General features: G+C 47.1%; 37 protein-coding genes and 1 riboswitch (1 of these 38 only partly in view). Of the genes, 11 read left to right on the top strand and 26 right to left on the bottom strand.

Annotated elements, in window-relative coordinates:
* Nucleotides 1-139 precede the first annotated feature (139 nt).
* The 5 genes from prpF to AWU56_RS05210 all read right to left on the bottom strand — a co-directional run bounded on the left by prpF (nucleotide 140) and on the right by AWU56_RS05210 (nucleotide 6,718).
* On the bottom strand, nucleotides 140-1,321 hold the full coding sequence (gene prpF, locus AWU56_RS05230; protein ID WP_286681944.1) for a 2-methylaconitate cis-trans isomerase PrpF: 1,182 nt from the start codon (nucleotides 1,319-1,321) through the stop codon (nucleotides 140-142).
* Between the two features lies 1 nt (nucleotide 1,322).
* Nucleotides 1,323-3,920 carry a Fe/S-dependent 2-methylisocitrate dehydratase AcnD gene (gene acnD / locus AWU56_RS05225; RefSeq protein ID WP_006955441.1) on the bottom strand — a complete coding sequence of 866 codons (2,598 nt, stop codon included), beginning with the start codon at nucleotides 3,918-3,920 and terminating at the stop codon, nucleotides 1,323-1,325.
* A 12-nt stretch (nucleotides 3,921-3,932) separates the two neighbouring features.
* On the bottom strand, nucleotides 3,933-5,057 hold the full coding sequence (gene prpC / locus AWU56_RS05220) for a bifunctional 2-methylcitrate synthase/citrate synthase (protein ID WP_286681943.1): 1,125 nt from the start codon (nucleotides 5,055-5,057) through the stop codon (nucleotides 3,933-3,935).
* A 93-nt stretch (nucleotides 5,058-5,150) separates the two neighbouring features.
* Nucleotides 5,151-6,032, bottom strand: coding sequence for a methylisocitrate lyase (gene prpB / locus AWU56_RS05215; protein WP_006955443.1), 882 nt, complete (start codon nucleotides 6,030-6,032; stop codon nucleotides 5,151-5,153).
* A gap of 2 nt (nucleotides 6,033-6,034) precedes the next feature.
* The gene (locus AWU56_RS05210; RefSeq protein WP_006955444.1) at nucleotides 6,035-6,718 is read right to left on the bottom strand and encodes a GntR family transcriptional regulator; all 684 of its coding nucleotides are present in this window, start codon (nucleotides 6,716-6,718) and stop codon (nucleotides 6,035-6,037) included.
* Nucleotides 6,719-6,876: 158 nt separating this feature from the next.
* Here AWU56_RS05210 and AWU56_RS05205 point away from each other — a divergent pair, with 158 nt between their 5' ends.
* Together AWU56_RS05205 and AWU56_RS05200 are read left to right on the top strand one after the other, a co-directional pair.
* The gene (locus AWU56_RS05205; RefSeq protein ID WP_286681942.1) at nucleotides 6,877-7,647 is read left to right on the top strand and encodes a TerC family protein; all 771 of its coding nucleotides are present in this window, start codon (nucleotides 6,877-6,879) and stop codon (nucleotides 7,645-7,647) included.
* 117 nt (nucleotides 7,648-7,764) lie between these two features.
* Nucleotides 7,765-9,327, top strand: coding sequence for a peptide MFS transporter (locus tag AWU56_RS05200; RefSeq protein WP_006955446.1), 1,563 nt, complete (start codon nucleotides 7,765-7,767; stop codon nucleotides 9,325-9,327).
* A gap of 53 nt (nucleotides 9,328-9,380) precedes the next feature.
* Here AWU56_RS05200 and AWU56_RS05195 read toward each other — a convergent pair whose 3' ends face one another.
* The 11 genes from AWU56_RS05195 to AWU56_RS05145 form a co-directional block, all read right to left on the bottom strand.
* Nucleotides 9,381-9,860: a hotdog fold domain-containing protein gene (locus AWU56_RS05195; protein WP_286681941.1), complete on the bottom strand. Its 480-nt coding sequence runs from the start codon at nucleotides 9,858-9,860 to the stop codon at nucleotides 9,381-9,383.
* Nucleotides 9,861-9,930: 70 nt separating this feature from the next.
* Nucleotides 9,931-12,156, bottom strand: coding sequence for an NADP-dependent isocitrate dehydrogenase (locus AWU56_RS05190; RefSeq protein ID WP_286681940.1), 2,226 nt, complete (start codon nucleotides 12,154-12,156; stop codon nucleotides 9,931-9,933).
* A 73-nt stretch (nucleotides 12,157-12,229) separates the two neighbouring features.
* Nucleotides 12,230-12,670, bottom strand: coding sequence for a lactoylglutathione lyase (gene gloA, locus AWU56_RS05185; protein ID WP_286681939.1), 441 nt, complete (start codon nucleotides 12,668-12,670; stop codon nucleotides 12,230-12,232).
* A gap of 78 nt (nucleotides 12,671-12,748) precedes the next feature.
* Nucleotides 12,749-14,485, bottom strand: coding sequence for a thiamine pyrophosphate-binding protein (locus AWU56_RS05180; RefSeq protein WP_286681938.1), 1,737 nt, complete (start codon nucleotides 14,483-14,485; stop codon nucleotides 12,749-12,751).
* A gap of 15 nt (nucleotides 14,486-14,500) precedes the next feature.
* Nucleotides 14,501-15,673, bottom strand: coding sequence for an alpha-hydroxy acid oxidase (locus tag AWU56_RS05175; protein ID WP_286681937.1), 1,173 nt, complete (start codon nucleotides 15,671-15,673; stop codon nucleotides 14,501-14,503).
* A complete protein-coding gene (locus AWU56_RS05170; protein ID WP_286681936.1) occupies nucleotides 15,642-16,343 on the bottom strand; it encodes a M48 family metallopeptidase in 702 nt (233 codons plus the stop codon). Before AWU56_RS05170 ends, AWU56_RS05175 begins: the two co-directional genes overlap by 32 nt.
* On the bottom strand, nucleotides 16,318-17,163 hold the full coding sequence (locus tag AWU56_RS05165; RefSeq protein WP_286681935.1) for an ion transporter: 846 nt from the start codon (nucleotides 17,161-17,163) through the stop codon (nucleotides 16,318-16,320). Before AWU56_RS05165 ends, AWU56_RS05170 begins: the two co-directional genes overlap by 26 nt.
* A gap of 32 nt (nucleotides 17,164-17,195) precedes the next feature.
* Entirely contained in the window at nucleotides 17,196-17,996 is an 801-nt protein-coding gene (locus AWU56_RS05160; RefSeq protein ID WP_006955459.1) for an undecaprenyl-diphosphate phosphatase, read from the bottom strand.
* Between the two features lie 96 nt (nucleotides 17,997-18,092).
* Nucleotides 18,093-19,475 (bottom strand): lysine-sensitive aspartokinase 3, encoded by a 1,383-nt coding sequence (gene lysC, locus AWU56_RS05155; RefSeq protein ID WP_286681934.1) that lies wholly within the window; start codon nucleotides 19,473-19,475, stop codon nucleotides 18,093-18,095.
* Nucleotides 19,476-19,541: 66 nt separating this feature from the next.
* A riboswitch (Lysine riboswitch) is annotated at nucleotides 19,542-19,711 on the bottom strand.
* Nucleotides 19,705-20,796, bottom strand: coding sequence for a GGDEF domain-containing protein (locus AWU56_RS05150; protein WP_286681933.1), 1,092 nt, complete (start codon nucleotides 20,794-20,796; stop codon nucleotides 19,705-19,707). It overlaps the preceding riboswitch by 7 nt.
* Nucleotides 20,797-20,878: 82 nt before the next feature.
* Nucleotides 20,879-21,931: an NAD(P)-dependent alcohol dehydrogenase gene (locus AWU56_RS05145; RefSeq protein ID WP_006955463.1), complete on the bottom strand. Its 1,053-nt coding sequence runs from the start codon at nucleotides 21,929-21,931 to the stop codon at nucleotides 20,879-20,881.
* A gap of 57 nt (nucleotides 21,932-21,988) precedes the next feature.
* Between AWU56_RS05145 and AWU56_RS05140 the strand changes: the two genes are divergently transcribed.
* Entirely contained in the window at nucleotides 21,989-24,988 is a 3,000-nt protein-coding gene (locus AWU56_RS05140; protein WP_286681932.1) for a ligand-binding sensor domain-containing diguanylate cyclase, read from the top strand.
* Nucleotides 24,989-24,990: 2 nt separating this feature from the next.
* Nucleotides 24,991-26,799 (top strand): DUF885 domain-containing protein, encoded by a 1,809-nt coding sequence (locus AWU56_RS05135; RefSeq protein ID WP_286681931.1) that lies wholly within the window; start codon nucleotides 24,991-24,993, stop codon nucleotides 26,797-26,799.
* On the opposite strand, the gene AWU56_RS05130 is transcribed toward AWU56_RS05135, so the two are convergent.
* The 7 genes from AWU56_RS05130 to AWU56_RS05100 form a co-directional block, all read right to left on the bottom strand.
* Complete coding sequence (locus tag AWU56_RS05130) at nucleotides 26,796-26,963, bottom strand: DUF2256 domain-containing protein (RefSeq protein ID WP_286681930.1); 168 nt, start codon at nucleotides 26,961-26,963, stop codon at nucleotides 26,796-26,798. The two genes, AWU56_RS05135 and AWU56_RS05130, sit on opposite strands and share 4 nt — an antisense overlap.
* A 1-nt stretch (nucleotide 26,964) precedes the next feature.
* Nucleotides 26,965-28,335, bottom strand: coding sequence for a phospholipase D family protein (locus AWU56_RS05125; RefSeq protein ID WP_286681929.1), 1,371 nt, complete (start codon nucleotides 28,333-28,335; stop codon nucleotides 26,965-26,967).
* Nucleotides 28,332-29,501, bottom strand: a complete 1,170-nt coding sequence (locus tag AWU56_RS05120; RefSeq protein ID WP_272978430.1) for a vWA domain-containing protein — start codon at nucleotides 29,499-29,501, stop codon at nucleotides 28,332-28,334. Before AWU56_RS05120 ends, AWU56_RS05125 begins: the two co-directional genes overlap by 4 nt.
* Nucleotides 29,491-30,321 carry an AAA family ATPase gene (locus AWU56_RS05115; RefSeq protein ID WP_006955469.1) on the bottom strand — a complete coding sequence of 277 codons (831 nt, stop codon included), beginning with the start codon at nucleotides 30,319-30,321 and terminating at the stop codon, nucleotides 29,491-29,493. Before AWU56_RS05115 ends, AWU56_RS05120 begins: the two co-directional genes overlap by 11 nt.
* A complete protein-coding gene (locus AWU56_RS05110; protein WP_006955470.1) occupies nucleotides 30,321-32,288 on the bottom strand; it encodes a PAS domain-containing sensor histidine kinase in 1,968 nt (655 codons plus the stop codon). The genes AWU56_RS05115 and AWU56_RS05110 overlap by 1 nt, the downstream gene beginning before the upstream one ends.
* 85 nt (nucleotides 32,289-32,373) lie before the next feature.
* Nucleotides 32,374-33,441: an alpha/beta hydrolase gene (locus tag AWU56_RS05105; protein ID WP_286681928.1), complete on the bottom strand. Its 1,068-nt coding sequence runs from the start codon at nucleotides 33,439-33,441 to the stop codon at nucleotides 32,374-32,376.
* Between the two features lie 12 nt (nucleotides 33,442-33,453).
* Nucleotides 33,454-33,777, bottom strand: coding sequence for a DUF3392 family protein (locus tag AWU56_RS05100; RefSeq protein WP_006955472.1), 324 nt, complete (start codon nucleotides 33,775-33,777; stop codon nucleotides 33,454-33,456).
* A 148-nt stretch (nucleotides 33,778-33,925) separates the two neighbouring features.
* Between AWU56_RS05100 and xthA the strand changes: the two genes are divergently transcribed.
* Both xthA and AWU56_RS05090 read left to right on the top strand, forming a co-directional pair.
* Nucleotides 33,926-34,735: an exodeoxyribonuclease III gene (gene xthA / locus AWU56_RS05095; RefSeq protein ID WP_006955473.1), complete on the top strand. Its 810-nt coding sequence runs from the start codon at nucleotides 33,926-33,928 to the stop codon at nucleotides 34,733-34,735.
* Between the two features lie 24 nt (nucleotides 34,736-34,759).
* Nucleotides 34,760-35,395, top strand: coding sequence for an energy-coupling factor ABC transporter permease (locus tag AWU56_RS05090; RefSeq protein ID WP_006955474.1), 636 nt, complete (start codon nucleotides 34,760-34,762; stop codon nucleotides 35,393-35,395).
* On the opposite strand, the gene yfbV is transcribed toward AWU56_RS05090, so the two are convergent.
* Nucleotides 35,392-35,823, bottom strand: a complete 432-nt coding sequence (yfbV, locus tag AWU56_RS05085) for a terminus macrodomain insulation protein YfbV (RefSeq protein ID WP_040487869.1) — start codon at nucleotides 35,821-35,823, stop codon at nucleotides 35,392-35,394. The genes AWU56_RS05090 and yfbV overlap by 4 nt on opposite strands.
* Nucleotides 35,824-36,036: 213 nt before the next feature.
* On the opposite strand from yfbV, the gene AWU56_RS05080 reads away from it, so the two are divergent.
* From AWU56_RS05080 to AWU56_RS05060, 5 genes are read left to right on the top strand one after another with little or no spacing between them, the layout of a single operon-like run.
* Entirely contained in the window at nucleotides 36,037-36,504 is a 468-nt protein-coding gene (locus AWU56_RS05080; RefSeq protein ID WP_286681927.1) for a PTS glucose transporter subunit IIA, read from the top strand.
* Entirely contained in the window at nucleotides 36,504-36,848 is a 345-nt protein-coding gene (locus AWU56_RS05075; RefSeq protein WP_272978434.1) for a Spx/MgsR family RNA polymerase-binding regulatory protein, read from the top strand. The genes AWU56_RS05080 and AWU56_RS05075 overlap by 1 nt, the downstream gene beginning before the upstream one ends.
* Nucleotides 36,836-37,981, top strand: coding sequence for a succinyl-diaminopimelate desuccinylase (dapE, locus tag AWU56_RS05070; protein WP_416361512.1), 1,146 nt, complete (start codon nucleotides 36,836-36,838; stop codon nucleotides 37,979-37,981). Before AWU56_RS05075 ends, dapE begins: the two co-directional genes overlap by 13 nt.
* A gap of 2 nt (nucleotides 37,982-37,983) precedes the next feature.
* On the top strand, nucleotides 37,984-38,676 hold the full coding sequence (locus tag AWU56_RS05065; protein WP_006955479.1) for a M15 family metallopeptidase: 693 nt from the start codon (nucleotides 37,984-37,986) through the stop codon (nucleotides 38,674-38,676).
* A complete protein-coding gene (locus AWU56_RS05060) occupies nucleotides 38,676-38,828 on the top strand; it encodes a DUF2897 family protein (RefSeq protein ID WP_006955480.1) in 153 nt (50 codons plus the stop codon). The genes AWU56_RS05065 and AWU56_RS05060 overlap by 1 nt, the downstream gene beginning before the upstream one ends.
* A 21-nt stretch (nucleotides 38,829-38,849) precedes the next feature.
* On the opposite strand, the gene purC is transcribed toward AWU56_RS05060, so the two are convergent.
* Complete coding sequence (gene purC, locus AWU56_RS05055; protein ID WP_006955481.1) at nucleotides 38,850-39,563, bottom strand: phosphoribosylaminoimidazolesuccinocarboxamide synthase; 714 nt, start codon at nucleotides 39,561-39,563, stop codon at nucleotides 38,850-38,852.
* A gap of 14 nt (nucleotides 39,564-39,577) precedes the next feature.
* Nucleotides 39,578-40,375, bottom strand: partial view of an NlpB/DapX family lipoprotein gene (gene bamC / locus AWU56_RS05050; protein ID WP_272978121.1) — the 3' portion only. The gene runs 300 nt beyond the window's last position; the window shows 798 of its 1,098 coding nt (coding positions 301-1,098); its start codon lies off the right edge, out of view — the gene reads right to left on this strand; the stop codon is at nucleotides 39,578-39,580.

The raw sequence follows: 40,375 nt of genomic DNA, 5'->3' as shown, positions 1-40,375 counted from the left end.
AAAAAAATCCATAGCCAGAAATTCTGACTATGGATTTTGAAGACTCTGCCGGATCGGTCAACCGATCATTGAAAATTTCTTAACTGATCGGCATTACCCCAAAGGACGCTTTCAGCAATCGTTATGAATTAGCGGGTCATTAATCCAACACCTCTGCAGGTACTCTCACCCAGCCTTCCATAAGCACACGTGCACTTCGACTCATAATGGCTTTGACAGCACGCCATTCACCATCTTTTAGGAGCGTTTCAGCACCGACTTGCAACGTACCCGACGGATGACCAAAGTTGACCATAGTGCGCTCACCGCCACCGGCGGCTTGGTTTACTAATGTACCTGGAATAGAAGCGGCTGTGCCAATCGCCACCGCAGCCGTTCCCATCATCGCGTGATGTAGTTTACCCATCGACATAGCACGGACAAGCAAGTCAACATCACTGGCCTCAATCACTTTACCGCTCGAGGCGGTGTAGGTCTTACCGGGTGCTACAAAGGCTAATTTCGGCGTATGTTGACGTTGCACGGCTTCTTCTACCTGATCGATCAATCCCATGCGAACCGCGGCATGAGCCCGAATCGTCTCGAGTCGCGTCAAGGCTGCTGCGTCACCATTAATCGCTTCTTGCAACTCAGTTCCTTCATAACCTAACGCCTCGGCGCGCAAAAATACGGTAGGAATACCCGCATTGATAAAGGTAGCCTCTAAGGTTCCGACGCCAGGCACCTCAAATGTATCGACAAGATTTCCGGTGGGAAACATCTGCTCACCATCGGCGGAGGGATCCATAAACTCGATCGCGACTTCAGCCGCTGGAAACGTCACACCATCAAGCTCAAAGTCACCCATTTCTTGTACTTGTCCGTCTTGCATCGGTACCTTATTGACAATAGTTTTGCCAATGTTTGCCTGCCAAATACGGACTTCAGCGATACCGTTTTCCGGTACGCGATCGGCGTCAACGAGGCCTTGAGTTATTGCAAAAGCCCCCACCGCAGACGACAAATTACCGCAGTTACCGCTCCAGTCAACAAAGGGGGTATCAATCGATACCTGACCAAATAGGTAATCAACATCATGGTTGGGTTGCGTGCTTTTCGACACGATGACCGTTTTACTGGTGCTTGATGTCGCGCCGCCCATACCATCAGTATGCTTAGCGTAAGGATCGGGGCTGCCAATCACGCGCATCAGAAGTGCATCGCGCACGTTACCTGGCTGCTGCGCGGCCTCAGGTAAGTCCGCTAAGTTAAAGAATACACCTTTTGAAGTCCCGCCACGCATATAGGTGGCGGGAATTTTCAACTGTGGCCTAAATTTCATATCAACTTGCCTCAGCCTCAAGAAAGTCTTGTGCAAACCGTTGAAGCACACCACCCGCCGAATAAATGGATACTTCTTCTTTGGTATCCAAGCGGCAGATCACGGGCACTTCAATATCTTCACCATTGGCTCGGTGAATCATTAAACTCAGTCGCGCACCAGGAGCCGGTTCGCCCTTAACATCATAGGTTTCAGAACCATCAAGTGCTAACGTCTTGCGGGTTGTGCCCTCTTCAAACTGCAGTGGCAAAACGCCCATACCAATTAAGTTGGTACGGTGAATACGCTCGAAACCTTCTGCTACGATAGCTTCAACCCCAGCTAAGCGGACACCTTTAGCGGCCCAGTCGCGCGATGAACCTTGACCATAGTCAGCACCTGCCACGATGATCAATGGTTGCTTTTGAGTCATATAGTGCTCAATCGCTTCCCACATGCGTACGGTTTTACCCTCAGGTTCAATCCGTGCCAACGAACCTTGAATCACATTGCCAGCATCATCCCGCACCATTTCGTTAAACAATTTCGGGTTGGCAAACGTTGCACGTTGAGCCGTTAAATGATCGCCACGGTGGGTCGCATAAGAGTTAAAGTCTTCTTCTGGCAAGCCCATTTTAGCGAGGTATTCACCGGCTGCACTGTCAGCAAGAATCGCATTCGAAGGTGACAAATGATCCGTAGTAATGTTGTCGCCAAGAACCGCTAAAGGACGCATCCCTGTTAAGCTTGGCTTAGCGGCCAATGCACCTTCCCAGTACGGGGGCCGACGGATGTAGGTCGACATTTCACGCCAATCATAGAGTGGGTTAATATCGTCACCGTAATCGACCGAAAGATTAAACATCGGATCGTACACTTTCCGGAACTGCTCAGGCTTAACGCTCGATTTAACGATAGCGTCAATTTCCTCGTCACTTGGCCAGATGTCTTTTAACGTGACTGCGTTGCCGTCAGTGTCATAGCCCAACACGTCTTTCTCGATATCAAAGCGCATAGTGCCCGCAATCGCATAAGCAACAACCAATGGCGGTGATGCTAAGAACGCTTGTTTTGCATAAGGGTGAATCCGACCATCAAAGTTACGGTTACCCGATAGCACTGCTGTCGAGAACAAATCACGGTCGATAATTTCTTGTTGGATCTTAGGATCAAGTGCACCACTCATACCATTACAGGTAGTACATGCAAACGCCACGACACCAAAACCGAGTGTTTCCAGTTCTGGCAACAATTGCGCTTCTTCTAAGTACATCTTAACCGTCTTAGAGCCCGGTGCGAGTGAGCTTTTTACCCATGGCTTACGCGTTAAACCCAATTTATTGGCGTTACGCGCTATCAAGCCCGCCGCAATCATATTGCGCGGGTTACTGGTGTTTGTACAGCTCGTAATAGCTGCGATAATTACCGCGCCATCAGGCATTTTTCCATCTTCAGGTGACTCAATATGTTTCGCCACTCCCCGCTCAGTCAACTCGCCAGCGGGCAACAATGAATGAGGGTTTGACGGCCCCGCTAGGTTACGTTTTACTTGGCTTAAATCAAACGTTAGAACACGCTCATATTCTGCGGTTTCAAGACTATCGCCCCATAACCCAGTCTCTTTGGCGTATTGTTCCACCAACTCGACCTGATCGTCATCACGTCCAGTTAATTTAAGATAATCAATGGTCTGCTCATCAATGTAGAACATCGCTGCCGTGGCACCGTATTCTGGCGTCATATTAGAGATAGTCGCCCGATCGCCGACCGTCAGGGCTTTAGCACCTTCACCATAAAACTCGAGGTAAGCACCAACCACACGTTCTTTACGCAGGAACTGAGTCAATGCGAGTACCAAATCGGTGCTGGTAATGCCTGGCTGTAACTTACCAGTCAATTCAACGCCCACGATATCAGGCAAGCGTAGATAAGATGCACGGCCAAGCATTACACTCTCAGCCTCAAGACCGCCCACACCTACCGAGATAACACCCAAGGCATCAACCATCGGCGTGTGGCTGTCCGTGCCTACGCAGGTATCTACAAAGGCGACGTTGTCACGCACTTGCACAACCGGTGACATCTTCTCCAAATTGATCTGGTGCATGATGCCGTTCCCCGGAGGGATAACATCCACGTTTTTAAACGCAGTTTTAGTCCAGTTAATAAAGTGAAAGCGATCATCATTGCGACGGTCTTCAATCGCACGGTTCTTCTCGAACGCGTCCTTTTCAAAGCCTGCATGCTCCACCGCGAGCGAGTGGTCAACAATCAACTGAGTGGGAACCACCGGGTTCACTTTTGCCGGATCACCCCCTTTCTCAGCGATAGCATCACGCAACCCCGCTAAATCGACCAACGCGGTCTGACCTAAGATATCATGGCAAACGACACGGGCTGGAAACCACGGAAAATCATGCTCACGTTTGCGGTAAATTAATTGCTCAAGTGACTGTTTAAGAAGCTCCGGTTCACAGCGGCGCACCAAGTTCTCGGCAAAGACTCGGCTCGAGTAAGGTAGCTTGTCGTAGGCGCCCGCTTCAATATCTTCCACCGCCGCTCGAGCATCAAAGTACTCGAGCGTGGTGCCTTTTAACGATTTACGGTAATTCGAACTCATCCCACCACCTACTTATCGTTCGCTGATAGCGGGTACTGGACGCGCTTCTGGGCCGGTGTAATCCGCCGAAGGACGAATGATACGGTTGTTCGCGCGTTGCTCTTTCACGTGTGCCGTCCAACCCGTCACACGTGACATCACAAAGATAGGTGTGAACAGTTTTGTCGGAATGTTCATATAGTTGTATGCAGACGCGTGGAAAAAGTCCGCGTTCGGGAACAGCTTCTTCTCACGCCACATGACTTCTTCACAGCGCACAGAAACATCATACAAGCGAGAATCGCCATTCTCTTCGGCAAGCTTCTTAGACCATGCTTTGATAATGTCATTGCGTGGGTCAAACTCGCGATAAATTGCATGGCCAAAGCCCATGATCTTCTCTTTACGCTCGAGCATACCCATGAGTGTTTTCTCAGCATCTTCTGGATCTTTCATGTCCTCGATAAGCTCCATTGCGGCTTCGTTGGCTCCGCCGTGCAATGGACCACGCAATGAACCGATCGCACCGGTTACACACGAGTGGATGTCAGACAGTGTCGAAGCACATACACGCGCTGTGAAGGTTGATGCATTAAACTCGTGCTCTGCATACAAGATTAACGACGTATTCATCACGTCAGCATGTAATTTAGACGGCGACTCATCATGCAATAAGCGTAGGAAATGGGCACCTGTTGAATGCTCTTCAGAATCAGTATCGATACGCACGCCATCGTGTGTAAAACGGTACCAATACAGCACCATACCTGGGAAAGTTGCAATCATACGTTCGATTTTATCGTCCGCTTCATCGAAGCTTTCTTCAGTCTCGAGGTTGCCTAACATTGAGCAACCTGTACGAAGCACGTCCATCGGATGCGCTTCTTTTGGAATACGCTCCAGTACGTCTTTGACTTCCTGCGGTAGGATGCGCATGGATTTTAGACGCTTACGGTATGCATCTAATTCAGCTTGATTGGGTAATTCACCCTTCGCTAGCAAATACGCGACTTCTTCAAAGCTCACCTTCTCCGCTAACTCTTTAATGTCATAGCCACGATAAGTGAGGCCAGAACCTGATTTACCCACCGTACATAGTGCGGTTTCACCCGCTGATTGGCCGCGTAATCCTGCACCACCTAGTTTTTTCTCTGCCATGGTTTTATTCCTTCTTAATTTGTTGTGATTGACTTGCGCCTAAGGCGCAAGCTACATAATCAATTCTTGCGCCCAAGGCGCAAGCTACCGAGCTTATTTTTTAAATAGGTTGTCTAGTTTTTCTTCGAACTCATGGTAGTTCAAGAACTCATAGAGTTCTGCACGCGTTTGCATATCATCAACAACCGCTTTCTGATCGCCGTTCTCAAGAATACTATTGTAGACATTTAACGCTGCTTTGTTCATCGCACGGAATGCGCTCAACGGATACAATACAATATCGACACCGACGTCAGCCAGCTCTTGCTTATTGAACAATGGCGTTGCTCCGAATTCGGTAATGTTAGCCAATACTGGCACATCAAGCGCTTCAGTAAAGGCTTGATATTGCTCCAGTGTGTGCACCGCTTCTGCAAAAATCGCATCCGCACCCACGTCGACACACGCTTGCGCGCGCTCAATGGCAGCATCTAAGCCTTGTTGCTGTAACGCGTCAGTACGCGCCATAATTAGAAACTGGTCATCAATACGGGCATCAACGGCCGCCTTAACGCGGTCAACCATCTCAGCTTGAGTAACGATCTCTTTATTTGGGCGGTGACCACAACGCTTTTGCGCAACTTGGTCTTCAATATGAATACCCGCTGCACCTGCACGCGTCATTTCTTTAACAGTGCGTGCGATATTGAATGCACCACCCCAGCCTGTGTCGGCATCAACTAATAATGGCAAGTCTGAAGCGCCGGTAATACGGCGAATATCTTCGCACACGTCATTCAGTGAAGTCATACCCAAGTCAGGTAAACCAAAAGAGGCATTAGCAACACCTGCGCCCGACAAATAAAGCGCTTTGTGGCCCACTTTTTCAGCCATCATGGCTGTGTAAGCGTTAATCGTACCGACGATCTGCAAAGGATTTTCTTGTTCAATTGCACGACGCAGTTTTGCGCCCGCACTTTGGATTCCGTTACTCATTATCACTTCTCCTGTTGTGCTAGTTTAATTTCGATGTTTTTACGCGACGCGCTAATATGACGCCGCATCAATAAGTCCGCGAGTTCACCGTCACGATTGCCAATGGCGGTCAAAATCGCTTTATGCTCGTCAAAGGCGCGTGAAACACGAGGTCCATTCATCCCCATCTGGACGCGATACATCCTGACCAAATAGTAAAGTTCATCACAGAGCATATTTATCAGATAGGGATTCTTGCTCCCTAAGATGACACGATAATGAAAGTCCAAATCGCCCGCTTCTTGATAGTAACTTTCACCTTCGCGCACGCGCTGATGCGACAAGTGTTGATCAAGCAAACTCTGAAGTTGCTCGATTTCCTCGGTTGCCATGTACTCGGCAGCCAACCGACACGCTAACCCTTCTAATTCTTCACGAATTTGATATAAATGGATGAGTCCTTGATAAGATAGCTGAACGACACGGGCTCCGGCATTTGGCGTTCGTTCAATGAGATGGCAGCGCTCCAACCGAGCAAGTGCCTCGCGCAGAGGTGCACGGCTGATGTTAAATTTACGAGCAAGCTCAGGCTCGCTAATTTTGCTCCCAGCGGCAATTTCGCCCTCGACCACGGCTCTTTGAATCTGAACAAGAACCCGGTCAGCGGAGGTTACAGCTGGTTTGGCAATAGGTGAAAGCACTTCCATATGAAATTGTCGACATAATTAAGTGTTGTTACTATTCTGCCCGATCATTTAAGTATATTACAAGCATATTTATAAAGTATTGTCGACAATACTGGAAAGATTGCTTTTCAGTTGAAGACCTTCACTATAATTTAAGACGTCAAATTTCGGAGAAGATTATGTTTGAGTGGATCGCCATGCCCGAGGCATGGATTGCATTGGCTACACTGACCGCATTAGAAATTGTACTGGGCATTGATAACATTATTTTCATTTCTATTTTAGTTGGTCGTTTGCCTGAACGCCAGCGGAACCGAGCTAGAACGCTGGGCCTAATATTAGCAATGGGCACGCGACTATTGCTTTTATTCTCCCTCACTTGGGTCATGTCATTAACAACTCCCTTATTCGACGTCCTTGGTAAATCAATCTCGGGGCGTGATCTGATCTTACTACTGGGTGGCTTATTCTTACTTGGCAAAAGTACCTTAGAGATACACCATGCGCTTGAAGGCGAGTCGAGCGAGGGCCAGAGCCCCGTGCAAGCTAACTTCGTTGCCATACTTGTTCAAATTGCTGTGCTCGACATCGTGTTCTCGCTTGACTCAGTGATAACCGCGGTGGGATTAGCCGATCACCTTTCGGTCATGGTGATTGCCGTTGTTCTATCCGTTGGCGTCATGCTGATTGCGGCTAAGTCGGTCTCCGATTTTGTCGACAAACATCCCACCATTAAAATGTTGGCCTTAAGTTTCCTTATTTTAATTGGCATGACTTTAGTTGGCGAGGGGATGGGCTTTCATGTGCCTAAAGGGTATGTCTATTTTGCCATGGCGTTCTCACTTGCGGTGGAATTTTTAAACATCCGCGTGCGTGCCAAAAAACGGGCCTCAGAACCTGTACAGCTGAGAAAGTCTATCCCGGGGGACAGCCAACCCAAAAACCAATAAATTCATCGCTAAAGGTTTTAATCATGGGCATTGGCTAGTAAAGTATGACCACTTTTTTCGACTTCGACCAAAGTCGAATGGGTCAACATTAATTTTTATAACAAACGGATAATTAAAATGGATCCAAAAAATATTGTCGACAAAGACGCTAGTTTTTTCGGACAGCCAGGGGGACTTCAAACCCTGTTCTTTACCGAAATGTGGGAGCGCATGAGTTACTACGGCATGCGCGCGTTGCTCGTGCTGTTTATGACCGCCTCAATGCAAGAAGGTGGACTTGCCATTACCGTCGCCTCCGCTACAGCAATTTACGGTCTTTATACCGGTGCTGTTTATTTCATGGGCCTTCCTGGTGGTTGGATTGCTGACCGCCTTCTGGGTGGCCAACGCGCAACCTGGTATGGTGGCATTATCATCATGCTGGGCCATATCGTACTGGCAATCCCAAGCGAAGCCAGCTTCTTTATCGGTATGATCCTCGTTGTTCTTGGAACAGGTCTTCTCAAACCGAATATCACGGCGATGGTGGGTCAACTGTATAGTTCAAATGATGACCGTCGTGATGGTGGCTATACCCTTTACTACATGGGTATCAACATTGGTTCTATTATCGGTTACTTCGTTACCGGTTACTTGCAAGAAAATGCCGGTTATCACTGGGGCTTTGGTGCTGCAGCCGTAGGTATGGCTTTTGGCCTAATTCAATACAAATTGACACAGCCCAAGTTAAAGGGTGTTGGCGAGAAGCCAGCTAAACCGATGAGCGCAGGTGCTGCCAAGCGTAGCTGGGCAGTAATTTATTTGCTATTGGCGGGTCTGGCAACCGTCACCTATCTAGCGCTAAACAATATTATTGTTATTGATCCAGTGGTATTAGCTGGCAACGTGGCCGTTATCTTTACTATCATTTTCTTCGTGTATTACCTGAGTATTTTCCTGTTTGGTAAACTGACACGCAATGAAATGAAACGCCTCGGCGCCTTGTTCCTCGTGTGTATCGCATCAACCATGTTCTGGGCAGGCTTCGAGCAAGCCGGTTCTTCATTTAATTTGTTTGCACGTGACTTAACCGATCGTATGATTGGCGACTTTGAAATTCCAACGACTTGGTTCCAATCATTAAATTCAATTTTCCTGGTCACGTTGTCACCATTCTTCGCGGCGCTTTGGATTAACCTCAGTAAACGCATGATTAACCCTTCTTACGGCTTTAAGAGTGCAATCGGTCTGATGATCATGGCAACCGGCTTTATCGTCATGTTCTTCGCCTCTCAAGCCGCTGCAAGTGGCCTTAAGGTCGCGCCTTACTGGCTAGTTGCTGTTTACTTCATTCACACCGTGGGTGAACTATGCTTGAGCCCTGTCGCATTAAGTGCCGTAAGTAAATTGTCGCCAAAACGCATGGCGGGCCAGTTAATGGGCGTATTCGTACTGACCTATGCGATGGGTAACTTAATTGCTGGCTTGTTAGCAGGTGGTCTTGATCCTGAAAACCCTCAAGCCATGCCAGAGCTCTACTGGACGATATTCCTATTCGGTGTCAGTGTGGGTGCGGTAGTATTCGTTCTCGCCTTCTTCACTCGTAAGTGGGAAAAGCTGCCACCAGACGACGGTGAAGCTGACAACGATGATCATCCAGGTGCGGTTATTGACGCTAATGAGCCAGTCAATAAACCGTAAAGTGAGATGTATCGCATTATTAAAAAAGGGGCTTCGGCCCCTTTTTTAATGGTTTATGACTTAGGCTTTGCCGGCTTTTCCGAAACATAAATCGTAATATGCCCTGCGGCCACCACAGTACCATCGTCTCGATAGGCAGTGACTTCGATAGGCTGATCGCCAACTTGCCATGTTTGCTCTGTCGCTCTCGCTTCAATGCGCACATCACTATTGGTCTTGGCCAAGTAATTGACCTGCATCCCCTTAGGCAGCCAACGTAAGTGCTTAGGAATGGACGCCTCAGCTAATGCCCCCATCGCCATTTCCATGCCATTACATACAGCAATCGCGTGTACGGTACCAATATGATTTTCAACCGCTTTGCGTTTTTTAAACGTCAGTTGACAAAAGTTAGGCTCAAGCTCAGTGACTAGCGGCTTTATCGAAGCAAAGTAAGGCGCTTTGCGAGCGAACATCATGGAGAAGATACGCGCCCCCAACGGCAGCTTTAAACACTGTGCTCTTAGTTTTAGTAGATAATTTTGTTCACTCACATGTGTTCCTCAACAGTTAGACATAAAAAAAGCAGGCCGCAGCCTGCTTTCTATCACAACCTTATGTTCATTATAAGCTTGCGAGCGTCTCGTTCAATACTGAACATGGGCGCATAGCAGCAGATACCTTATCAGCGTCTGGCTGATAGTAACCACCGATCTCGACTTGCTTGCCTTGAACACCGTTCAATTCGTCCATGATGGCTTGCTCGTTCTTCTGCATAGCTGCAGCGAGTTTCTCAAAGCGCTCTTGAAGCTCTTTGTCCTCAGTTTGCTTAGCCAGAGACTCAGCCCAATACATCGCCAAGTAGAAGTGCGAGCCGCGGTTATCAATCTCACCCACTTTACGCGAAGGCGATTTGTTCTCTTCCAAGAACTTCGCGGTCGCATTATCAAGCGCATCAGCCAAAATCTGCGCACGACGGTTGTCGGTTGCACGGCTGAGATGCTCAAGTGAAGCCGCCAACGCAAGGAATTCGCCCAGTGAATCCCAACGTAAGTGGTTCTCTTCCACAAACTGTTGTACGTGTTTAGGTGCTGAGCCACCCGCGCCGGTTTCGAATAAGCCGCCACCGTTCATCAATGGGACAATCGAGAGCATTTTCGCAGAAGTGCCCAGCTCAAGGATCGGGAACAAGTCAGTCAAGTAGTCACGTAATACGTTACCCGTGACTGAGATTGTATCCTTGCCTTCTTTCACGCGCTTCAACGTGTGGCGTGTTGCTTCTTCAGGCGACATGATTTGAATATCCAAACCATCGGTGTCGTGCTCTTTTAAGTAAGCCTCAACTTTACTGATCAATTGCGCATCATGGGCACGGTTTTTATCGAGCCAGAATACGGCAGGCATGCCACTTAAACGTGAGCGATTAACGGCAAGCTTTACCCAGTCACGGATAGGCTCGTCTTTAACCTGACACATACGCCAGATGTCGCCTTCTTCAACCGCGTGTTCAAATACTACATCACCCGCTTGATTCAATACTTTTACCGTACCATCCGCCGGGATTTCGAAGGTTTTATCGTGCGAACCATATTCTTCTGCTTTTTGCGCCATCAAACCAACATTAGGCACTGTACCCATGGTTGCTGGATCAAACGCGCCATTTTCACGGCAGAAGCTAATCGTCTCTTGGTAAACACCCGCATAGCAACGATCGGGGATCATCGCCTTAGCTTCTTTCTGTCCGCCTTCACGGTCCCACATTTGGCCCGAGTCACGAATCATGGCAGGCATTGAAGCATCAATAATAACGTCGCTTGGTACGTGTAAGTTAGTGATACCTTTGTCTGAGTTAACCATTGCTAACTCAGCCTGTTTGGCATAAACGGTATTCAAGTCATTCTCGACTTCCTGACGCTGTTCATCCGTCAGTTTATCGAGCTTAGAATACAAATCGCCGATACCGTTGCTGGCATCAAACTCAATTTCTTTCATTAAATCGGCGTGTTTTTCAAGTACATCTTTGAAATAAACACGCACCGCGTGGCCAAACATGATCGGGTCAGAAACTTTCATCATGGTGGCTTTTAAATGCAATGACAGTAGAACGCCCTGCTCTTTAGCAGCAACAGTCTCTTTCTCGAAGAACGCTTGTAGCTTCTTGCGGCTCATAACAGCAGCATCAACAACTTCGCCGGCCAGCACTTTGATACCGTCCTTAAGTACGTTTTGCTCACCGTTACTCTCCAATACGATTTTAAAGCTATCGTCTTGGCTTGAAGTCATTGATTTTTCAGATCCGTAAAAGTCGCCTTCTTCCATGTGCGCAACGTGGGCTTGGTTGTCTTTACTCCAAGCGCCCATGCGATGGGGATGCTTCTTAGCGAAGTTTTTAACCGCCATCGGTGCACGGCGATCTGAGTTACCTTCACGTAGCACAGGGTTCACCGCACTGCCTTTAACGCGGTCATAACGTGCACGAATATCTTTTTCTTCGTCAGTCTGTGGATCAAACGGGAAGTCAGGTAATTTGTAGCCTTGTGCTTGCAGCTCTTTAATGCACGCAGTCATCTGTGGAATAGATGCACTGATGTTCGGCAATTTAATAATGTTAGCTTCTGGTGTCTTCGCTAATTCGCCTAACTCAGCTAATGCGTCTGACTGGCGCTGTTCCTCAGTAAGATACTCAGAGAATTGCGAAATGATACGACCTGCAAGTGAAATATCACGCGTTTCAACTTTAACGCCTGCCGCTTTAGTAAAGCTTTGGATGATAGGCAACAGCGAGTAAGTAGCTAAACGTGGTGCTTCATCCGTTTCAGTATAAATAATCTTCGATTTGTCGTTCGACATAATGATTCCTATCGTTTATCAGACTTCGTAATAGGTTGAACTGTGGGCGAATTATACGGGATCTACCCTCTAATTACCATTCACCCGTATTTTCCATCGTGTCCCAAGGTGCCTCTGGTTCACGCGCGCCACCTTTTTGCAGTAGTTCGATCGAAATGCCATCCGGAGAACGGACAAATGCCATGCGTCCATCACGTGGCGGACGGTTAATCGTCACACCGTTATCTTGTAACTTTTTGCACAGTGCATAAATATCGTCCACTTCATAGGCTAAATGGCCAAAATTACGCCCGCCGTCATACGACTCTGGATCCCAGTTATATGTCAGCTCCACCATCGGCGCTTTGTTTTCGCTGGCCGCATCTTCGTCTTCCGGTGCAGCTAGAAACACCAATGTAAAACGCCCGGCTTCAACCTCTTTCCGGTACATTTCTTTAAGGCCCAACAAGTCACAATAAAAACGCAATGACGCGTCGAGATCCTCGACCCGAACCATGGTGTGTAAATATCTCAACGTTAACTCCCTACAACAGTATTTACTTCAGTTTAATCATATCGTTAATACAACACGATTCGACCTTTGGCGAATGTTTCAGCCAAACAGTTTTCTCTTCACCGCTCGACCAGCAATGCGCAGCTTCTGACGGGTCGGAAAGCGCTTAAAAGTTGACTTTACCGTACCTTGAGTAAAGCGCGTGGGTTTACTGTAATCAATATTAACATCAACCAATACACTCTGTCCTTTAGCTGCGACGTCGAATGCTTGGGCTATATACGCATCGAGCTCAGCTTCGGTTTCAATACGAATATAATGCGCTCCGGTCGCTAATGCCATGCCTTCAAATTTCGCACCCACCAATGCCGTACAGGGTTTTCGCGCATAAGGCGTTTGCTGCGCTTGCGCGATTTGAGATAGTTCGCCGTCGTTGAATACAAAACAAACAACGCCAACCTCCTGTTGTTGCGCTGTCAGCAACTCCATTCCCGTCATAACAAAACAACCATCTCCCACAATGGCAATGGTTTGTCGCTCGGGCTGTGCCAGCTTTGCGCCGATTGCGGCAGGAACAGCATAGCCCATCGCGTTATAGTCAGTGGGAGTCAATAATGTCATGCCGGCTTTTAGGGGCAATAATTCCGCCGCTAAGTACGTATGATTTCCATCATCCAAAACAATGATCGCGTCATCCATCATTTGTGCGGCAATTGACGTAAAAAACACGTATGGATTAATGCGTTCGTGACTATCATGCGCTCGCCATTCGTCGAAATAATCCTGTTTTAACTGCTTAATTGTAGCCTTGAGCGACGCACTATCGGCTCGTGCAGCCTGACCGCTCAGCGCGTTGTTTAACAACTTCAGTACCTCTGTGGCATCTCCTTTGATACTCACTTTGCTCGGATAGTTACGGTTGAATACCGACTCATCGATATCAATATGAATGAGATTTTTGGGCACTTTCGCGCTGAAACTGCCTGTTGGGATTTCGGCAAAACGTGTACCAATCGCGATCATTAAATCGCAGTCTTTGAAGCTTGCTTGCGCTGCGGGTACTGCCGAAGCTGAAAAACCAAAGCCCACATGCAGTGGATGATCATGAGGAAAAACCGACAGTCCCTGCAAGGTGGTCGCCACCGGTGCTTGCAGATATTCTGCTAAATCAATTAGTGGCTGTTGCGCGTGGCGAGCGCCCCAACCGACAAACAGTCCGGGTCTGTTACCCGCTGATATGAGTTCAACAGCCCGTTTAATGGCTTGCTCATCGATAGCCGGTGTAGTGGGCTGAGGCGGCTGTTGAGGTTGAGCAACGGTTGCATCAAATAGCTGCAAATTGACAGGGATTTCGACTAACACAGGACCTGGCTTTCCTTCGGTCGCCAGTTGGTAAGCTTGATACAATACATCCGTCACATCATTTTGATGATTAACACGAAACGCGCCTTTGGTGATCCCCTTTGCCAGTTCCAACTGGTCAACACCATGCAAGACAAAATCAAACTCGGTATCAGTGCGCACCCCACCCGAAATCACAAGCATCGGAACACCATCAAGATACGCCTCACCAATACCACTCGCTGCATGAGTGAAACCCGCTGCGGGAACAATGGCGAGTACACCAATGCCCTCGTGCATTTGCCGAACGCGACTCATGCCATCGGCCATAAACGCGGCGCCCCCCTCGTGCGTGACTAACACAGGCGTAATATGCTCACTGGCGTTCAGCGCATCATAAAACTCTGTGTTGTGAACACCGGGAATACCAAACGTATGCGTCACCCCGAGTTTTTCGAGCGCTGCTACGGCTAACTGTGCTGCATTTTTTCTCACACCCGCTCCTTATTATTAGCTTCTTATTAAGTGCGATTCATTGAGTTGATTAATGTCGTTGCACCCCATTAACGCCAAGCTAACGGAGAGTGCTTTCTGCCACTGTTTCAGTAGTTGTGTCACGCCAAACTCGCCATAGCCAGCTAGTGCGTATATCCATGCACGCCCTAATAGCCCACCATCGGCGCCCAGCGCTAGTGCAATTAACAAATCCTGTGGGTTACGCAGCCCGCCATCGAGCCAAAGTTCAATGCGTTCGCGACATCCCTGATTCAATAAGTGTTGGTTAATCTCGGGTAATATATCAATCGGACATGGCGCGCCATCGAGTTGACGCCCCCCATGATTAGAAATAATCAAACCGTCGGCACCGACTTTTACAGCCTGCAGTGCATCATCAGAATGTAAGATGCCTTTGACTACTAACTTGCCTGGCCAACGGGAGCGAATCCACGCAATATCATCCCACGTGACACGAGGATCAAACTGTGCGTCGACCCAGCTTTTGAAGTCTGTCAATTGTCGTGCGTTGGGCACCGCGTCGGTGAGATTACCAAAAACGTGGGGGCCGCCTTTTAAGCCTACGTCCCATAACCATTGGGGATGTGATACAAAGTCATAGAATCGCTTTAACTTAGCGAGCCCCGTGCTTGATTCGAAGCCATTTCTGACATCTCGATAGCGCACACCCAACACCGCCAAATCGACCGTCACAACGAGCACTTCAACACCTTGTGCTTGCACGCGATCAAGTAGCTGTGCAACAAATTCGCGATCGCGCATCATGTATAATTGAAACCATGCCGGCTGAGTATCACGGTGCTGATGAATTTCATTAATACCACACAGTGACACGGTGGATGCGCAGAAAGGAATGTGTTCGTGTTGAGCAGCTCGGTATGCCTGTGTTTCGCCACGACGCGCCATCATGCCTGCTAAGCCAACAGGTCCTAGCGCAAGCGGCGCTGCATAAGATTGACCCAGTCGATTCACCGCAAGGTTTATATGTTCAACATCACGCAGCACACGTTGTTGTAAGCGCCAGCGTGAAAACGAATGGACATTAGCGTGTGCGGTTTGTTCAGCGAATGCACCGCCGTCAATATAATCAAATAGTGCACGTGGCAAACGCCGCTTAGCAGCTTGCCTAAAATCCTCACTGCCCGCTGGGGTAATCGGGTATCTCATAATGGTTCAAACGTTGTTTTAATGAACGCCAATTCGGCAGAAATGAGTCCATTAACGCATAAAAACGCCTGTTATGGTAGCGCTCAAATAAGTGCGTAAGCTCATGAACAACAACGTACTCAAGCAACTCCAAGGGAAAGTGCACTAATTGGAAGCTCAGCCAAATCTTCTCGGTTCTTGTGTTACAAGTGCCCCATCGTGTATGCATTTTGCGGATGCCGAAACAACTTGCTTTGACACCCATCAAGGGTTCCCAATAAGTAAGGAGTGCCGTGATCCTCTCACTTAAGTAGCGGCGCAGTTGTCGTTCGACGTGTTGTTCAGTCAGTCCCTTATCGCCCCGTACAGTCACGTTGAACAGCGCCAAATCAGCCTCAGGGCCAGCCGCCTTGGCGTTTCGGCAAGCCTGGCATAGATACCAGCGACCCGCGAGTAACACGCGCTCCGTACTGAGTAACGGCACGCTGGGCGAGCGCGCCGTATCACGCAACTGTGCACGACGTTGTGTAATCCATTCATGCCGCTCTGCAATGAGTTCATCAATGTACTTTTGAGGACAGCGTTTAGGTGCACTCACCTCTAACTCATCAGCCGAGCGTAAGCGCAAATAAATATGCTTTATCGGCTTACGCAGAATGTTAACTTTAAGAGGCGTCGTTACTTGTTCCATGCCCACCTTGTTTGACGATAAGCTGCTTTAACTCGGTGATCTCTGACCGTAAACCAGCGATTTGCTCGTTTAACTGCTGCTCGCGACTTTGTTCAAGCTCTTGCTCACAGGCTTGCAGTTCACGTCGGCTTTCTTTGTCCATTACATTGACAACAATACCGATCACCATGTTCAGAAAAGCAAAAGCGGTCAAGAAAATGAACGTCATATAGAACAGCCAACTCCATGGATAGACTTCCATCGTCTCATATTGGATATCCGTCCAGTCTTCAAACGTCATCACGCGGAACAGAGTAAGCATCGAACGTGCGATGTTTTCCCAGAGGAACGGATTAATATCTTTAAATAGATAACTCCCCAGCGCAGCGTAGATGTAGAAGATAATGAACATCAACAATACGACGTAACCCATCTGCGGCAGTGCTTTTAGCAAGGATGTGATGAGCGTTCGTAATTCGGGAATGATCGATATCATTCGAAGCACTCGGAATACACGCACAAGGCGAGCCAACAAGGCAAGTTCAGAGTCATTCACTGGAATTAGACTGACCACGACTACCAGCGTATCGAACACGTTCCAGCCATTTTTAAAGAAGTGCTTTTTATCGCTATCGGCGATGAACCGAATGGTAATTTCAACCACAAAAAAAACCGTGATGAACCAGTCCAAGCCCACCAGCATCGTATTTACCAAGTTCGGTAGTTCGTAAGTTTTGGCACCAATTTCCAACGCCGAGATGATGATTACGGTAATCACCGCAAACTCAAATAAACGGTTGTTCTTTAACGCGGCTAAGCGCCCTTTTAGTGCTTCATACATACGATTGTTTTACCTTAAATATCGAAACACGTTTACAGATAGAAAACCCAAACTAAATAGCCTGCCAGTAGAAAACGGTAAATCACGTAAGGCCACATACCAACTTGATTTAACCATTTCAAAAACAGGTGAATTGCAGTGATAGCCGTTATAAATGAGGCCAAGGTACCTATCATGAATGCAGTCCAATCGATCAATATATCCTCGCTGACCACATCCATTAATTTTAGGGTTGCCGCTGCTAAAGTGATAGGAATCGCCATGAAAAACGAGAATTTTGAGGCTGTTTCTCGCGTCATTCCCAAAAATAGCCCTGCCGTAATCGTCGACCCTGATCGAGACGTACCAGGAATCAGAGCAACGGCTTGAAATAAGCCGACAATGATGGCGTCTTTTAAACCAATTTGATCGAGTGTTCGCGTTCCGCGACAAAACTTATCCGCCACCGCGAGCAATACGGCAAACACGACCGTTGTCGTAATGATGACTGCGACGGCGCGTAATACCGAATCAACGTAATCAATCAGGAAATAGCCGGCTACACACGCTGGAATGGTCGCGATCACGACCATCCATGCAAGTTTGCTCTCACCAACATGTTTTCCTCTCGGTATGGAACGCAAGCCATCAAAAAGCAAAGTCCCCACCTCTTTGCGGAAATAGCCAATAACGGCTAACAACGTTCCCACGTGAACCGCTAAATCAAAAGCAACCCCTTGATCTTGCCAGCCTGTAAGCACGGGCAACAAAATTAGGTGAGCAGAACTAGAGATGGGTAAAAACTCAGTAATCCCTTGTAATATCCCCAACCAAATAGCGTGTAAAAGATCCATATTAATGCCTACTAACTGATGTTTTTATCATTTTCGCAGGCATTATACGCACAACCGCTTTTAATTTAATAAGCGAAAGAATAAATTTTCGGTCTCTTATCGCTTAATGCGCGCATGTAATCGCGTGACCACGTCAATCGTATCCCTCTCTGGAATAAGAAAACACAGGTTAAATTCACTGGCACCCTGGCAAATAAGCCGCACGGGTGTTGGTGCGACGGCATCAAACACCCATTGGCTGAGCTGGGACTGACGACCAATTTGATTACCTATAAGTGCTATGAGCGTTAAGTTGTACTCAAGTTCAACTTTAGCAAACAGTTCAATCTCTGCGATGGCTGCGGCTGGCACAGATACCGCGTGATTAGCTTGACTACCTCCCTCATCTAACGTGAGCGCAATACTTACTTCTGAAGTCGTGATCAGGTCAACACTAATATCGTACTTAGCGAAAATCGAAAACAACTGCGCGAGAAAACCCGAAGCATGAAACATATCAATGCTATGTACGGTCATCAAAGTCTGCTGTCTACGGACTGCGACCGCCCTAACATCGGGTTTATGAGTACTGTTCTTTACCAAACGAGTTCCGCCACGAGCAGGATACGCCGCATGCCCGACAAATACCGGTATCTGATACTCAATAGCAGGCAATAAGCTCGCAGGATGTAAAACTTTAGCGCCAAAAGTCGCCATTTCAGCCGCTTCATCAAAGCTCATTTCAGCGATTGCAAAAGCATCTGAACATAGTCTTGGATCCGTCGAATACACGCCCGCCACATCGGTCCAAACTTGTAACTCTTGAGCTTGGACGACAACCGCGAGCAACGCTGCTGAATAGTCACTACCGCCGCGTCCCAGGGTTGTTGTTTGACCCCTCTCATTTTTTCCGATAAAGCCCTGAGTTACATAGAGCCGACCAGGCTCTAAGGTTTTAAGCCATTGTGGTGCTTTTTCTATCATCGCTTTAAGCTGCGGTCTCGCTCGACCGTATCGACTGTCGGTAAAGAGCCAAGTTTTCGCCTCAAGTACTGCACTCGGTTGTTCTGTTTTCGCTTCCCAAGCCCAGCTAAATAGTAGGCTTGAACAATACTCACCAAAACTCAAAAGCTGGTCTCGCCACGCGACAAACGAAGCATCATGGGGAGTAGGTCTGCGCGCCACATGTTGTCTCAGTCGGTTATGCAAGTCATCAAGCGCTAATTGCTTCTCCACCGCGCCGCCTCTGTTTAAACGGGATAATTCATCGGCGATCTCTGTATGTCGATGCACTATCTCAGACAATATAGACTCCACATTGTCAGACTCGTTAGCGAGCATCACTAGCCGGTCGGTAACGCCAGCACATGCACTTACGACCACTAAGATAGGTTGGTTTTGTGATTTTACGTTGGCAACCGCGGCGCATATTGCCGAATAATTAGCGACACTGGTTCCACCAAATTTTGCAACTCGAAATGTATGTTGGGGATTAGTCATTTGATCCTCTGAACAACTTACAACAATGTTCAGAGAGCTTGGTACATGATGAGGATTCTCAATACTGCAGCCAGAAGCTCTCCACCCGTTTGGTGACAACTGCAGGTGTTCAAACCCAACAGCCGATAACTAAGCATCCAACCGCTCAGTTACCTCGGCGAAAAACTCCCTCACATTTCTTAAGTGTTGGAACTTATCAAGAAATGCTACCTAGCTATCGCGCCTCTTCCTAAACCTTATTATTAATCGTTCGTTGATGAGATTCAACTGCCGAAATGAAACTACAAACCTGGTTACGACCATTTGACTTTGCTTGATACAACGCTCGATCGGCTTGTGAGATTAACTCTTCTGGGCTCTTAACTCTGTCAGCACTCGATACACCGATGCTCACACTGGTCGTTACCGATTCAGTAATTGACATATTCAGACTACGGCGAACGCGTTCCGCGAGTCCTAAAGCATCACTTTTTGAGGTGTTCGGAGCGATGATTAGAAATTCTTCACCTCCCCAACGGCCGACAACATCGTCATCACGAACGACCTCAGTGAGACTTTGAGCCATTTTGACGAGCACTTCGTCACCAAACAGGTGGCCGTGTTCATCGTTAATTCTTTTAAATAAATCAACATCGAGTAATAGGACAGAAATAGGTAATGCCCGACGCTCTTTATATAAACTGAATAGCGTTACGTCGAGATACTGTCGGTTATACAACTGTGTCAGTTTATCCGTCTTCGCCATTTTTTCTAAGCGAATACTTTGTTCTTGTAATAACTCATTGGCCTCGGTTCGCGTCTTTTCATAAAAACGGTACAAAAGAAGACTAATAACAAATACCTCGAGCGTATTTAAAAAGCCGCCGAGTGATAAGTAAGGCACTTGTTTAACGAAAATGCTGATGTAGAGCTGAATCAGGAAGATAGTAAAAAAGACAACGGTTAACCAAAAACCCCGTGTCTTACCTAAAAGAAAAAACGCAAAAGGAGGAAAAACAGCGGTCCATAAGTAGCCATTATTACTTCCAGCCGCCAATGATAAAAACGCAGTGATCAATAATCCCAGAGTGAGAACAAAAAGCCAACTTACCAGCTCTAGTAATCGCTTCCGTTTAACAAGGTACAGCAGGCTCGCCGCAATAACCGCACCCAACGCATCAAGCAGAGCGAGTACCGGGTCACCGAATACAGCTAAATTTATTACCGCCAGTAGACACAGTGCGCCGACCCCCATCATCAAGCACGCTTGTAACAGTTGGCTGCGGCGATAATTAGGATCAAGCTTATCGATGATATATGTAGGACGAAGTAATTTTTTCACTCAGATTGATTAACCGCCCAAATAAAAAAGATTGACGGAAAAATAAACACCCGTCAATCTTTTTTGGAATCGATTAACTCAATCAAGCGGATTGTTTTAGCGTATCCATGTCAATAACAAAACGATATTTGACATCACCTTTTTTCATTCTTTCGAAGGCTTCGTTAATATTCTTGATATCAAGCATTTCTACATCACAGTGAATGCCATGTTCGCCACAGAAGTCCAACATTTCTTGGGTTTCTGGCATTCCACCAATCAGCGATCCTGCAAGTACACGACGCTTCATTACCAGCTGCCCTGCCTGTAATGCGGGATCTACTGGCTCAAGCAAGCCGACCAAAATATGCGTTCCATCAAATTTCAGACAATTCAAATACGGATTTAAATCATGCTGAACAGGCACGGTATCAAGCATAAAGTCAAAGGTTTCTGCCACCGCTTCCATTTGTTCAGGATCAGTCGAAATAACAACGTGATCAGCGCCTTGCTTTTTAGCTTCTTTGACTTTACTTTCCGAGCGCGTGAAGAGGGTCACTTCTGCGCCCATCGCTTTGGCGAACTTTACACCCATGTGACCTAAGCCACCCATTCCAATCACGCCGACTTTGTCACCCTGCTTAACACCATAGTGACGCAGTGGAGAATAGGTGGTTATCCCTGCGCATAACAAAGGAGCACTCTTGGCAGGATCGAGGCTGTCGGGAACGCGAACAACAAAACGGTCACTGACAACAACATTTTCTGAGTAGCCGCCGTAGGTAATTGAGCCATCATGCTTGTCCTCACCGTTGTAAGTCGGCACCATGCCACTCAAGCAATATTGCTCTAACCCTTGATCACATGCCTCACAGCTACGACAAGAGTCAACCATACAGCCAACACCAACAATGTCGCCTTCTTTATAGTCTTTAACATCCTTACCGACAGCCGTTACGCGACCAATTATTTCATGACCGGGAACCACTGGGTAAATCGTTCCACCCCAGTCATTCTGTACGTAGTGAATATCCGTGTGACAAACACCGCAATACAGAATATCGATGGCTACGTCATCTGCTCGAGGCTCACGCCGTTCAATAGTATGGGGAGCCATACCTGAGTTTTCAGATTGAGCCGCATAAGATTTAGTCATGCTTTATCTCCAAAGTTGATATAAATTTAGATTCAGCTATTACGAATGTTGTAAGTAATGGTAATCAATTTACAATTCACGTACCATTTGGATGTCAGCAACCTTCAAAGTCGTGACAAAATGCTCAAACACGTGATGCTCAGTAAGCTTAAAATCATTTCACTCGTTACCGCTGTTTCAATTCTTAGCATAGGCAGCTTCGCGCATAGCGCACCGACTGATCCTTCCATCAATACGACGCAGTTCGATCTGCCGGTCGATCAGTCAATTCACTATATGACTCGTCAGACTTGGACAACCCGCGATGGTTTGCCCCACAACTCGATAAATGCCATTGCACAGGATAAGCAAGGCTTTCTCTGGTTTGGAACTTGGCAAGGCCCGGTCCGCTTCAACGGCAAAGACTTTGAGATCTACGATGATATACGCATTACTGGATTACCCGACATCGGTATTTTCTCAATTGCGCTCAATCCGTGCGACGATAGTATCTACGTTGCGGGTGCGCGCGGAGGACTTAGCCGCTTTCATGACAACCGCTGGCTTCCACTTGAGCCTGCACCTCCATTTGTCAACGAAGTAGAAATCGACGCGCACTGCACAATTTGGGTCTCAAGTAGCGAACAAGGCTTGCTCACGTACGAAAATAATGAACGTGTATCGCAATTTACTACCGAAAATGGCTTACCCTCAAATAACGTCTATCAAGCACGTATTGATGACAAAAGCAATTTATGGGCGGCAACGTCTGCCGGGCTGGCGGTCAAGCCTGCGGGTTCAACACGGTTTAAAGTCATCGAAGGAATTCCCGCTGACCGTATTCGGAAACTTTTTCTCGATACGGATGGTCAGCTCTTGATTGGCACCGGCAACGGGGTTTACCAACAACAACCTAATACATTTGAATTTAAACAGTTGTTGCCAAATATTAATTACACCATTAGCGCGATCAATCGTACAAGAGACGGAGCTCTGTGGTTAGGGACCTACCGTAATGGCGTATTGCGTCTGTACAATGGCGAATTGCAGCAAGTTACTACGGCTAATGGACTCCCCAATAACCACGTCTTAGATATTCTTGAGGACCAAGAAGGGAGTGTTTGGGTATCGACCCACGGTGGTCTCATGCAGTTTCGGCGTTCATTGTTCACCACGATGCAATCTCATAACGGTCTTGCTGGCGACTTTGTAAGGTCGGTTTATGAATATAAAAACCAACTATACGTTGGAACAAGCAACGGCATAAGTACCGTCAACGAGTCACGTCTCGCAACCTTTAACCCCCCTCACCCTTTGGCAAATCAATCTGTTTTGTCGTTTGCTGATTATCAAGGGCAACTGGCCATTGGTACCTATACCAATGGATTATTCATCTGGGATGGTGAACGTGTTACCGACCACTTAACTACCGATAATGTTCTTAAATCAGAAGAAGTGCGTGCCATCGCGACGTCAGAACAATATGGTGTATTCCTCGGTACGCCGATTGGGGTTACCCAACTAGTGAAGACAGCCAACGGCTGGCAGTCAAAATTAATAACGACCCGAGATGGACTGCAAAATAATTACATCACCACGCTCCGGGTCATTGGCGATGAACTTTGGGTTGCCTCAGTCAGTGGTGTTTCTGTCATTGACTTAGCCGCGTCATCAGATCATTCGTTTAAGATTAATAAGCTTGATTTCAGTGGCTTGAATGACGCCCAGTTAACCTTTCAAATTAGTCTGAAAGGTCCTTACGTTTTTCTCGCTACCGATCGAGGTCTAATATATCACCATCAAAAGAATGATACCTGGGGCATCATTAACCGAGATCAAGGATTACCATTGGATAACTATATGTCCATGGCCTTTGATGGGGATGCAAACATTTGGTTAGGTTCTAACCGTGGCGCCCTGTTTATTGCCCATGATGTATTTGATGACTTTCTCAATGGCAAGATCGATAAACTGACCTATCAACGCTTTACCGAAGTCGATGGTATGGGGAGTTCACAAATTAACAGTGGCAGCCCCGCAATGATACGCAGTAGTACGGGACGAGTATGGATGAGCACTGCGCGTGGCGTATCGTCGATTGCACCCTCCGATTTGAAATCGATGGTACAGGTCGCCCCACCCGCGGTTATTTCATCCGTGACAGCCGACGGCGAGCGAGTGACTTATGGAGGCCATATACCGGCGGATACGCAACGCCTTGTAGTCAATTACGCCGGATTAGGATACCTCATGGCCGACCACATCGAATATCAAGTTCGCCTTGTGGGTTTCGATGATAATTGGCTTGCTCGCGGTTCAATGACCACATCTGAATATACGTCCTTACCCGCCAATGATTACGTATTTCAGGTCCGCGCTGCGTATCCAGGAGGTGCTTGGAGTGACCCCGTCAGCTTCGCCTTCACTCGTTCTGAACATCCCTGGCAACAATCATGGTTTTGGCTATCTATCATTTTTGCCTTGGGATTGGCGGCAACTATATTAGTGCGAGCACGAATTCGCTTTTTGAACAACCAACGGGCTCAACTCGAGCTGATGGTTGCCGAAAAAACCAAAGAGCTTAAAGGGCTTGCACGTCAAGACTCACTGACTCAGTTAGGTAATCGGCGAGCATTTGATGAGCAGCTTCAGTATGAATTTAAACGTTGTGAGCGATCGGAACAGCCTCTATCGCTTGCTATTATCGACGTCGATCACTTCAAATCTATTAATGACCGTTTTTTACATGTGATCGGTGACCAAGTACTGATAGAGCTCTCGGCGCTATTAAGCAACATGTTAAGAGATATAGACTACATTGCGCGCTGGGGCGGCGAAGAGTTTGCATTGTTAATGCCCGAGACAACCGCTAAAGAAGCGCTACAAGCAGCCGAACGAATTCGTCAGCGGATAGAGGACACATCTTATCAACATCTTGCCGATGAGCTAGCTGTGACAGTGAGTATTGGCGTGGCCTCGAGCGAACATTACCCTAATCACAGTGCGCTGTTAGTAGCTGCTGATAAAGCGTTATATAAAGCCAAGCAAAGTGGTAGAAATAGAACGGAGTTAGCCTAAATATGAAAAAGTCACTTATCGCGTTGACGGTGGTCGGGCTGCTCGCTGGTTGCGGCGACGCCACCACTCATGAGCAAAACGCTAACACCAAAGTGTCGGTCAAAAGCGTCTCAATGTCAGAGAAGCTCAATGAAATTTATCAAGGGTATTTTACCGAAAATCTCGATTTAAATCCTCTCACGGCGACGTATATCGGGCGCGAAGGCTATAACGACAAACTGCCTAATTTTTTGTCACCAGCCCACCGTAAAAAACAACGCCAGTTAGAGCAGACATACCTAGATAAAATCGATTCTATTGATATCGACTCATTAACTGAAAAGCAGAAAATTAGCTATCAAATATTTCGTCAGGACCGCATTAACGCCATCGCAGGGTTTGCGTTTCCTTCGCACCTGATCCCGATTAACCAGTTTTATAATCTGGCAAATCAATATGCGATGCTTGGTTCAGGTGACTCGGCTCAACCATTTAATGATGCTGAAGACTATGCCAATTGGGCAAAGCGGATGCATCAGATCCCTGTCATATTTGATCAAGCTATCGCAAATATGAAAGAAGGCGTAGAAACAGGTATTGTTCAACCTCAGGTACTCATCAAAAAATCAATAACACAAATCCGAGCTCAGCAAGTTAATGATGTTAAAGAAAGTATTTTCTGGCGCCCCATTGACCAGTTTCCAGATACGTTATCGGAGCAACAACAGGAAGCGTTCCGCACTCAATACGCCAACATATTGAATAACGAAGTTATTCCCGCCTATCAACGCTTAGCAGACTATTTAGAGCAAGAATACTTACCTCACACACGCACCAACAGTTTCGGAATTGGTCAGCTTCCAAACGGTAAAGCATGGTATCAGCACCAAATCAAAGTCAATACATCAATCGATATCAGTGCCGACAAGGTTCACCAACTCGGTAAGCAAGAAGTCGCGCGTATTCATGATGAAATGCGTCAAATAATGACTGAAATCGACTTTCAGGGTGATTTAAAAGCATTCTTTAACTTCATGACCAACGACGAACAATTTATTTACCCAAGTCGTCAAGCCATGCTGGAAGACTACCGTGCTCTCCGCGCAAAAGTGGACGCGCGTGTGCCGAAACTATTTAATATTTTCCCGCAAGCGGACTACGAAGTGAGACCCGTTGAACGCTTCCGCGAGCAGTCAGCCAGTTCCGGTAGTTATCAATCTGCACCGAGGGGGAACACGCGCCCTGCTATATTTTACCTAAATACGTACGATCTTCCCTCTCGCCCCACGTGGGCAAAAACCGCTCTATTTTTGCACGAGGCAGCACCGGGACATCATTTCCAAATTAGTATTCAGCAAGAATTGGAGGACTTACCGCTATTCCGTAAGTACGGTCGACAAACAGCATATACCGAAGGCTGGGGTCTCTATGCTGAATCGTTAGGCGATGAGCTGGGATTGTACCAAGATCCTTATCAGCGATTTGGTGCGTTAGCGGCTGAGCTCTGGCGGTCTATTCGTTTAGTTACTGACACCGGCATTCATGATAAAGGTTGGACCCGCCAGCAAGTGCTCGACTACATGTACGATAATGCTCCAGTAGCAAAAGCACGGGCTGTTTCAGAGGCAGAGCGCTTCATGGCGTTACCGGGGCAAGCCCTCGCTTATAAAATAGGTCAGTTGAAAATCGCAGAGTTACGACGCATGGCAGAACAAAAGCTCGGTCCTAAATTCGATATCAAGCGTTTTCATCGCATCGTGCTTGAAGATGGCGCACTGCCTCTATTTTTACTCGAGAAGAAAGTTCGTCTATGGATAGCGCAGCAACTTTAATCCTCATCCGACTGCTGGCGCGCCGCGCGGCGTGCCAGCCTAGCACAGCGTTTCGAGCAGTACTTAACCTGTTCCCAATCGCGCTCCCATTTCTTTCTCCACGTAAAGGGTCGATGACAATGGGCACAGCATTTGGTGGGTAAATTAGATTTTTTATGTGCCATGTTAAAGTAAATGATCAACGGGGAGTCGAGCGGTAAGCCATACAACAAACCGACGTCGCCAGCCGGCATCAGGTTCACGATAAATACGTTTGACCGGAACATGACTGCGATCCACCCAATAAAGTTTATAAAAACGGTTTAACCTAACTTGATACGCCCGCAGCGGTAATTCATGATCAAATATCTCGATGATGCGTTTTGCCAGACTTGGCGATTCGATAATGAGGCCCGCTTCGGTATTAATTTGTGCTGACCGTGGGTCAAAATTGAACGAACCAACGAAGACCGAACGCTCATCAACAGTCACCGTCTTAGCATGCAAACTTGTCGCTGAGCGACGAAAATAGGGCAACACCCGATTTTGGGGAGATTCTTCAGTGCGCCGTATTTCGTATAGTTTTACACCCGCGGTTAGCAGGCGTCGCCGACGCCGTTGATAACCCGCATGTACTGCGGGTACATCTGTTGCTGCTAACGAGTTCGTTAGTACTTGAAACTGAATACCTTGCTCGAGCATCGCTTCAATCTGTTGAACACCATTTTGCGTTGGCACAAAGTAAGGCGAAACCATACGAACCTGTTGTTTTGCACGACTCAACACCTTAACCATTTGTTGAACCACTAAACGCGATGGCTTGCGTGACATTGATGCTTTGTACGGATCATCACTAATCCATTGGGCTTCTGCCGAATGCCAGGTTAATCGACTTAAATCGAGATCCTCGTCAGCGAGACCACCGAATACATACTCATTCAGTTGCTCTGCATGGGCTTGTTTACTGAATTGCTGCCAACGCGCAATAAACGCCTCGGTCCGACTGCGACCCGATATATTGTCAATCGACACAGCGAGATCACACTGCCAATAGTTCGACCAGTCCTCAGCAATAGCGCTCACGCAATCACCCTTGACGAGTACATCTAAATCTGAAAATAGCTGCCCTGCATGGGTTCCAAAGTACTCGTCACCAATATTGCGACCACCCACGATGGCATAGCAGTCATCGACAATGAACGCCTTATTGTGCATGCGTCGATTAACGCGTCGAAAGTCAGTAAAGTAATTAAGCCAGCGCAGTTTGCGATGAACTAAGGGGTTAAACAACTTAACTCGAAAGTTCGGATGCTGACTGAGATCACGTAACAACTGTTCGGTTGGCTTACTCGTAAAATCATCCAACAGCAAATAAACCTTCACGCCACGCTCAGATGCCAGTTTGCACTCATTCAACAGCGTTAAGCCACTGGCATCATCGCGCCACATGTAATATTGCAGCTTGATTGAGTGCGAAGCCATGCGGATGAGCGCAACGCGTTGGCGTAGACTTTCTCGGGCATCATCAAGCAAAGCAAACTGGTTGTGCTGTTTCATCGCAGGTGCTCGATTGCCTGCTGGATTCCCGCCAGTGTCAGTGCTTCCATCCGTCCGGACATGATCTCATCGATCATCTGAATAGAGGGGTAGTACTTCCAATGACTTTCAGGCTGAGGGTTGAGCCATACTGCGCGCTCAAATCGAGCCAACAGACGCTCTAACCAGACCTTTCCGGGCTCCTCGTTCCAGTGCTCAACACTCCCACCGGAGAATGCAATTTCATAGGGCCCCATGGTTGCATCCCCAACAATGATAAGTCGGTAATCCTCACCGAACCGTTTAATCAGAGATTCGGTGCTAACAAAGCTTGAACGCCGACGCGCGTTGTCATGCCAGACGCCTTCATAAACACAATTATGAAAATAGAAGCGTTCGAGGTTATGAAACTCGCCCTTCAGTGCTGTAAAAAGTTGCTCGACCTCGTAGATGTGATCATCCATCGAGCCACCAATATCCAACAGTAACAACACATTTACGGCATTGTGTCGTTCAGCTTGCCATTGCAGATCCAGCAGCCCACCTTTTTTACTTGTCGCTCGGATTGTTGCTTCAAGATCCAACTCGGTCTGAGCTCCCGTTCTTGCGAACTGACGCAAGGACCGCAAAGCCAGTTGATATGAGCGTTGCTCTAATGCAGCATGCTCGTCTAAATCACGGAATTCTCGTTTATCCCATACTTTGGCTGCACTTCGATTTCGGTTCCCCTCTTGCCCAATACGAATACCGTTTGGATGATAACCGTAGGCGCCAAACGGCGAAGTACCTCCAGTACCTATCCATTTGTTGCCACCTTGATGCCGAGACTGCTGCTCCTTTAACCGCTCCTTAAAGGCCTTCATTAGCTCGTCTAAGCCACCTAACTGGTTTAGCTTCTGTTTATCCTCTTCGGATAGATTTCGCATCAGCGGGTTATTCAGCCAGTCCTCTGGGATACGTTCGGCCACATCCACATCGACGACTTTATCGATGTACTCGGAAAAGGCGCGGTCAAATCGATCAAAAAAACGTTCATCTTTGACCAATATAACTCTCGATAATCGATAAAAGTCATCGATACTCCCCCAAATCACTTTTTTCTCTAACGCTTCGAGCAACGTGAGATACTCAGTGATAGAGGTTTTTAGGCCGTGTTTTCGAAGCGTAAAGTAAAACTCAATAAGCACGAGACGCCCGCTCGATCAATTCGATATCTTGCTCATGTTTCAACAGTGCACCGGCTAACGGCAACACAGATGGACGCTCGCGATACTCAGCAAGTTGCTCGGGTGAAATATCTTCGGTTAGCAATAAACGCAACCAATCCAGTAACTCCGACGTTGACGGTTTCTTCTTTAAACCTGATATCGAGCGCACACCAAAAAATACCGCGAGTGCCTCATCAAGTAATCGAGCTTGCAGGTTTGGAAAATGAACTTTCACGATCTCAGCCAACGTAACTTCATCCGGAAATTGGATATAATGAAAAAAGCAGCGACGTAAGAAAGCGTCGGGTAATGTTTTTTCATTATTAGACGTGATAATAACGATAGGTCGCTGTTTTGCCTCGACCTGCTCCCCGGTCTCATAGACGTGAAAAGCCATTTGATCGAGTTCTTGTAATAGATCGTTAGGAAACTCAATATCGGCCTTATCAATTTCATCTATCAATAATACAGGACGTTTTTCGGCGCTAAAGGCTTGCCACAACTTGCCCGGCTTAATGTAGTTTGAAATGTCATGTACTTTGTCGCTACCCAGCTGACTATCACGTAAGCGCGAGACTGCATCGTACTCGTAAAGGCCTTGTTGTGCTTTTGTCGTCGACTTGATGTTCCACTGCAAAAATGGCGCATCAAGTGACTCCGCAAGTTCGATTGCTAAACGAGTCTTGCCGGTACCCGGTTCTCCTTTTAGTAGCAACGGCTTTTCGAGTGTCACCGCCGCGTTTACGGCCTGTGACAAGTCATCAGAAACGATGTAATGCTCTGTGCTTTTAAAACTCATTAATTTTTAACCTTATCAAGTCGATTCAAAATTCTGGCTAAATCCGCTTTCACAAAGGGTTTTGTCAAATAATCATCCATCCCTGAACGCAGAGCGTGAGTGCGAGTTTCAGGGTATGCATTAGCGGTCAATGCAACAATATGTGGTTGATGTATCGGTAGGTCACGAATTTTTAACGTGGTCTCAATACCATCCATGGTCGGCATATGAAGATCCATAAAAACAACATCGACAGTGTTCTGTTTTAGCATCTCAACAGCCTCATGACCACTCGATACTTTTGTCACATGTTGATCGAGCGATGTTAGCATCTCGCTCACGATCAGCTGATTGATAGGATTGTCATCCACAATCAATATACGGCGAGGCACAAGCGTAGGTAGTTTCGGCTTATCAAGCGCTTCGTGATTAACATCATCACTATAAACCGCATACATGGGTAGACGTAGACTAAAACATGTCCCCCGATTCGGCTCACTATCGACTTCAATTTCACCATCTAATAGCTGTACTAAGTTTCGTACGATGGCTAAGCCAAGCCCGCTGCCGCTTTGCTTTTTACTTAAGCCTTGATGTTCTTGTTCAAAGAGTTGCCAAATACGTTGTGTGTCACGAATACCCGCACCTGTGTCACGTACTTTAATCAGCAACTCGCCCTGCGCTTGCGTTTGAGTCGTTGTGGCTGGATCGACAGACCAGTCAATCGACAGCATAATAGTGCCTTGTTCAGTGAACTTAACGGCGTTGTTCAGCAGGTTTGTCAATATTTGTATCAGTCGCGCGCGATCACTAAAAATCCGTTCGGGCAACACTTGGCTGTGATGAATAATAAACTTCACACCCTTTTCTTCGATTGGCGCACGATACATCGACTCAATGTGTTGCAGAATCCGCGCTAGCTCTAACACGTCTTTATTAAGCTTCAACTGACCTTCTTCTGAGCGTGTTAGATCCAATAAATCATTGAGCATCTGTAGCAAATGATCACCGCTCTCTTTAACGGTCATGAGTAATTGATGTTGATGAGTATCCAAAGCAGTATTCTCGAGCACACTGACTAAGCCCAAAATACCATGTAACGGTGTCCTCACTTCATGGGACATATTGGCTAAAAATACATTCTTAGCACTGGCCGCACGACGCGCATTAATTTCTGCCTGCTTTTGTTCAGTGACGTCCGTTACCGTTCCGGCGTAGCGCGTTGCTTTTCCGTGTTCATCCCGCTCAATGACACGACCTCTGTCAAGAACATAAACGTAATGTCCGTCACGGTGGCGAATGCGATGTTGGCTCTCATAAAACGGTGTAATTCCATCCAGATGATCTTTAACCGCTCGCCATACGCGGTCATAGTCATCTGGGTGAAGTCGGCTTGACCAACTATATGGACTTTGCTCTATTTCCTCTCGTGACCAGCCGAAAATCTGCGCCCATCGGTCGTTGAAAGAAGTTAAGTTAGATTGAGGATTCCATTCCCAGGTGCCGAGTCGAGTCGCGTCGAGTAGCAATTGTAACCGATTACGCTCAGTTTCTAATTTTATCTCTAACTCTTTGCGCTCCGTAATGTCGATTAAATAGCCAAATAATAATGGCACGCCGTCATCAGTATCCATTTTTATAATCGTGGTATCGGATACCCATACATGACGTCCATTTTTATGCTTAATGCGATAATCATTGTGTGTGATACGAAAACCCGTTTCGCCGCTTTTTAAGCGTTTAACTTCCTCATTGACACGAGGTAAGTCATCCTCATGTATAAGAAACTTAAAATGAACTTCGCGGTCGATAAACTGCTGTTTATTGTAACCAAAGATGGACTCAACATTATCCGACACATAACGCACCGGCCACAGTTCCGAGTCTTGCCAGACAAACAAGCACACACTGTTGCCCGCAGCAAGTAACTCTGCAAAGTTTTGATTACCGATCTGCTCGGGGTTAGGTACACTCAATGTTTCTTTCATTTACTCACGCGTCGCATATCACAACTCAATGCATTCTAACCATAACGTACATAAACTGACAGCACCCTTGGACGACTTAAAACAACTAGTCCCATAGTGAAACCCGGTCAGCTAAACGACCATTGGCTAAAGTGGTTTGAAGTTCATCCGCCATCCAACGGCCGGCATCGATCGCCTTGCTCCAGTATTGAATTCGTTGTGCCGCATCTAATTGCGCGAAGTCATTTCGATCGGGAATTTTTTGATAGGGCAACTTATTTAGAAAAGCCTCAGTTGGACTAATAAAAATGGTATTGGGCCAATTTCGTCCTGTACTGCGCCGCCATTTCAGACGTTTATCAAACCACCCAGGAATCGCTTCATGATGAAAATGCGGATAAAGGGTCAAGCCATCGACACCCGACAAATCAATATCAAAATGATAGTCAGTAATCCCACCGTCGCGATAGACTCCACGCGGAGCGCCCGGGATATCGCGTACCCCTTCCAACACCATCGGAATGGAGCCGGTAGCCAACAACGCTGGCTGGAAATTGCGCTCAGTTAAAGCAACATGCTGTGTGGGTAAGTCGTTCCAACCTTTTGAGAGCGCTAAATTTGACGCTGGATGGTGAAACACGACACGTTCATAATAACGCCCCAGCCAGCTACGGTTAATGCTATTTGCAAGTGCAGAGGACAGCAGTCCCAAAGCTTGTCGACGTCCCTCTTTAGCGGTAGACCGCAAACAACGTACGGCAATAAAGTGATGATGCACACGCGTCTGTGACAAAATCGAGGATACGGCTGATTCTGGAACATATCGATGCAGTAGCTTCTCGGCTTCGGCAGTAATCTCCCGTTGATCAGGTCTCGCACTGTAAGTTTGATGACTGTAGAGCTCAGCGAATAGACGGCTGGCAGCGACCGGATCCTCTTGACCTAACGATGCAAAACGCCAAGCACCGGCTGAAGTGCCAAGGGTATTAAGGGGCTGCTTTTTACCGGCGAAGAATTCCCCGAATAGCCATTCATCAATACCTTGTAATACAAACCATTTCGGCCCCCCAGAGGCGCCCATTAAAAGCCCAATATCATCAGCGGTCAAACCGTTCTGTTGAATATGAGATAGAGCGCTCGCTCCTGCACGAATGGAAACAAATGATTGCGTCATGGCGCCACGTCCTTATAGTTGTTTTTTTCGTTCTGCCAATACACCCAACACCAGCAATAAGCCAAGGACAGCGGGTCCGAGCAAATGCAATGGAATGGTATAAATCCAACTCGCTAGTATCGGCGTGAAGCCAATTAACAAATAGCCATAGCCAAAGGCACACAAAGCCACAAAAATTAGTGCTCGCACAATGAACGGGTAGTTCGAAACTGATTTTTTAACTAAACGGTTCACCTCATCACCATAAATCACTAATAATGTAGCCAATATCATCATAGCGATTTCATGGGTGTGTTGCCGAAGCATCATGCCTAGCTGGTTCATCAATTGCAGCAATCGAATTCTCCTTAAGCTTACCTAAGCTTCGAAGTATACCGATTTTTACTTATTCGAACATCCCCCGTCCCCTCTTTGCTACTCGCAGCGCCGCGTCAACTTTGGTATCCTCATACTTATCATTAATCAAAAATACACATGACAACGCATGAAATTTATCTCATTTAATATCAATGGAATCAGGGCTCGACTTCACCAATTGCAAGCGATGATCGATAAACATCAACCTGATGTCATCGGACTTCAAGAAACCAAAGTTCATGATGACCAGTTCCCGCAACAGGCAGTGGAAGATATGGGTTATCACGTGAACTTTTTTGGGCAAAAAGGTCATTATGGCGTTGCTTTACTGAGTAAGAAACCACTCACAAACGTGCAAAAAGGCTTTCCAAATGAGCCCGAGGATGCTCAACGCAGAATGATCATGGGGGATTACCCGCTCGATGATGGTGCTACCGTACGCGTTTTAAATGGTTATTTTCCACAGGGTGAAAGCCGCGACCATCCCACAAAGTTTCCAATGAAAGCGCAGTTTTATCGTGACCTCATTAACTACCTCAATGATGACTTATCCCCAGAACAACCCGTTATTGTGATGGGCGATATGAACATCTCTCACCAAGATCGTGATATCGGTATCGGCGAAACGAATGCTAAGCGTTGGTTAAGAACAGGTAAATGTAGCTTTTTACCCGAAGAACGTGACTGGTTAAATGAAGTACTTGATTGGGGACTGATCGACACTTATCGTACGTTAAACCCCGAGCAAGATAACGAGTTTAGTTGGTTTGATTACCGTTCTCGTGGATTCGACGATAATCGTGGTCTTCGTATCGATTTAATTCTTGCCACGCAAACGCTCGCCGATCGTTGCGAAGAAAGTGGCATAGACTATGAGCTACGAGGCATAGAGAAACCCTCGGATCATGCTCCAATTTGGAGTCAGTTCTCTATCTAACTTATTAGTAAAAGGATCGCGGTAATGGCGCTGCTACTTAATATTGTTGCACTTTGCATCCTCATCGCTACTTGGGTGAATGACAGTTGGCGCATATTGAGAAGCAGCCGCCTATTGCAGCACTTATTATTCGGTTCCGCTGCCGTCATCAGCTTTATTTGGCTATTTTCAGCCAAGCTCGAACAAGGCCTGAGTATTCATTTCTTATTGATTACCACACTCACCCTCATGCTTGGGTTCCGCTATGCATTGCTGGCAGGGGTCGCTATTATAGCTGTCAATAGTTTTGCCAATAGCTATCCATTGAATGCGATTGGCGCGCTCTACATTAGCCACATTGTAATACCGGCTGCGGTAACTTATGTGGCTTATGCCGTCATATATCACAGACTCCCGCGACATCCCTTCGTTTATATATTTTTAAATGCATTTCTTGCCGCGGCCGTTGCCATCGCTATGACCCAATTAGCACATGCGGCTTGGGCCTTGATGAGTGACCGTTTGACGCCCAAACAAATATGGGAAAACTATTTAATGATTACACCTCTGGTGATGTTTCCCGAGGCACTTTTGAATGGCATGGCGGTGACATTAATGGTTGTTTATCGACCGAATTGGTTAGTCACATTTAACGATAAGCAATATATTGACCCGAATTAATGTTGATCAGGAGGCAGTACAGATAGCGCTTGCTCCAACACATAGGCTAAGTCCATATAGGTCGGCCCTCCGTCAGTAGGCTTCTTTAAAACCGCACGGCTTTGTTTCAGCTTATCTCGTAGTTCCCAATACCAACCTCGTAACCTCCTCGGAAGGGGTTGATTCGCGCGCCAGCCAAACCAAGCAATTAATTGCAACGGCATACTTAGAATCACCAACGACGTGAGTAAGCCCTGCTGCCAATAGGCATGTAAAAATTGCCAATGTAACATTGCATTGACGACAGCAATCGCGGGTACCCAACGCTCCATCATCCGCAACAAAGGTACTAATCGGGTCTCTCGGAATGCTGCAACGACCGCATGACGAGGCCATCTTCTCGCGTACACATGTCCGTCTTTAAATAGTCGGAATATACTGAGTTTCAAATCGTATTCCTTCTCATTGACTGAGCTTCAGTTATTCAAGTTATCAACGTTTTCTGTGGATAACTTTGTTGATAGGGTGTACTCATTAGCGCACACCTCGCGAACTATATACGCTTTTGCTTACTGGACGTATTATAATCAACTACAGGTTTGTTTTGCACCTTTATGGCTAATTCAGATAAGCTATGGTTAAGATAGTTCGTAGGAGATGTCATGCCAGCCCCTTCTTTATTAGCGCCATGCTCGGGTCGCTTGCTCACGTCAAGTCATCACCCTAGCCCGCTGATTCAGTCACAGTGGCTTGGCCACACCACATGTATTGATGTCTCTGGCAACCAAGTGTTCGCGCCTGCCGATGCCGTCATCAGCTATATATCACCGGCAGGCAACTTTATTCACCTCAACACTGACGCGTTGGGTCGCATCCTACTGTGTCTCGGCGCACATGAGCCAGCCAATAAATTGACAGCGCTACACCGCCATGTCGGTAGCGGTGATGAGGTAACTCGCGGCACGCCGCTATTGTCGCTGAATCAAGCGTTAATAAGACGACAAGCGAATGCTTACAATCTAATGGCCGTTATACTGCAACCTAATTACTCGTTCGATAAACTGACATTGAGAGAAAGCGGCGTCGTCACCGCTTTAGAATCTGAATTAGTTATTCAAAAGGACATATAATGATCAAAGTGCATGGCATCAAAAACTGTGACACCGTAAAAAAATCCATAAAATGGCTAGAACAACATCAACTTAAGTACGAATTCCGTGATGTGCGCGAAATTCCGCTATCCACAGCTGAGGTCGAGCAATGGCTCGCCGATATACCCGCTGACCAACTGGTAAATAAGCGCAGTACCAGTTGGCGACAGTTGGACGAATCACAACGTGATCTGAGTAATCAGGCGTTGGTGTGCCAGCTTATAGTCGAGCAACCAACATTGTTTAAACGGCCGCTCGTTCAAGCCAAAGGAGAGGCACGCGTTGGCTTTAATGCCCAACAGTGGGAGGCATGGTTAGGCTGATGTCAAATAGTGAAACATTGCAACTGGCTAAAACGCTATTAGAGAGGCCATCGATCACGCCTGCTGATGAAGGCTGTCAGCAAGTACTCGGCGATCGGCTGAAATCGCTTGGCTTCGAATTGGAGTCGATGATATTTGAGGATACGACTAATCTTTGGGCGCGTCTGGGGCAAGGCAAGCCAGTATTGTGTTTTGCCGGTCACACGGATGTCGTTCCTCCTGGCGACCCCAGTGATTGGTCGTTCCCTCCTTTTCAACCCACCGAGCATGAAGGCTATCTTTATGGTCGAGGGGCTGCCGATATGAAAGGGAGCCTCGCAGCGATGATCGTTGCGGTTGAACGCTATCTCAAACAGGTCGACGAACCTCCTTTCGATATCGCTTTTTTGATCACCAGCGACGAAGAAGGTCCGTTTATCAATGGAACCAAACGCGTGATGGAGACCTTGGAGTCTCGTAACGAAAAAATCACTTGGTGTATCGTGGGAGAGCCCTCTAGCACAGAACAGCTCGGCGACGTCGTCAAAAATGGTCGTCGTGGAAGCCTTTCTGGCTCGCTTAGTGTGATTGGAGTACAAGGGCATGTCGCCTACCCTCATCTCGCCGAGAACCCCGTTCATAGTGCAGCTAATGCGCTTGCTGAACTGACCCAAACACGCTGGGATGATGGTAATGAATTTTTTCCACCGACCACCTTTCAAGTGTCTAATATTCATGCAGGTACGGGGGCTGGCAATGTGATCCCAGGGCGCTTAGATATCGAATTTAACTTTCGGTTTTCGACAGAGTCAACATCAACTCAGTTGCAACAGCGCGTAGAGGCTATCTTAGACGCCCACAACCTTAATTATCAGCTTAACTGGAAACTCAACGGTCCCGCCTTTTTAACTGCACAGGGTCTTTTCATCAATAAAGTTCAGTGCGCAATCGAGCGGGTTTGCGGCTATCCAACAAAGCTCTCGACCGCTGGAGGAACATCGGATGGACGTTTTATTGCGCCAACAGGCGCTGAGTTAATCGAACTTGGACCGGTAAATGCCACTATTCACAAAGTCGACGAATGTGTGAAGATAACTGATCTTGATACGCTCACAGACGTTTACCAAGCCATACTGGAAGAAATGAGTGTTTAACGATGATAACTTCAGCGCAGCGTTTGGGTAAGGCCCAGGATCATTTACTGACATTAATCGACGGCCACATGCTTCACCCTCTGGCAGCACGAGCTTTTGAGGAAATGAAAGAGGCGGCGTCGCGTGATGGTATTACCCTTGCTATTGCGTCGGGTTTTCGTAGTTTTGACAGGCAGTTGTTGATTTGGAACCGAAAATGGTCTGGTGAACGTTCGGTCAATGACGAACAAGGGCATCCGCTTGATACGACCCAGCTGAGCGATGAAGAAAAGCTACACGCGATTCTTCACTGGTCAGCGTTGCCAGGCGCCAGCCGCCATCATTGGGGGACCGATATTGACGTATGGGACCCCTCTCGTTTTAACTCTAACCAAACGCTTCAACTGGTGCCCGAGGAGTACGAACACATCAATGCGCCCTGTTATCCATTGTTGTGCTGGCTGCAACAGCATGCTCACGAATTCGGCTTTTTCTTTCCTTATCGCGTCTACCAAGGCGGGGTGTCTCACGAACCTTGGCATTTGAGCTATCAGCCAGTCGCCGATCATATTCAACAATCGTTGACGCTCGACGAGCTCAAAAACGCGCTAAGCAACACTGATATCGCGGGTAAAGAGACCGTACTAGCGCACTTACATGTCATTAAAGAACGTTACTTTGACAATATCTGTCGTGGTAACACAGGAGAAGAGTAATGCAAGAGCATTGGGTTTGGTTAATTATTTTGTTGGTATTGGGCGTCGTTGTGAGTAATTTGATGGTACTTAAATACAGTAGCAAGTTAAAATGGCCTACTAAAAATAAGCCGCCCAAAGAAAACTCTGAGGACGACTCATCTAAACAATAAAAAGTAGGTCGGCAGTCTAGACTAGGAGAATTGCACGCCTAAACGCTGACCGACCTCCTTATAGGCTTCCACTACCCCGCCAAGGCCCTGACGAAAGCGATCTTTATCAAGCTTCTCACGAGTCTTAGCATCCCATAAGCGGCAACCATCAGGGGTAAACTCATCGCCTAATACGAGTTGTCCGTCGAACACGCCAAACTCGAGCTTATAGTCGACTAACAGTAACCCAGCTTGTTCAAATAATGATTTAAGCACCGAGTTGACCTTAAACGTCAGCGCCTTCATTTGCTCAATTTGCTCCTTTGTCGCCCAACCAAAGGCTTCTATGTGATACTCATTAACCATCGGGTCATGCAAGGCGTCATTTTTTAGGAAAAACTCAAACGTCGGCGGATTTAGTGTTTTACCTTCCTCAACCCCTAGGCGACGAACTAACGAGCCAGCGGCTACGTTGCGAACAACGCACTCAACTGGAATCATATCCAACTTTTTAACCAATGATTCTGTATCACTCAGCAACTCATCTAATTGCGTTGGAATACCCGCCTTTTCTAATTGAGTCATAATGAAATGATTAAAACGATTATTAACCATTCCTTTATCTTCGAGTTGCTCTACTTTCTCTCCGTCAAACGCGGAAGTATCGTTGCGGAACTCCAACACTAATCGTGATGGGTCATCTGTCGTATACACGGTTTTTGCTTTCCCACGATACAGCTCGTTTCGTTTTTCCATAGGTTGTGCCGCCTTTACTGTTGACTTGCTACTTTTAATGCTTGCTCAAGAGCAGGCTTAACCGACTCGAGCCATGCCTGATCGACTACTTCATCATTTGACCAAACGCTAATGGCCGTATCATCCCCAAATTCGACTAAGCGAATTTCATAATTTCCTTCTGGAATACCCAACGATTCATAATCGTCCCCACCGATGAATAGGAAACCTGAGTCCGGCTCGGTGTACTCAACAAAATAGGTGCCTGCCTCGCGGTTTAAGTCATCAATGCTCAAACCTATTTGTTCTAATGCTTGACCGGTGAGCACCCAAGCGTCATCGAAGTCTAGCTCAACCACAAATACGGGTTGCTGTTTAGCATTGGTACTGACTGAAACGGGCACGCCCGCTTCTCGGCTCTGTTGGATTGATTGTTGGTGGACACGATTCACTTGAGACACAACTTTATTCAACAAATCAACTGATAAGTTATGCTGAGTCAGTTCTGCCATTTCAGTGCGATCGCCGTTTACCTTTTGCGATACGTCCGCTAACGTCACTTCAAGCGCAGTCGTCCGACCGTGCGTTTCTGGCGCCTGCGTTAACACGTAGCGAAAACTTTGTTCCAGAGACACAGTAGTATCTCCGTCACCTAACAACCACCAACCACCATCGCCTTCTGCTTCATATTCGTCTTCGGTAGTAAGCAACTCAGTGGTCCACTGGTTTTCGCCCGTTTTAGTAAAAGTTAGGCCTTTGCGGTCTAAGACTTGTTCAGCTGCGGTCCAGACAGTGTTTACAATACTGTCTGACATACCTTCAACCAAATCAAA

The organism is Idiomarina sp. T82-3 (assembly GCF_001577655.1).
In the GTDB taxonomy this organism is placed as follows: domain Bacteria; phylum Pseudomonadota; class Gammaproteobacteria; order Enterobacterales; family Alteromonadaceae; genus Idiomarina; species Idiomarina baltica.
Note: the sequence above shows the minus strand (reverse complement) of the source record. Positions and strands in the feature narration are given on the sequence as shown.

What these genes read in the sequence shown, in the direction of transcription:
- prpF (WP_286681944.1), bottom strand. Translation starts at nt 1,321, where the DNA reads ATGAAATTTAGGCCACAGTTGAAAATTCCCGCCACCTATATGCGTGGC.
- acnD (WP_006955441.1), bottom strand. Translation starts at nt 3,920, where the DNA reads ATGAGTTCGAATTACCGTAAATCGTTAAAAGGCACCACGCTCGAGTAC.
- prpC (WP_286681943.1), bottom strand. Translation starts at nt 5,057, where the DNA reads ATGGCAGAGAAAAAACTAGGTGGTGCAGGATTACGCGGCCAATCAGCG.
- prpB (WP_006955443.1), bottom strand. Translation starts at nt 6,032, where the DNA reads ATGAGTAACGGAATCCAAAGTGCGGGCGCAAAACTGCGTCGTGCAATT.
- AWU56_RS05210 (WP_006955444.1), bottom strand. Translation starts at nt 6,718, where the DNA reads ATGGAAGTGCTTTCACCTATTGCCAAACCAGCTGTAACCTCCGCTGAC.
- AWU56_RS05205 (WP_286681942.1), top strand. Translation starts at nt 6,877, where the DNA reads ATGTTTGAGTGGATCGCCATGCCCGAGGCATGGATTGCATTGGCTACA.
- AWU56_RS05200 (WP_006955446.1), top strand. Translation starts at nt 7,765, where the DNA reads ATGGATCCAAAAAATATTGTCGACAAAGACGCTAGTTTTTTCGGACAG.
- AWU56_RS05190 (WP_286681940.1), bottom strand. Translation starts at nt 12,156, where the DNA reads ATGTCGAACGACAAATCGAAGATTATTTATACTGAAACGGATGAAGCA.
- AWU56_RS05175 (WP_286681937.1), bottom strand. Translation starts at nt 15,673, where the DNA reads ATGAGATACCCGATTACCCCAGCGGGCAGTGAGGATTTTAGGCAAGCT.
- AWU56_RS05170 (WP_286681936.1), bottom strand. Translation starts at nt 16,343, where the DNA reads ATGGAACAAGTAACGACGCCTCTTAAAGTTAACATTCTGCGTAAGCCG.
- AWU56_RS05165 (WP_286681935.1), bottom strand. Translation starts at nt 17,163, where the DNA reads ATGTATGAAGCACTAAAAGGGCGCTTAGCCGCGTTAAAGAACAACCGT.
- AWU56_RS05160 (WP_006955459.1), bottom strand. Translation starts at nt 17,996, where the DNA reads ATGGATCTTTTACACGCTATTTGGTTGGGGATATTACAAGGGATTACT.
- lysC (WP_286681934.1), bottom strand. Translation starts at nt 19,475, where the DNA reads ATGACTAATCCCCAACATACATTTCGAGTTGCAAAATTTGGTGGAACC.
- AWU56_RS05145 (WP_006955463.1), bottom strand. Translation starts at nt 21,931, where the DNA reads ATGACTAAATCTTATGCGGCTCAATCTGAAAACTCAGGTATGGCTCCC.
- AWU56_RS05140 (WP_286681932.1), top strand. Translation starts at nt 21,989, where the DNA reads ATGGTAATCAATTTACAATTCACGTACCATTTGGATGTCAGCAACCTT.
- AWU56_RS05135 (WP_286681931.1), top strand. Translation starts at nt 24,991, where the DNA reads ATGAAAAAGTCACTTATCGCGTTGACGGTGGTCGGGCTGCTCGCTGGT.
- AWU56_RS05130 (WP_286681930.1), bottom strand. Translation starts at nt 26,963, where the DNA reads ATGGCACATAAAAAATCTAATTTACCCACCAAATGCTGTGCCCATTGT.
- AWU56_RS05125 (WP_286681929.1), bottom strand. Translation starts at nt 28,335, where the DNA reads ATGAAACAGCACAACCAGTTTGCTTTGCTTGATGATGCCCGAGAAAGT.
- AWU56_RS05115 (WP_006955469.1), bottom strand. Translation starts at nt 30,321, where the DNA reads ATGAGTTTTAAAAGCACAGAGCATTACATCGTTTCTGATGACTTGTCA.
- AWU56_RS05110 (WP_006955470.1), bottom strand. Translation starts at nt 32,288, where the DNA reads ATGAAAGAAACATTGAGTGTACCTAACCCCGAGCAGATCGGTAATCAA.
- AWU56_RS05105 (WP_286681928.1), bottom strand. Translation starts at nt 33,441, where the DNA reads ATGACGCAATCATTTGTTTCCATTCGTGCAGGAGCGAGCGCTCTATCT.
- xthA (WP_006955473.1), top strand. Translation starts at nt 33,926, where the DNA reads ATGAAATTTATCTCATTTAATATCAATGGAATCAGGGCTCGACTTCAC.
- AWU56_RS05090 (WP_006955474.1), top strand. Translation starts at nt 34,760, where the DNA reads ATGGCGCTGCTACTTAATATTGTTGCACTTTGCATCCTCATCGCTACT.
- AWU56_RS05080 (WP_286681927.1), top strand. Translation starts at nt 36,037, where the DNA reads ATGCCAGCCCCTTCTTTATTAGCGCCATGCTCGGGTCGCTTGCTCACG.
- AWU56_RS05075 (WP_272978434.1), top strand. Translation starts at nt 36,504, where the DNA reads ATGATCAAAGTGCATGGCATCAAAAACTGTGACACCGTAAAAAAATCC.
- dapE (WP_416361512.1), top strand. Translation starts at nt 36,836, where the DNA reads ATGGTTAGGCTGATGTCAAATAGTGAAACATTGCAACTGGCTAAAACG.
- AWU56_RS05065 (WP_006955479.1), top strand. Translation starts at nt 37,984, where the DNA reads ATGATAACTTCAGCGCAGCGTTTGGGTAAGGCCCAGGATCATTTACTG.
- AWU56_RS05060 (WP_006955480.1), top strand. Translation starts at nt 38,676, where the DNA reads ATGCAAGAGCATTGGGTTTGGTTAATTATTTTGTTGGTATTGGGCGTC.
- purC (WP_006955481.1), bottom strand. Translation starts at nt 39,563, where the DNA reads ATGGAAAAACGAAACGAGCTGTATCGTGGGAAAGCAAAAACCGTGTAT.